Origin of the sequence: Mobilicoccus sp. (assembly GCF_032060985.1) — a bacterium.
In the GTDB taxonomy this organism is placed as follows: domain Bacteria; phylum Actinomycetota; class Actinomycetes; order Actinomycetales; family Dermatophilaceae; genus Mobilicoccus.
This window is the reverse complement of record NZ_DAMBGD010000005.1, coordinates 57,672-115,342: the sequence shown is the minus strand read 5'-3', so window position 1 is coordinate 115,342 and position 57,671 is coordinate 57,672. Positions and strand designations below refer to the sequence as shown.

Here is a 57,671-nt window from a genome sequence, read left to right as displayed (position 1 = left end):
GCGCCCCGCGCTCGTGATCCGACCCGTCCAGAAGAGGTGTTCGAGGGCGGCCTTGACCACCGACCAGTTCCATCCCCACCCCTCGCGGGGGCGCGGGACGTCGTGTGCCAGTCGCGTCTCGAGCCCGCGGGCGGTGATCGGTCCGACCCGTCGCACCTCGGCCAGCACGTCCTCGACGATCTGCGGGTGCCGGGCGGCGACGCCCTGCATGCTCCCCCACGAGTCCTCCGCCCGTCGCATGCGGAACCCGAACAGCGGCCACGTCTCGCACGGAACGAGGGAGGCCTCGTGCGCCCAGTACTCGACGACGTGCCGTGAGCCGGCACGATCGCGCAACCGGTCGAGGCGGGCCGTGTCGTAGGGGCCGAGGCGGGAGAAGAACGGCAGCCGATGGCTCCGCGTGACGACGTTGACCGAGTCGATCTGGACGGCCCCGACGCGGTCGGCGACAGCCCGCAGATGGGCGGGGCGCACCTCGCCCCGGGGTCGGAACCGGGCGCCGAAGCCCTGCGCGGTCAGCGCGATCCCCCGTGCCTCCCGGAGCGAGAGGTCCGTGCTCACGGCGCCCGGTGTTCCCGCTGCTCCCGGCGCACCGCGAACAGTGCCGCCTCGGTGCGCGAGTGCAGACCGAGTTTCTCGAGGAGGTTGTGCACGTGGTTCTTCACCGTGTTCTCGCTGATGAACAGGCGGGCGGCGATCTCCTTGTTCGTGAGCCCCTCCCCGAGCACGCCGAGCACCTCGCGTTCGCGTTCGGTGAGCGGGGGGCGCGGATCCTCGCGGGTCTCGCCGCCGACGAGCGCGGAGAACTCCGCCAGCAGCGTCGAGGTGAGCGCCGGGGAGAGCAGCGACTCCCCGGCGCACACCGCGCGGATGCCGTCGATGATCTGCTCCGCCGGCGCATCCTTGAGCAGATACCCCTTGGCCCCGGCGCGAAGTGCCGCGACGAGATCCTTCTCGTCCTCGGAGGTCGTGATCATGATGACGCGGGCGCCGAGGCCGAGATCGCGGATGCGGCGGCACGCGTCGATCCCGTCACCGCCCGGCATCCGGATGTCCATGAGGACCACCTCGGGGCGTGTCGCCGCCACCGTCTCGACCGCGTCGACGCCGTTCGCCGCCTCACCGACGATGAGCAGGTCGTCCTCGGTGCCGAGCACCATCTCCAGACCCCGCCGGTAGAGCATGTGATCGTCGACCACGACCACGCGGATCGGTTCGCCGGCGGCCTCCCCACCGGTGGGGAGCGGGTCAACGCTGGTCACGCCGCCATCATGACATGCCGCGGGGGTGGGCCGACATGATGCCTGCCCACCCCCGCGTCGTGCGAGCCGTGCTCCGTCAGACCGCCGCGGCCTCCTTGGGCTCGGCGGAATCGACCTCGAGATGGATGACCCCGTAGGACCAGCCGCGGCGCCGGTAGACGACGCTCGGCCGACCGCAGTCGACGTCGTGGAACAGGTAGAAGTCGTGCCCGACGAGTTCCATCTCCGAGAGGGCCTGCTCGAGGGTCATCGGCGTCGAGGTGTGGGTCTTCTCGCGCACACCGATCGGGGAGTCGCCCTGCGCGGCGATGCGGTCGCTCGCGTCGAGCGGCTCCTCGGCCTCCTCGGTCCGCGCCTGCGCCGGCGACGGCTCCGGACCGCCCATCTGCGCGACCTGCAGTCCGGCGACGGCATCGGCGAAGTCGGGGGCACCGCGGCGGCGGGAGACCTTGCGCCGGTCACCGACGCGACGGAGTCGCTCGGTGAGCTTGTCGAGGGCCATCTCCAGAGCGGCGTACTTGTCCTCCGAGGAGGCCTCCGCACGGACGACGGGGCCCTTCGCGAGGCACGTGATCTCGACCCGCTCGGTGCCCTTGGGGGCACCGCGGGTGGTCTCGTGACTGAGCACGACCTCGACGCGTTGGGTGCGGGGGGCGAGTTGCTCGACCTTGGTGAGCTTCTCCTCCAGCGCCTCGCGGAAGCGATCGGAGATCTTGATCTGACGGCCGGTGACGACGATTTCCACGGGATTCCTCCTGTGATCGGTGATGACGGGCTCGCGCGAGCCCGGCGAGCGACTGCCTCATCACCTCCTTCGTCGAACGACGCCGGTGTGGGCGTGAAACGCGGTGTGGGAGCACCAGGCTCACCACCACCGCGAGGGGTTACGACGGGGCGCCCGACGGACGAGCGCCCCATCTGAAACGGTAGTCGACGAACACGTGACGGGAAAGGACAAACGACGAAGTCCACGCACGCATGTGCTCATGTCGCGACCCGCGAGCAGCCACGAGGCGGGGGTGTCCACGGTGTGGCGTGGGAGCCGGGATCAGCCGAGGCCCCGAGGGTCCGGCGAGGGGTGCACCGGTGCGCGAGGTGGGAGGGCCGGCCGCCCGGCCGGCCACCACCACGGGCGCGCCCCCGCGAGCGACGAGACCGTCGGGCAGGTCGACGGGGGCGGGTGCTCGTCTCACGGTCGGCGTGCGGCCGGCGTGGCGGCGAGCGCGACGACGGCGACCGGCCTCGCGCCCGCCTCCCGCAGCACCCGCACGCATTCGCGCACCGTCGCGCCCGTCGTCACGACGTCGTCGACGACGAGCACGTCCCGGCCCACCGACACCTGGGGACGAGCGAGGGGACGAGCGAGGAGGAACGCATGGTCGGTGTTGCGGGCGCGTTCGGTCCGCGACAGACGGGCCTGGTCGCCGACCCGCCGGGCGTGCCGCAGCACCGGGGTCCACACGCACGAGCGGCCGGTGAGGACGTCGAGGTCGGCGAGCGCCGCCCGCACGAGGAGGTGGGTGGGGACGTCGCCCCGCTCGCGTCGCGACCGGGGCGAGGAGGGTGCGGGGACGATCGGCACCACGGGCCCGAGCTCCGGACGCATCGCCATCGCGGTGAGGAGCGCGGCCCGGAGGGGTGGGGCGAGGACCCCGATGAGGTCACGCCGACCGTGGTCCTTGAAATCGACGAGACAGCGGCGCACGACACCCTCGTACGCTCCTGCCACGACCACGGGGCCGTCCGGCGCACACGCCGAACCGGCCCGCCCCGCGACGATCCGGGGACGGGCGGTCGCACGCGCCAGCACTGCGCGGCACTCGGGGCACCACGGGGTGCCGACGGCCCCACACCCGCCGCAGACCGACGGCAGCGCGAGGTCGGCCACGGCCCCGATCGCGCGCATCGGCCAGGCCGCCCACCGGAGCACGTCCGAGGACGGCATTCGCGGCGCCGACGTCCCCCGTGGCGCGGCGGCGGGGTGGCGGGGACTCACGGGTCCACCCTCCCGCGGTCGCCGCCCGGCGGGATCGGGGCGACGCCGCGCTGTGGACGACGACGCGGGACCTCAGGACCCGGGGACGATGAGGTCGTCGGCGGTCGCGTGCTGCTGCCACGTGCCGTCGACCCGGCGCCACACGCCACGGTCGGCGGTGAGCACGATGACGCCGCGGACGCCGCCGGAGGTGATGATCTCGTCGACGTCCTGCACCGGCGGTAGGAGTTCGACGGGCGCTCCGAGCGGGAGCATGACCGGGCGGAGGTCGCTGCCCTCCCACGACGCGACGGCGGCGAGGGAGCCGTCGTCGGCCCACGCGAGATCGCGCATCGTCGAGAGCCCGGTGGCGATCCGCCACGGGCTGCCGAGGGCGATGGGGGCTCCGTCCTGCCCGAGCACGATGCCCGCGACGTAGACCGAGGACGTGCCCGAGGCATCGGTGAGGGACACGGCGAGGCGGCGGCTCCCGGGCGAGGCCCGGACCTCCGTGATCGAGCCCTTGAGCCAGGCCGCCGTGAGCGCGGTCGGCGCCGACGTCGGGGTCGACCCGCCCCCGAACCACCAGATCCGCGGACGTCCCCGGGTGTCGACGCCCCCGACCCAGGTGCGTCCGCGCTTGTCCATCGACGGCTGGGTGAGCGAGGACCCGAACGGCTTGGGCTGCCCCGCGCCGCTCTTAGTCCACCGGTGCACCGAGACGCGATCGCGACCGACGGCGGTCACCTCACGCATGTCCGGGGAGATCGCCAGGGACTCCCACTTCTTGGGCACCTTCGGCAGCGGCACGTCGACGGCACGTTGGTTCTCGCCGCCGCGCAGCCACCCGGTGAAGTCGACGGCCTGAAGTTGCTCCCCGTCCCGGATGACGAGGGCCGGGGCCGCGGTCGATCCGGCGTCGTAGCCCAGCTGGCCGAGGCTCGTCGGGGCCCCGTCGACCCCGAGGATCTTGAGCGGTGCCCCGTCGACGGTGATCGACACCCCCGAGACACCCGGCACCTGCCGCAACGTCGAGAGCATCTGTGCCCAGGCGGCTCGACGTCCGTCGGTCGTCGCCTCCAGGGCGGAGGAGGTGAGTTCGACGTGCGCGATCTGATCGATGATCGGGACGGATTCCACGGCGAGATCGGTGCCCGGCGGGAACGCGGTGACCGCCGCCCCCTCGAGGTAGTCGGGGACGGGGGCGAGCTGGGCTCGCGCGAGGCTCGTCGCGAGGCCGGTCCACGTGCGGGAGGTGACCGCGTCCGGTCGCAGGGGGAACCAGCGGTAGTCGGTGACGAGGGTGCGGTCCCGGGGATCGGCGTAGGTGATCGTCATCTGCCGGAAGGACCGCTCGAAGTAGAAGCTGCTGAGCCAGGTGCCGAACCCCTCGGGGAGTCGGGAGATGCGCCACTCCCCCTGCACCTTGGTGAGACCGATGGTGGCGGCGGTGACGGCGCCCGGGGAGGCGGCGAGGTACCTCCCGGTGTCGTCGACCCGGGCCGCGAGCGGCACGTTGAGGGAGACGGTGTCACCGCTGACCTGCACGGTGAGCTTGCGGGAGTCGGTGTACACCGTGACCCCGCTCCGGGGTTGCCAGGAACTCGACGCCGCGCTCGTGAGGTAGGCGCGGGACGCCGCGTAGTCGTCGTCGGGCGACCCGCCCGCGGCGAGGAAACCCTGGACGATCTGTGCCGGTGAGGCGCCCGGCGTCGGCGGTTCGAACTGCAACCTGATGGGCTGGTACTCGGGGGCCTGGACCTCGAGTCCGCGTTGCACGCCGCTGGTGTTCGGCAACCCCCCGCACGCCGCGAGGACCAACGCGAGGGCGACGACGAGAAGCCTCCGGACGAACGTCATCGTTCGCTCCCCTCGGTCGTGGTGGGGGCCGCCGCGGCGTCGCCGGGGCCCGCCTCGTCGTCGTGGTCCTCCCCACCCTGCGCGGTGTCGTGGGGGGTGGCCGCCAAGGACGCCGGCGGTTCGAGGGGGAGCGGCGGCTGCTCGACGGTGCCTCCCGCGGTGCGCGGCAGGACGAGGCGGAACCGGGAGCCCTGGCCCGGCGCTCCCCACGCCTGCAGGCGGCCGTGGTGGAGGTGGGCGTCCTCGAGCGAGATCGCGAGGCCGAGCCCGGTGCCCCCGGTCGTGCGCTTGCGCGAGGGGTCGGCGCGCCAGAACCGGTTGAACACGAGGTCGGCCTCGCCCGGTTTGAGGCCGATGCCCTGATCGGCGACGACGACGGCGACGGAGGCCTCGTCCGAGGCGAGTTCGATCGTCACCGGGCGCCCCTCCCCGTGCTCGATCGCGTTGACGAGCAGGTTGCGCAGGATCCGCTCGACCCGTCGCGAGTCGACGGCGGCCTCCCGGGGCTCGTCGTCGCCGACGAGGACGATCTCGCTGCCCTTGGCCTGCGCGAGCTGGTCGTTGGCGGACACGACGCGGGCGACGAGCACCCGCAGGTCGACGGGATCGGCCTCGAGGGCGGCGCCGCCGGCGTCGAAGCGGCTGATCTCGAGCAGATCGGTGAGGAGGGCCTCGAAGCGCTCCACCTGCGTGTGCAGCAGCTCGGCGGTGCGTTCGACGACGGGGTCGAACTCGGAGCGCTGGTCGTAGATGAGGGCCGAGGCCATGTGGATCGTCGTGAGCGGGGTGCGCAGCTCGTGCGAGACGTCGGAGACGAACCGTTGCTGCACCCGCGAGAGGGTCTCGAGCTGGTGGATCTGGTTCTGCAGGTGCTCGGCCATGTCGTTGAACGCCGTGGCGAGCCGGGCGATGTCGTCCTCGCCGCGCACGAGCATCCGCTCGTTGAGGTGACCGTCGGACAGCCGCGTCGCGACCTCCGAGGCCTGGCGGAGCGGATCGACGACGACCCGGGTGACGACGAAGGACAGCAACCCCAGGGCACCCACGAGGGCGATCGACCCGACGACGAACACGCGCCAGATCACCTGCATGATGTCCTGCTCGCGGTGCATGGGGAACAGGTAGTACAGCTCGTACGGGCCCGCGTCGGGGATCTGGATCTGGGTGCCCACGACGACCGCGGGGACGGTGCCGCCGCCGGTCGGGTACGGCACGATCTGCACCTGCTGGTGGGTCGGGTCGGCCGAGACCGCCCGCCGCAGCTCGGTGGGGATCACCTCGAGCGACACCCCGAAGTAGGCGGTGGGATCGGTCGTCGGGGCTCGCTCGTTGTCGATGGCCCTCGTGAGGATGAGCGTGCGCGTCTGGTCCGGGCTCTGCGCCTCCTGCTGGGTGACGACGTCGAACGCGATCTGCTGGACGCTCACGTCGGTCTCGCCGTTGGGGGCGAGCTTGGCCCGCATCTCGTGCGCGCCGTTCGCCGCCTCGACCTGGGACGTCTCGATCCGCGTCTCGACCAGGCCGTTCGCCACCCGGGAGTACAGGAACGACTGCAGGGCGACGACGACCACCGTGCCGAGCAGGAGCGTCGTGAGCACGACCCGGAACTGAAGGCTCGTCCGCCACAGACGCCGTGTGTCGGCGACGGCCCGCCCACAGAACTCCCGGAGCCGGCGCAGGGCCTTGCCGAGGCCGTTCGTGCGGCCCTCCCCCGTCGCCTCGGCGGCGGTGGCGCCGGTGGTGCCCGTCGTGCGCCCGGCGTCCGCCGGGTCCGGCCTCTCCGCGACGGCGTCGTCCTCCTCGACGACCACGCCGTGGAGGACGTCCGGGGTGTCCCCGTCGACGTCACCGGCGCGATGACGGGAGTCGGGGACGGACCCACCGGCGCCGGAGGCGACGGAACTCAGGCCGGGCCTGCCTTGTACCCGACGCCGCGGACCGTGAGCACGATCTCGGGGTGCTCGGGGTCCTTCTCGATCTTGCTGCGGAGCCGCTGGACGTGGACGTTGACGAGTCGCGTGTCACCGGCGTGCCGGTAGCCCCAGACCTGCTCGAGCAGCACCTCGCGCGTGAACACCTGCCACGGCTTGCGGGCCAGTGCGACGAGCAGGTCGAACTCGAGCGGCGTGAGCGACAGGGGCGCGCCGTCGCGCTTGACGGAGTGACCGGCGACGTCGATCGACAGGTCGCCGATGGACAGGCGCTCGGGCGCCGGCTCGTCACCGCGGCGCAGGCGTGCCCGCACGCGGGCGATGAGCTCCTGCGGTTTGAACGGCTTGGTGATGTAGTCGTCGGCGCCGGACTCCAGACCCACGACGACGTCGACGGTGTCGGTGCGCGCGGTGAGCATGATGATCGGGACGGCGGATTCGGCCCGAAGCCGCTTGCACACCTCGATGCCGTCCATCCCCGGGAGCATGACGTCGAGCAGGACGATGTCGGGCCGGCTCTCGCGGAACACCCGCAGCACGTCGAGGCCGTCGGCGACGTGGTCGACGTCGAACCCCTCGCCTCGCAGCACGATGCCGAGCATCTCCGCCAGGGCCAGGTCGTCGTCCACGACCAACACGCGCGCCTTCATGAATCCTCCGAATCCCCGATGTCCTGCGTCCTACCCGCCCGGACCAGAGTACCTGCGCCTGCGCCTTCTCCCGTCCTGCCCGGAGGGTCGCGGGGCGCGGCCGTGGCCCGCGCACCGCCCGAGGGCCCACACGAACGACCGCCCGCACGAGGCGGGCGGCCGCTCGTCACCGCGAGGCGTCGGTCGACGACTCGGGCGGAACGCTCCGGAACGGGCGAGGCTCAGGGCGCTCGAGGCTCAGTAGCGGTAGTGGTCCGGCTTGTACGGACCGGCCACGTCGACGCCGATGTACTCGGCCTGGGCCTTGGTGAGCTCGGTGAGCTCGACACCGAGGGCGTCGAGGTGGGCGCGGGCGACCTTCTCGTCGAGGTGCTTGGGGAGCACGTAAACGCCGATCGGGTACTGCCCGTCCTCGCCGGCCTTGGTGAACAGCTCGATCTGCGCGATCGTCTGGTCGGCGAAGGAGTTGCTCATGACGAAGCTCGGGTGGCCGGTCGCGTTGCCGAGGTTGAGGAGGCGTCCCTCGGACAGGACGATGAGCGAGGTGCCGTCCTCGAAGGTCCACTCGTGGACCTGGGGCTTGATCTCGGTCTTCGTGATGCCGGGGGTCTTGGCGAGGCCGGCCATGTCGATCTCGTTGTCGAAGTGACCGATGTTGCCGACGATCGCCTTGTTCTTCATCGCCCGCATGTGGTCGGCGGTGATGACGTCGAAGTTGCCCGTCGTCGTGATGAAGATGTCGGCCTGTTCGACGACGGACTCCAGGCGCGCGACCTGGTAGCCGTCCATCGCGGCCTGCAGCGCACAGATGGGGTCGATCTCGGTGACGATGACGCGCGCGCCCTGGCCGCGCAGGGACTCCGCACACCCCTTGCCCACGTCGCCGTAGCCGCAGACGACGGCGGTCTTGCCACCGATGAGCACGTCGGTGGCGCGGTTGATGCCGTCGATGAGGCTGTGGCGGCAGCCGTACTTGTTGTCGAACTTGGACTTGGTGACGGCGTCGTTGACGTTCATCGCCGGGAAGAGGAGCTCACCGTCGCGGTGCAGCTCGTAGAGGCGGTGGACACCGGTCGTGGTCTCCTCTGTGACGCCCTTGATGTGACTCGCGACCTCGGTCCACTTGCCGGGGTTCTCCTCCATCGTGCGGCGCACGAGGGCCTTGAACACGGAGAACTCCTCGGAGTCCTCCTCCGTGGTGGGGGGCACGCCGCCGGCCTGCTCCCACTCACGACCCTTGTGGACGAGCATCGTCGCGTCGCCGCCGTCGTCGAGGATCATGTTGGCGAACCCGGCCTGGCCGTCCGCGTCCTCACCCCACGTGAGGATCTTGTCGGTGCAGTTCCAGTACTCCTCGAGCGTCTCACCCTTCCAGGCGAAGACGGGGACACCGCTGGGGTTCTCCGGGGTGCCGTTCGGACCGACGACGACGGCCGCGGCGGCCTCGTCCTGCGTCGAGTAGATGTTGCAGGAGGCCCAGCGCACCTCGGCGCCGAGGGAGACGAGGGTCTCGATGAGCACGGCCGTCTGGACGGTCATGTGCAGGGAGCCGGCGATCTTCGCGCCGGCGAGGGGGTTCTTGCCCTCGTACTCGGCGCGCAGCGCCATGAGGCCGGGCATCTCGTGCTCGGCGAGACGGATCTGGTGACGGCCGGCCTCGGCCAGCGACAGGTCGCGGACCTGGTGTTCCACAGTCATGTGCACTCTTTCGTGGGTCGACGTGGGCGGGTCGGCGAACCTCACCACCCGCCTTGTTCGATCGGCCCCGGCGACGCCCTTCTGGGCCGGGACGCGGGCCGCGCCGTCGGCGGGGCCGCGTCGCGCAGCGGGTCATCACCCACGCCGGAACGCAGGGGCCAGCCTATCGCGCCCAGGGCGAGGCGTCCGCCGCGTCCGTGCGCACGGGCATCGAGCGGTCATCTCACCGGGGAGGCCCAGGCGATGACGTTGTGGCGGTAGCCACGGCCGTGTCCGGTGCGGACCACGGGTCCCCCGCACGTGACGAGGGCGAGGCGTCGCGGGCCGCTCGCAGGAAGGTCGGGCAGATCCTCCTTGCGCCGGACCTCGAGCGCGTCGACGCGCCACGACTCCACGCGACCCGCCGCGTCGACGAGTTCGACCGTCGCGCCGGGGGCCACGGCGGAGAGCGGATGAAGGGCGCCGAGATCACCCTCGCTGTCGACGTGTCCGGCGAGCACGAGCGTCCCCGCCGACGCGGCCGTGTCGGGCGCACCGTGCCACGACCCGATGGAGTGCGGATCCCCCGGGACGACGAGGTCACCGCCCGCTGCGAGCCTCTCCCGACGCACGGGGGCCACCACCTTCAGGCTGGGGATCTCGAGCCGCACCGGATCACCCACCGGCGCCTGCAGTCGCGGCTGTCCCCCTCGCCCCCCGGTGGGGGCGGTGCCCACGCCCGCCGTCGGACTCCCGGTCGCCCCCACGGCAGCGGTCGAGGGGCGCAGGTCGAAGGTGTGTGCGGGCTCGGGGGCCGCCGGTGCAGGGCGGAACGCCGCGGCGACGAGCGCCCCGCCTCCGAGCATCATCGCGAGGAGACACGCCGAGAGGACCGCACGAGGTCGTACGGTCCTCCACCGGCCGGGGCTCACCACCCCTTCACCACCCGGTCATCGCGCGATCACCGGGCTCAGGACTCCTCGCGGCGAGGAGTGCGGCGGGACATCGCGATGAGACCCACCCCACCGCCGAGCGCCAACAGCCCACCGACGCCGGCGAGACGGAGATCCGCACCCTGTGGCGGGACACCGGTGTCGATGCGCTGAGGCTGGGCCGCGGGCGTGGTGTGCCGCGTCACGACGACCGGCTGCGGGTGGGCCGCCGCCGGCACCGTCACGGTGGGAGTCTGCCCCCGGGTGGTCGTCGTGGCCCCGGGTGTGGTGCCCGGGCTCGTGGGTCGGGGGGCCGGCACCCCCGTCACCGTCACCGTCGGGTTCGGCGTGGTCGTCACCGTCGGCGCCGGTTGGCCCGGCACGGTGACCGTCGGCTGCGGCGTCGTCGTCACCGTCGGCGCCGGTTGGCCCGGCACCGTGACGGTCGGGGTCGGCGTCGTCGTCACCGTCACCGTCGGCGCCGGTTGGCCCGGCACCGTGACGGTCGGGGTCGGCGTCGCCGTCACCGTCACCGTTTCGGTCACCGTGACGGTCGCCGTGGGCGTGACCGTCTCGGTCACCGTGACGGTGGAGGGGGTCGGCGTCGGCGTCGACGGGGACGTCGTGGTGGGGTTCGGCGTCGTCGGTGAGGGGGTCGTGCCGGTCCCCTCGCCCCCGCCGCCGGCACGGATGACGCTGCTCACGGGCAGGTCGGTGGTGCCCCACAGGCGGACGGATCCGCTGTTCGTGTACTCGGTGCGATCCGGGTCGGTGACGACGGACTGGCCGAGGAGCCGGAACGCGCGGCCGATCTCGTCGGCCCGGGGCGTGATCGTCACGGTCGCCGTGGAGGGGTTGCACGCGAGCTTCCATCGGTTCGGCGCGACGTAGGTGACGTCGGTGAACGAGTTCGCGCCGCTCGCCTTGCCGGAGAAGACGTCGATCTTCGCGCAGTCGATCCGCTGCCCCTCTCCCGGTCGATCGGTGATCTCGTAGGAGGAGCCGACCATGTGGGTCGAGGTCGCAGGCCCCGTGATGGCCCAGAGGATGCGATCGCCGCCGGCGTTCGGCGTGGCCTTCATCCAGGCCTGCCACTTGTAGGGGTAGTCCGGATTGCCCGGGCCCGGGCGTCTCACGGCGAGGGAGTCCCGGTACACGGTGGAGCCCACCGTGAAGGAGAGATCGAGGTCGTCACCGGGCTTGACGGTGTCGGCGAGATCGACCCAGAACCAGGCGGAACCGTGGACCCCGACATGGGTCTCGGCGTAGTCGGTCATCGTGAAGGTCACCGTCCGTCCGGTGACGACGGCGTTCGCGACGGTCCTGCCGTCGGCGTCGTTCAGGGGGAATCGCTTGCCGTCGGTCGCCGTGAGGACGGCCGGCATCTCGAGGGTGAACGTGTCACCGGCCTTCGTCCCGTCGGGCACCTTCCAGTCCACGGTGAGCTTGAGCTGCGACCACGTGTAGGCGGACGTCTCCGCGATGCGGACGTCGGTGACGGCGTCGGGGACCACCGCCGCGACGGCACTCAGACCCGCCCCGAGACCGGTGACGGTGAGGAGCGCGGCGGCCGACATGCGGGTCGTGCGCGACATACGAGACATCGGTTCTTCTCCCTCTCGCGGGCCCTCGGCCCCTGCAACGGTCGCTCACTGACCGCACCGGGCCCCAGGCGGACCCCGAGGACGAGACTATGAACCGCCCAGCCCGCTCCTGATCGCGAAACAGGCTGCTGTCGTTAAGGATTCGGTCAATTCTCAGGATCGACCACGCCGAGGAGCGCGTTCTCGAGCACCTCGGGCAACGCGGGGTGGATCCACATCTGCCCGCGGGCGACCTCCTCGGCGGTGAGACCGAGCTTCATCGGCAGGACCGCGGACTGGAGGACGATCGACGCCTCGTGACCCATGACGTGCACCCCCAGGAGTCGGCCGTCGGGAGCCGCGAGCACCTTGCAGAATCCGACGGTGTCCTCCATCGCCCACCCGTAGGCGACGTCGGCGTACTCCTGGACCTTGACGCGGTACCCGGTGCCGGCGGCGTCGAGCTCCTCCTGCGTCGCACCGACGGTGGCGATCTGGGGCCGGGTGAACACGGCCGCGGGCACGAAGCGTTCGTCGACCGGCCGCAGGTCGTCCCGGTGCACGAGGTTGTGGGCGACGATGCGCGCCTCGTGGTTGGCGACGTGCTTGAGCTGGTAGTCCGAGGAGACGTCACCGAGAGCCCAGACGCCCTCGACGTTCGTGCGACCGTACTCGTCGACCGCGACGCGTCCGTCGGCGTGCTGGGCGATCCCGGCCACCGGCAGGTCGAGGTCGGCCACCGAGGGCTCCCGGCCCGTGCACACGAGGAGCAGCGCGCCCTCCACGTCGGACCCGTCGGACAGGTGCGCGTCGACGAGACCCTCCCCGACGTCGCTCGCGCGCAGGGCGCAGACCTCGGTGCCGAGCCGCACGTCCCATTGGCGCACGGCCGCCTCCGTGAACCGGCGGGAGACGTCGCCGTCGAGGTGACGCAGGATCCTCTCACCCCGCACGACGAGGGTGACGTCGACCCCGAGACCGGCGAAGACGTGGGCGAACTCCGCCGCGATGTACCCCCCGCCGACGATGAGCAGCCGCGGGGGCAGGTCGTCGATCCGCATGACGGTGTCGGAGGTGTGGAACGGCACGCCCGCCTCGCGGACCAGCGCTGGCAGCACGGGGTGCGATCCGGTCGCGACGACGACCTGGTCGGCCGTGAGCCGCACCGACCCGCCGTCGTTGAGGGCGACCTCGAGCTCACGTGGTCCGGTGAAGGCGGCCCGGCCGAGGAACGTCGTCGTGTTCCGGCCCACCATGCGGTATCGCTTGCCACCCTCGCTGATGGGGTCGATGCGGCCGAAGATGCGGTCGCGGATGTCTCGCCAGCGCACCCCCTCGACATGGGCGTCGACGCCGTACCGGGAGGACTCGAGTGCGGCCGTCGCGATCTCGGCGGGGTAGACGAACATCTTCGTCGGGATGCAGCCGACGTTGAGGCAGGTACCTCCGAACGTGCCCGACTCGATGATCGCGACCCGCTTCCCCTCCCAGTCGGGGGTGACGAGCGAGTTGCCCGACCCCGTCCCGATGATCGCGAGATCGAAGTGCTGCGGTGTGCGGTCGTCCACGGGGGCCCTTTCGGCGGAGGTCGAGCGCGCGGACATCACCGCGGGTCAGCGGATCTGATCGCGCAGCTGGTGCAGGTGACGCGAGTGGGCCGGGTCGAGGCCAGACCCGATCGCGAGGTAGGTGGCGGCGAAGTCGACCCGGGCCATCTGGCCGGCGAGACGCGCGATCGGTGGGCCGGGTTCGGCGACGACCGTGTGCACGCGTACCCCGGCGTCGTCGGCCGTCGCGAGCACGGCGTCGGTGAGGGCGAACAGGTCGGCCTCCTCCGGGCTCGTCGGGTCGACCGGAGCGTCGCGGAGCATGAGCAGCGACAGACGCGGCATCGACGGCCCGTCGAGGAACGGGTCCGCGAAGATGTCGGCCGTCCCCCGGGCGTCGACGCCTTGACCGCCGCCTGCCGTGAAGGGGCCGTCGAAGGTCGCCACGATCTGGGAGGCGGCGTCGGGCAACTCGCCGTGGGTGGCCGGGACGCGCGCCGTGCGCGCGAGCATCGCGGCGGCACGCGCCGCGGCCACGCCGCTCAGCGGTCCGTCACCGAGGACGACGGGGACGGTGTCCGCGAGTCCGAGCGCGAGGAGCTTCGCCGGGTTGACGAACGACTCCGACGACGGGCGGCAGGCCTCGGCCTCCTCGTCGAGACGGTCCGCCGCCTGACGCAGCGCCGACGGGGGCACGTCGATGAGGTCGAGGGCGTTCGCCCCGAGCAGCACCGGCGTGAGCAGCGACCACAGCGACGTGCGCGAGGAGGTGCGTCCGCGGCCGACGTCGACGTGTACGCCACGCGCGCGGGCCGAGATCGCGGCGAGTGGCGAGTCGGCCGCGCCCACCGTGAGCAGCGAGGCGCCGCGGCGGGCGGCCTCGGCGGCCACCGCGAGCGGACCCCGTGCCCTGCCGGAGAGGGACACGGCGACGACGAGGTCGAGCGGCCCGACCCATCCCGGGAGCGGCACGTTGCGGCGCACCGTCACCGGCACGGGCGATCCCGGCTCGGCGAGCATGCCGAGCACGTCGGCGACGACGGCGGACCCGCCGAGCGAGGCGACGACGACCGCCCTCGGGCGGTCACCGCGGGTGAGGCGATGGACGGCGGCGTCCTCGAAGAGCGAGATCGCCTCGCGCACCTGTGCACCGGCGGTGGCGAGGGCCCGCACCGTCTCCCGGCTGTCGCAGGAGGCGAGGTGGGCGGGGTCGTCGAGCAGCGCCTCGTCGAGGAAGGCCATCAGGACTCGATGAGGCGGGCCTCGTCGGCGAGGAGCACGGGGATCGTCCCCTCGATGCGGTAGGCGCGGCGCTTGCCGGAGGCGTCGGCCTCGGTGGCCTGGAGCTCGGGCGTGCCGTCGGGACCCACGCCGTCCTCGAGCGTCGAACCGGTGACGGGGCAGCGGAGGATCTCGCGCAGCCAGGGGGCGATGCGGGCGGGGCCGGCGGGGGCGGTCATGGGGTTCTCCTCGAGGTGGGTCGGGCGTGGGCGTGCGGGTGGGACGAGGGTGCGTCGGTCAGGAGTCCTGGCGGATGAGCGCGAGGACCTCGTCGCGCACCCGCTCCATCGTCTCGGTGTCCTGGGCCTCGACGTTGAGTCGCAGCAACGGCTCGGTGTTGCTCCTGCGCAGGTTGAGCCACCACATCGGCCCGCTCACCGAGCCGAGGGTGAGGCCGTCCAGGTGGTCGGTGCTCGCGTCGTCGGGGGCCCAGGCGAGCACGCGGTCGACGGCGGCGGCGGCGTCCTCGACGCGCGAGTTGATCTCGCCGGAGGCGGGGTAGCGGTCGAACTCGGCGACGAGCGCCGAGAGCGGGCGCTGCTGCTCGCCCAGCGCGGCGAGGACGTGCATCGCGGCGAGCATGCCGGTGTCGGCGAACCAGAAGTCGCGGAAGTAGTAGTGCGCCGAGTGCTCGCCCCCGAACACGGCGTCGGCGCGGGCCATCTCGGCCTTGATGAACGAGTGGCCGACGCGTGTGCGCACCGGGCGGGCGCCGTGCTCGGTGACGATCTCGGGCACCGCCCGGCTGCTGATGACGTTGTGGACGATCGCGACGTCCCCGGCGGGAGTACCGGTCGCGACCTCCTTCGCGATCTCGCGGGTGGCGACCAGGGCCGTGATCGCCGAGGGGCTCACCGGCTCCCCGCGCTCGTCGACGACGAAGCAGCGGTCGGCGTCGCCGTCGAAGGCGAGGCCGATGTCGGCGCCGTGCTCGACGACGGCCTTCTGGAGGTCGCGCAGGTTCTCCGGCTCGAGGGGGTTGGCCTCGTGGTTGGGGAACGTGCCGTCGAGCTCGAAGTACAAGGGCACGATGTCCAGCGGGAGGCCCGCGAGGACGCTCGGCACGGTGTGTCCCCCCATCCCGTTGCCCGCGTCGACGACGACGGTGAGCCGGCGCGAATCCGTCAGGTCGACGAGACCGCGGAGGAAGGTGCCGTAGTCGGCGAGCAGATCCTGTTCGACCATCGACCCGGGCGTCACGCCGTGGGACCCGTGGTCGGCCTGCGGCACCTCCGGCTCGGCGCCGTCGACGATGGCCTGCGCCACCGACGTGATCGCCCCCAGCCCCGAGTCCTGCCCCACCGGACGCGCCCCCGCCCGGCACATCTTGATGCCGTTGTACTCCGCGGGGTTGTGGCTGGCCGTGAACATCGCCCCCGGGCAGTCCAGCGTCCCGCTCGCGTAGTAGAGCCCGTCGGTCGAGCACAGCCCGATGAGCGTGACGTCGAGCCCGTTGGCGGCCGCGCCCCGGGCGAACGCCTCCGAGAGCTCCGGCGACGACGGACGCATGTCGTGGCCCACGACGATCCGCGTCGCTCCCTCGGGGAGGGCGACGACGCGCGCGAACGCCGCGCCGATCGCGCGGGCCACGGGGACGTTGAGCTGCTGCGGCACGAGGCCGCGCACGTCGTAGGCCTTGATGAACTCGGACAGCGGTGGGTCGATCACGCGGGTCAGCCTAGTGGGTGCGGTCTCAGCCCTGGTGACGGCCGTCGCGCAGGATGCGGAGGTGGGAGACGCGGGAACCACCCTCGGTGCCGTCCGCCGCCATGTCGGTGTGGGACACCTCGTACCCGTCCAGACCGGGCAACGGCGGGGTGACACCGGGGCGCTCGCGTACGGCCTCGGCCACGGCGAGGAGATCGTCGCCGGGTTGGGACTCCTCGAAGTGCGTCGCCAGGCGGACCAGCTCCCATCCCTGCGGCGCGGTGAGACGCTCGGCGTGCACCGTGCACAGGTCGTAGGTGTGCGGCTCGGCGAACGTGGCGAGGGGACCGAGCACGGCCGTCTGCTCGGCGTACACGTAGGTGAGGGTCGCCACGGCGGATCGCCCGCAGGCCGTTCGGGAACACCGTCGCATGAGACTCACGAGTGAGAGGGTAACGCCCGACCTCGTCCCCGGGCCGAGCTGCCACGCCGAGATGGGGGCCTTCCCCTCGCCGCCCGCGTCCGACGAGACGGACGCGACCCCACCGCACCCCGCAGCCACCCCACGGCGACGCGGCGACCGAGGACGGGTGACGTGACGACCGCCCGGCGGCGACTCGGCGTCAGCCTCGCCTCGTCGTACAGTGGCGCCCATGGCCCGCCGCCGACCCCCTGCTCTGCGCCGCCGCGACCGGCACGGCCGCGGCGTCCGCGGACCGTTGGTCTGGCCGCCGGTGCCGTCGATGACCTCGCGCTCGGAGACCTTCGACGATCTCGTGCTCGACGCCGTGGAACGGGTCGAGCGGCGGGTCGGTCAGGGGATCGGCGACATCGAGTTCGCCGTCGAGCTCGTGCCGCCCTCGGACCCGACGCCGTTCGAGCCCGAACGCGTCCCGCTCAGTCGGCTCTTCGCCGCGGAGCGGGGGATCCCGGCGCGCATCGTGCTCTTCCGCCGACCGATCGAGACCCGCGTGGAGGATCCGCGCGACCTCGCGGTGATGATCAACGACATCGTCGTCGAACAGATCGCCGGCGCCCTCGGCGTCGAGCCCACCACCCTCGACCCGGGGTATCAGGGCGACGTCGACCCGTAGCGGGAGACCTCGTCACGGGAGCGGCAGACCTCGTCACGGGGCCGACCTGAGGGGCGGCCCGGGGAGGACGGGGGTGCCGGAGCGCTCACGACCGGCCCGAGACGAGCGACGGCGCGGAGACCTCATGGTGGTCTCCGCGCCGTCGCGCTTCCGCATGGAGGGCCCGCTGCCGGGCCCGTGCCGTGATCTCAGACGGCCCGGCGTCGCAGCTTGCGACGCTCGCGTTCGGAGAGGCCGCCCCAGATGCCGAACCGCTCGTCGTGCTCGAGCGCGTACTCGAGGCACTCGGAGCGCACGTCGCAGCCGGTGCAGACGCGCTTGGCCTCGCGGGTGGAGCCACCCTTCTCGGGGAAGAACGCCTCCGGGTCGGTCTGGGCGCAGAGCGCGCGATCCTGCCAGGAGAGTGCGGTCTCCTCGACATCGCCCGAACCCGCGATCAGCACTAGCTCGTTCATGGCCCCTCCTGCTTCCTGGTCTCCTGTTAGGCCGCGCCGCCGGCCGGCGACCGCCAGCGCCCAGCCCCTCCCCCAGGGTGCGACGGCGAGGGGAGACGATCAGGCGCACTACCTGATCGGAGCCTCGCCGCAGGACGACGACACGCTGAATTACACGCGTGTCATCCGGTGAAGTCAAGCCGACGTTACTTAATCTGTAAGGTCCCCCGACTTGAACGAATGACCTGGTCGGACGACCGGAAAGCGTTCCGGCACAGCCTTTCCCGGCGCCTGATTCGTCGGTTTCACGGGGCCCTCACCCGGGTGCCGATCCGTGACCCACACGGCGGGCACGAGACCTCCGGAGTCGGGTGCCAGACTGACCGGCATGGACGTCGTTCTCGCCTGCGGCCCCGGGGGCCGCGCCCTCGCCGCCTCGCTCGCCTCGCTGCTCTCGACCGACCTCGGCCGGCCCACCGACGGTGTCGACGCACCCGAGGGCGCCCACGGCGACGCGCTGACGATCCTCGCGGGCACCGCCGAGGACATCACGCTCTGCGGGCTCCGGTTCTGCCCGGACCTCGACGCGCTCGCCCGCATCCCCGCACTCACCGACCCGAACGCCGAGAGCACGGATGCGGCCTCGAGCCACGGTGTCGCCGCCGCCCTCACCGGGTGGGGCGCGCTGCCGGCGTGGTTCGCACCCGACGACCTCGACATCGCCCGTGCCGTGGCCCGCAGTAGGTGGCTCGCCGCGGGCGTGACCCCGAGCGAGATCGGCCTGCGCCTCACCCCGCCGCGGCACGGCGTGCGCCTGGTGCCGACGAGCGACCGACCGGTCGAGTCCCATGTCGTCGTCGAGCACGGGGAGGAGCGGGTGGCGCTCCACGCCCTCGAATGGGCCTCCCGGGAGACGAGCGGCCCGGGGCAGGGCGGCGCCGAGGGCGACCGAGAGGCGGCCTCGCCCGTCCAGGTGGGGGCGGCCGGTCTCACCGAGGCCACCCCCGCGCCCGGGGTCCTCGACGCGATCCGGGGCGCGACCACGGTCGTCCTGCCACTCACGAACCCGGTGACCGGGCTCGGCGTGGTGCTCGGACTGCCCGGGGTCCGCGACGCCCTGCGGGGTACGTCGGCGCGGGTCGTGGGGGTGAGCCCCCTGCTCCTGCCCACACGCGGCGACGAGGAGGCGACCCTGCGGACCCTCGACCTCCGGCACACCTCGAGCGACGTCGGGTCGTTGTTCGCCGACGTCCTCGACGCCTACCTGGTCCCGGAGGCCGACGTCGACGGTGTGCGGGCGCGACTGCGCGAGGTCGAGGTCCGCCCGGCGCCGACGGATCTCGCCGCGCTCGCGAGTGCCGCGCTGACGGCGAGCGGATCCGCTCGGTGACCGCCGCGGCCGGCGCGACGGGCGAGACGCCGCGCCGGGCACCGGGGTCGGTGCGCGTGCTCCCCGTGGCCATCCCGATCCCCGCGGGCCCTGCCACCGTCGACACCTCCGAGTCCGTCGAGACCTCCACATCCGTCGACACGTTCGAGACCGTCGTCGCTGCCCTCCGGACGGCGATCGACGAGATGCCCGAGCGCACCGGCACGACGATCGCCGTCGTCGAGGCCGCCGCGCTCGGGCCCAGGGTCCCGGTCGAACGTCGCGTGGTCGAGGTGCTCACCCGCGGTGAGGAGGTGCTCGCCGAACGGTTCGAGGACTCCGGACTCCGTCGTCTGGTCCGCCTGAGCGTGGCGCGGCCCCACGGCGGAGTGCGCACGGTCGAACTCCCGGACGCCGGTGCCCGCTCCTGGGCGGCGCCCGCCGGCCCGGCGACGAGCCCCGTTCTCGCCTTCCCGCCGGCCGATCCTCACGACGCCGCGACACGGCTGCGGGACGAGGTCGGTGTCGGCGTCGTGCTCGTGTCGCGCGCCGTCCGGCCGAGCGTCCTCCTCGCGGCCGCCCTCCCGGCATCGACACCGTCCGTCGATGAGCACGCCCTGGCGCTCGCGGTGGACCTCGTCGACGACGACGCCGCTCTCGTCCTCCTGCCGGCGGCCGTCGAGCCGACCTCCGAGGGAGGCACGCGTGCAGAGGGCACCGGCGCGGCCGACCGCACGGCGGAACCCCCGTCGCGAGCCGCGTATGCCCCCCTCGACGGACGGTACGAGGCGGTGCGTTCGGTGTTCGGGCTGCGGCCGGGGACTCCCGACGCGCTCGAGGTCGGCCTGCCCGGCGCCGGGGCGGGGATCGGACGCCGTCCCGCACGCCACCTGGCTCACGATCCGCACGACCACCACGGACGGGAGGAACCGGACGGACAGGACGACAAGGACGGCCGGGACGACAGGGACGGCCAGGACGGCACGGACCCCGTCGAGGAGAGGATCGAGCGCGCCTGCCGCCTCGCCGCCCTCCCGCTGCCGGAGGTCGACCCGTGGCACCCGGTACGCCGGCATGTGCGGGCGCGCGTCGATCTCGCCCCGGTCGTGACGACGGTGACGCAACTCGGGGTGTTGGTCGAGGCCGCGGACGACCTCACGCTCGGTGTCGCGGTCGGACGCCTCGTGCTCGCCCTCGCCGCCGAGGGCGTGCCCGCGACGCCGATCCGGCACGACGTCACCGTGCGCGGCTCCTCCCCCACGTGCACCTGCCTCGTCGCGTTCCTCGGCGACGAGTGGATGCCGCGCTGAACCCGAGCACCCGCAGACCACGCCGAGCCCACGCGGTCACACCCCTCCCGGGTCTCGGCGCACACGCCTTCCGGGTCTCAGCGGCGTCGCGCCACCGAGGGGGTGTGCGCTCGGATCGACATCCGCGGCCCACGTCGCGGCCGGTGGTGACCGCCGAGCCCGAGCAGCCGCTGCACGCGGAAGCGGTGACCGGCGTACGGCTCGAGGAGTTCGGCGAGGGCGTCGTCGTCGATCGGGCTGCCGGTGAGGGCCCACCCGATGTCCTTGGCCACGTGGTAGTCGCCGAAGCTCACGGCGTCGGCGTCGCCGAGGGCTCGCTGCGCCACCTCGGCCGAGGTCCACGCCCCGATGCCACGGATCGCGCGCAGCCGTGCGTGGGCGTCCGGCAGCGGCAGGTGGGCGCACTCCTCGAGGCGACCGGCGTACCCGACCGCGCGGAGCACCGTCTCGGCACGGGAGGCGTCGACCCCCGCCTTGGCCCACTCCCACGACGGCACGAGTCGCCATCGCTGCGGGGTGGGGGCCAGGCGGAGGTCGAACGGCCCCGGCGCGGCCTCTCCGTGGCGCCGCACGAGGTAGCGGTACCCGGCGAACGCCTCGGCGCCGGTGACGAGTTGCTCGAGGATCGCGGGGACGAGCGAGTCGAGGACGAGCCCCGTGTTCGGCACCCGCCACCCCGGGAACCGCCGGAAGGCCTCGGCGACCAGGGCGTGATGCGGCACGAACGTCGAGACGTCGTCGTCCTCGCCGAGGATGCGGGGCACACCGTCGCACACCCACTCCGCGCCCGGACCCCAGGCCTCGACGACGACCGCACCCTGGGTGGGCCGTTCGGCGAACCGCACGGCGACCTCTCCCTCGGGTGTGCGCCAGGCCGTGGCGAACCCGTCGGGCAGACGGCGCCACGTCGGGTCGCCCGCGCCACGACGGAGCGTCCCGAGCGTGGCCCGGACGTCGACGGCTCGACCCGGCGCCCAGGTGCGGACGACCGGGGAACCCCGGCCGTCCCGGGGGCGCGCAGGCGTGGTCTCGTTCATCGCCGCCCACGGTAGGAGACGCCCCCGACAACCCTTCCGCGAGGATCCGCCGCCGTCGGCGGGAGCCCCGGCCGTCGGCGGCGTTTGCCCGGAGCCCGGTCCCTGGCGTACCAATGCACCCATGACGCGCCCCGACGACCTCGTCCGACTCCTGCGCAGCGGTGAGTCCGCCCGGCCGCGGCTGATCTGGTACGCGCCGGGGGAACGCATCGAGCTCTCCGGACGGGTCCTCGCGACGTGGGCCGCCAAGGCCGCGGATCTGTTGCAGCAGGAGCTCGACGCCGAGGTCGGCACCCGGGTCGGCCTCGTCGGCACCCCGCACTGGCGACTGATCGTCTGGGCCCTCGCGACGTGGAACCTCGGGGGCACCGTCGTCCTCGACGACGACGCCGGGGTCGACGTGCTCGTCCTCGACGGGCACCGGCTCGGTGACCTGCTGCACGGCGGCACCTGGAGCCCGGGCGACCCGGCCACCCGAGGGGCCGAGCACGTCGTGGCCCTCACGCGCGCGGCCCTCGCGCGGCGGAGCCCCGTCGCGCTGCCCGACGGCGTCATCGACGAGGCGGCGATCCTGCTCACCCACGCCGACGAGATGGACCCCCTCGACACCGCCGCCGACGACGACACCGCGCTCGTCGACGACGCCGCGACCTCGAGCTACGCCGACCTCGTCGCCGCCGCGAGCCCGGCTCGGGCGGGGGCGGGTGACGGAACGGGGGGCCGGGACGCGCCCACGCGACGCCACGTCCCGGGCTCGATCCCCCTCGCCGAGGTCCTGCGCACGGCGGTCGCCACCTGGGCCACGGGCGGGTCGATCGTGCTCACCGACCCCGAGTGGGAGGCCGACCAGGGCGGCGACCCGTCCGCCCCCGCGTTCGCCCGGGTGCTGGAGTCGGAAGGCGTCAGCGCGCCGCGTGCGTGATCGCACGCCAGGTGATGGCGTCGACCACCCCCGTCGTCGGGAGCCCGTACCGCGTCTGTACTCCACGCACGGCGCGCGCCGTGGCAGGACCGAAGTCGCCGTCGGCGCCGACGCGCAGCGCCTTCTGGAGCGCGACGACCGCCCGCCCGTGCGAGCCCTGCCGCAACGTCGTGCCCGTGTACCCCAGCCAGGGGTAGCGGGTGAGTTCGACGCGGTTCCACGTCCTGAGGTCGACCACCCCGGTCTGGCGCAGCCGCCAGGCCGCCTGGACCTTCTTGACGGCCGCGACGGTCGGGGCGTCCATCCGGCCGGTGGCCCGCACCCCCAGGGCCCGCTGCAGCGCCGTCACCTGCGTGCCCCGGGCGCCGGGGCGTAGCGTCGTGCGCTTGAAGGCGTCGAGGGGCCGCACGACCGCGGCGGGGACGGCAGTGGTCCGGCCGGGGGCCGTGCCCGGCGGGGTGCTGTTGGCGCCGCTGCCGGCCGGGGCCGGGGTCACGACGCTGGTGGGTGCGCCGGTCGTGCCTCCCGGGACGAGCGTGTTCCACGTCGCCTTGTCGAAGGCGCCGGAGGCCGGCAGACCCCGGGCGCGCTGGTAGGCGAGCACGGCCGACTGGGTTCCTCGGCCGAAGACGCCGTCGGGGACGAGACCGAGGGCCTTCTGCCCCCGGGCGACGTTCGCCTTGTCACCCGACCCGATGGCGATCACGGGCAGCGGTGAGGCCGGTGGAGCGGGCACCCACGAGGGGCACGGCGTCGTGCGACGCGACGTGTACAGCGGGGCGGGCTGGCCGGCGTACACCCGGCAGGTGCCGACGTCCGCCGTGGTGACGGGGGTCCCCGTCCACCAGGAGGTGCGACCCAGCGCGCCGTCCCACGTCAACGAGAGGTGGATGTGGTCGGTGTGGGGACTCGCGCCCGAGTACGGCGTGAACCCCCGCTCGGGGGCGTAGGCGCGCCACATCGTGCGGTTCCAGATCACGTATTGGATACCGAGGCGCCGCGCCTGTTCGCCGGAGTTCGCGGTGAGCCACGCGAGGAACGAGTCGGCGACGGCCTTCTGCATCGGGTCGGAGGAGTTGAGCATCCAGTCGACGGCGCGGCCCTCGTGATGTTCGCTCAGGGTGCCGTTGCAGTAGCGGGAGACGCCGAAGTAGCCGGTTCCGTAGGTGTCGACGAGCAGACGGCCCAGTCTGACCGAACCGGGCCGGTCGATCGGGTCGCAGGAGACCCCCGGCTGGTAGGTGGGCCGCACGTCGAGCGCCGAGGGCAGCGCACGCGTCGGCGTCGGCGCGACGAGCCGGGCGCCGAGGGTGACGGTCCGGACCCCCGCGGACGGACCCCGCAGGACCATCGCGCCGCCACCGTCGTCCCCCGGGTGATCACCCTCGCCGGGTGCGCCGGGCGCACCGGGCGCACCGGGTGTGTCGGCCAGGGCGGCCGGGCCGGCGAAGGCGAGGAGCGCGGCGCCGGTGAGGCAGGCGGCGAGGGTGCGACGGACGCGCGTCGAGGTGTGGTGGACGGACATGGACGACCTCCGGGGTCGGGGCACTGTCGGCATGGTGCGGTGGCGCCGGAGGAGGGTGGGGACGCCAGGCGAGGTGCCCTCTTCGTCGGCGCGACACGCGGGCCCCTGAGCAAAGCCGGGCCCGACGATCCGTCGCGTTGCGCACGTCCCACCGTCGGTGACCACTCGGCGCACCACCCGGCGCGCTCTCGGCGCCCCCCGGTCGGCCGTCGCGCCACCCCGTCCGCCCGTCGCACGGGCGGTCGGAGAACCCCCGACACCTCCCCCCGCGCCGGTAGAGTCGCGGCCATGGACAAAGTCGTCAGCAGCGCGGCCGACGCGGTCGCAGACATCCCGGACGGGGCCACGCTGTCGGTCGGAGGCTTCGGCCTCTGCGGCATCCCCGCGACGCTCATCCAGGCCCTGCACGACCAGGGGGCGGGCGACCTCAGCGTCGTCTCCAACAACTGTGGAGTGGACGACTGGGGCCTCGGCATCCTCCTGCGCGACAAGCGCATCCGCCGCATCCAGGCGTCCTACGTCGGGGAGAACAAGGAGTTCGAGCGGCAGTATCTCAGCGGCGAGCTCGAGGTCGAGCTGACCCCCCAGGGCACACTCGCCGAGAAGATGCGTGCCGGCGGCTCGGGAGTCGCGGCCTTCTACACCCAGACCGGCGTCGGCACCCAGGTCGCCGACGGCGGCCTCCCCCTGCGCTACGACGCCGAGGGCAACGTCACCAAGTCCTCGCCCGCCAAGGACACCCGCGAGTTCGAGGTCGACGGCGAGAGCAAGACCTTCGTCCTCGAGGAGGCCATCCGCGCCGACTACGGGCTCGTGCGCGCCTGGAAGGGCGACCGGCACGGCAACCTCGTGTTCCACAAGTCCGCCCGCAACTTCAACCCGCTCGCCGCCATGGCCGGCAAGATCACGGTCGCCGAGGTCGAGCACCTCTACGAACCCGGCGACCTCGACGCCGACGAGATCCACCTCCCGGGCATCTTCGTGCAGCGCGTCGTCGCGCTCACCCCCGAGCAGGTCCACGAGAAGCGCATCGAGAAGCGCACCGTCTCCAAGCGTCAGCCGAACGAAGGCGGCGCGGGCAGCGAGGACCTCGAGGGCGACAGCGACGAGACCACCACCGACAGCACCGAGAACAAGGGGGCCTGACATGGCGCTGAGCAGGGACCAGATGGCCGCCCGCGCGGCCGCGGAGCTCGCCGACGGCGACTACGTCAACCTCGGCATCGGGCTCCCCACGCTCGTTCCCAACTTCGTCGGTGACGACGTCGAACTCGTCCTCCAGAGCGAGAACGGCATCCTCGGGGTCGGCGCCTACCCCTCCGAGGACCTCGTCGACCCCGACCTCATCAACGCCGGCAAGGAGACCGTCACGGTCCGCCGCGGCGCGAGCTTCTTCGACTCCGCGATGAGCTTCGGCATGATCCGCTCCGGCAAGGTCGACGCCGCCATCCTCGGCGCCATGCAGGTGAGCGAGAACGGCGACATCGCCAACTGGATGATCCCCGGCAAGATGGTCAAGGGCATGGGCGGGGCGATGGACCTCGTCCACGGCGCCAAGAAGGTCATCGTGCTCATGGAGCACAACGACCGCAAGGGCGGTCCCAAGATCCTCCCGTCGTGCACCCTGCCGATCACCGGCCTGGGCGTCGTGCAGCGCATCATCACCGACCTGTGTGTCTTCGACGTCGGTGAGAACGGCCTCGTGCTCCGCGAACTCGCCGAGGGCGTCACCGAGGACGAGGTCCGCGAGCGCACCGGCGTCGGGTTCGAGGTCGACCTCACGACGACCGAACTGGGCTGAGGCACGACCCGCTCGCCTCGACACCCCCTGAGCCACGGCCCCTCGGTCACCGACCGGGGGGCCGCGTCGTGTTCGGCGCCGGGGCGCCCTCGGTCACCACGCCGTGCCGTCAGGGCGCCGTGCCGTCAGCGCGCCGTGCCGTCACGGCCCGGCCACCGCGGTCCTCGCTGCCGCGTGACCCGACTCAGCGGCCGGTGTACCGCCCTGTGCCCGCGACCTTGCCCGAGGGGCCGGCGACGTACAGCCACCGGGTCCCGTCCGGGCGGGTGGCGACGATGTCCGCCCGGCGGTCGCCGGTGACGTCCCGTACGGAGAAGGCGGTGAACGCGTGCCATCCGCCGCCGTGCACGATCGTGCGGATCACGGCGCCACGGCCGTTGCCGCGCAGCACGAGGAGGCGGTTCCGGGAGTCGACGACGGCGATGTCGACGAGACGGTCACCGTCGACGTCCCCGGCGCCGACGAACCGCACCAGCCCGGCCGGGGCGCCCTTCACGGGTGTCGCCGTCGCGAACCTGCCGGAGCCGGACCCGCGTGCGACGTGCAGGCGCCCGCCCTCGATGGTGAGCCGGTCGGTGAACCGGTCGCCCACGACGTTGGCCCCGAGGGAGGGCGCCGGGCGGACCGAGCTTCCCGACCCGGCGGTCGGGGGACGCGGCACCACCGAGGCCCCGTCGGGCCGCGTCGTCACGCCCGAGAGGCGTGGGGTGAACCAGTCCGAGCGCAGCCCGAGCACCTGACGCATCCGCGTACCGCTCACGTCGACGGTGCGGGCGCTGCCCACCAGTCGCATGCTGGAGACGCGACCGTTCATGGGGCCGTTGCCGTCACGGCCGAGGACCTGCACCGTGCGGAGCGTCCCCAGCCCGAACTGCTTCTCGAGGGTGGAGGCCGAGACCGTCCGGGTCCACGTGTGCACCGGGTTCGCCATCCGACCGTCGTACGGGTCGGGCTTGGCCACCTGGGAGAACGCGCCGCCGTCGACGGTGTAGCCGCCGCTGGAGGCGGAGAACTCCGCGTGGACGAAGTTGTCGCCGGGGGTCTTGAGGACGGTGCCGGCCGTCATCGCGATCGCCGCGTCGGCTCGGGCGTCGTCGAGGACCGTGCGCCCGGAGCCGCGGACGACGGCCGTGCCGCGGTAGACTTGACAGGTGACCGTGTCGCAGATGTCCCACGGCGAGCCCTTGGCGCGCTGTCGAGCGCGGTAGGAGGCGGCGTAGGTGCGCGCGGCGACCGATTGCGCCGCCACCGCCTGCGGGTGCCAGGAGGACGGCATCTCGTTCGGCACGACGCCGCGCAGGTAGCGCTCCGTCGTCGTGGTGACGATCGTCTGCACCGAGCTACCCTGCCGGGTCGCGAAGACCCGTCCGGCATAGTCCTCCGCCGACCCGCCCGGCATGGTGACGCGCACGGTGTCGCCGGCGGAGAAGACGATGGTCGGCGCGACGGGCGTGCGGAAGGCACGCCACACCCCCCGGGCGTCGCGGTACTGCAGCGCCGCGCCCGCGCCGGTCGCGACCGCGCGCCAGGCGGTGTACCCGGCACCGACGGGGAGCCTGACCGCCGTGCGTCCGGTCGTGGCGGTGAGTCCGGGCTGCGGCGGCACCTCGGTGATGCCGTCGTTGTCGCGCGAGATCCACACCCTCATCTCGGTGTTCGACTGGGTCGCCTGGGTGGTGCCCGGGTAGTAGAACTCGAGGATCTGCTTCCAGGAGAGCCCCGCGTCGGCGGCGCCGTAGGCGCCCCACTGGCTCATCCCGCGGCCGTGCCCGAAGCCGCGTCCGTCGAACACGATCGTGCCGTCGGCGGGCACGGCCTGCACGGCTTCCGCACCCGAGCGGGCGGCTGTCGCGGAGGGCGTCCCGAGAGAACCGATCCCGGTGACGAGGACGGCGAGACCGAGGGCGGAGGACATGGCGGGGCGCGCGATGAGGTGTCGTGTCACGCCCCCCTCATCGGCGGGGCAGCGACCCTACTTGACCCCGAAGACCGCCCCCACCATGAGGAAGGCCCCCGAACTGCGGACATCGCCGCAGGTCGGGGGCCTTTCGATGGTCTCGGAACGGACACGAGAAGAGTGGACCTCAGAGGTCGATCGTCGCCCCCGTGCTCGCGGACTCGAGGACGGCCTCGGCGACGCGCACGACCTGCAGCCCCTGGGCGAGGGTGACGATGTCGGCATCCTTGCCGAGGACGGCGTCGCGGAAGTTCTCGTGCTCCACGAGCAACGGCTCGCGCTTGGCGATCGCGTAGCGCACGACGTCGCCTTCGGAGACTCCGCGGAAGTTCGCCACATCGTCCCACTCGGTCTTGACACTGCCGTTGGCGTGGAAGGTGAGATCGGCGGTGAGGGTGTCGGCGACGAACGCGCCCTTCTCACCGGTGATGACCGTGACGCGCTCCTTGAACGGCGACAGCCAGTTGACCAGGTGGCTCGTGATCGTGCCGTCGGCGAGCTTGCCGGCGACGCTGACCATGTCCTCGAACTCCCGGCCGCTGCGGAACGCCGTGCGGGCGGCGACCGAGGCGAACGGCTGCTGGCGCACCCAGCTCGTCAGGTCGATGTCGTGGGTGGCGAGGTCCTTGACGACGCCGACATCGGCGATGCGGGCCGGGAACGGGCCCTGGCGGCGCGTGACGATCTGGTAGACGTCGCCGAGATCGCCGTTCTCGATGCGGGCGCGGGCCTGCTGCAGGGCCGGGTTGTACCGCTCGATGTGCCCGACGGCGCCGACGAGGCCCTTGTCGGAGAACGCGTCGGCGATCTTCTGGGCGCCGGGGGTGTCGTAGGCGAGCGGCTTCTCGATCATCGCGTGGACGCCGGCGTCGGCGAGCGCGAGGGCGACGTCGACGTGGAAGGCCGTGGGGACGGCGACCATGCAGTAGTCCAGCTCGGCGGCGATGAGTTCGTCGATGCTCGACAGGAGCGGACGACCCTTGGCGACGCCGTGCGGATCCATGCCGCTGACGTCGGCGACGGCCACGAGGTCGACGCCCTCGAGTCCGGCGAGGATCCGGCCGTGGTGGCGGCCCATCATGCCGAGACCGATGAGACCGGCCCTGAGGTTCGTGTCGGTCATCGTCATGCACCGGCCTTCGCGAGCGCGTTGACGGCCTCGACGATGCGCTCGAGCCCGGCCCGGTCGACGCTCGGGTGGACCGGCAGCGACAGGCACTCCTTCGCCGCCTTCTGCGTCTGCGGCAGCTCGGCGTGAGCGTTGTCGGCGAACGGCGCGAGCTCGTGGTTGGGCACGGGATAGAACATCCCCGAGCCGATCTGGTACTGCTCCTTGAGCGCCGCGGCGAACCCGTCGCGGTCCTCGGGCACCCGCACCGTGTACTGGTGGTAGACGTGCACGGCACCCTCGGCGACCGGCGGCGTGGTGACCCCGGTGATGCCCTCGGAGAGGAACGCGGCGTTCTCCTGACGGGTGCGGGTCCAGGCGTCGACCTTCTTGAGCTGCTCACGGCCGATCGCGGCGTGGATGTCCGTCATGCGGTTGTTCAGGCCGACGACCTCGTTGTGGTACTGCTTCTCCATGCCCTGGTTGCGGTAGAGCCGCACCATCCGGGCGACCTCGGGGCTCCCGCAGGAGACCATGCCGCCCTCGCCGGAGGTCATGTTCTTCGTCGGGTAGAGGCTGAACATGCCGAACGTGCCGAAGGCCCCGACCGGGGTGCCGCCCAAGGACGCACCGTGGGCCTGCGCGGCGTCCTCGAAGATCATCAGGCCGTGCTTCTTCGCCACCGCGAGCAGCGCCGGCATGTTCGCCGGGTGGCCGTAGAGGTGCACCGGCATGATGCCGACCGTGCGCTCGGTGATCGCGGCCTCGACGCTCGCCGGGTCGAGGCAGAAGCTGCCCTCCTCGATGTCGGCGAACACCGGCGTGGCGCCCGTGAGGGCGACCGAGTTCGCCGTGGCGGCGAAGGTGAACGACGGGACGATGACCTCGTCACCGGCCTTGACGCCCGAGGCGAGCAGGCCGAGGTGCTGGCCGGAGGTGCCGGAGTTCACGGCGACGCACTCGCGACCGAGTCCGAAGTGCGCCGAGAACTCCTCCTCGAACGCCTTGACCTCCGGACCCTGCGCGAGCATCCCGCTGCGCAGCACCCGGTCGACCGCCGCGCGCTCCTCGTCACCGATGAGCGGCTTGGCGGGTGGGATGAAGTCGGTCATGTCGAGCGAGCCCCTTCCAGGCGTCCTTCTGTTCGTGGGGAGCCGCGCCTCGCGCGGCCTCCGTCAGCCGGGCGACCGGTCCGACGCACCGTGGGCCGGGCGCGTCGTTCTCGACACGGACCGGCCGGCGTCCGCACCCGAGCGGGGCTCGGGGCAGAATGTGCGGCGTCGGGCACGACCGTCACGCCGGTCAGCCTACCGTTGCCGCACTTCCGCTCGTGAAAGGTCACCCGTATGAAGGTCCTGAGTGTCGTGGGCGCGCGCCCGCAGTTCGTCAAGCTCGGGCCGGTGGCCCACGCCCTCGACGACGCGGGGGTGGAACACGTCATCGTCCACACCGGTCAGCACTACGACGCGGTGATGTCCGACGTGTTCTTCGCCGATCTCGGCATCCCCGCCCCCGACGTCCACCTCGGCGTCGGCTCGGGCACCCACGGGGTGCAGACCGGCGCGATGCTCGCGGGCCTCGACCCCGTCCTGGAGAAGCACCGCCCCGACTGGGTCCTCGTCTACGGCGACACGAACTCGACGCTGGCCGCAGCCGTGTCGGCGGTGAAGATGCACCTGCCGGTCGCCCACCTGGAGGCGGGCCTGCGCAGCTTCAACCGTCGGATGCCCGAGGAGCACAACCGGGTGCTCACCGACCACGCGGCCGACCTCCTGCTCGCCCCCACGGACGAGGCGATGACCCACCTCGCCACCGAGGGGCTCGCCGAGCGCAGCGTCATGGTCGGCGACGTGATGACCGACGTCTGCCACCTCGTCCGCGACCAGGTGGAGGGCACTCCCCTCGCCGACGCGCTCGACGTCTCCGGCGCCGGGAACATCGACCTGGAGAGCCCGTTCCTCCTCGCGACGATCCACCGGCCCGACAACACCGACACGAGGGAGCGGCTCGGCGCGATCCTCGAGGCCCTGCGGGCGGCCCCGGCCCCCGTCGTCCTCCTCGCCCACCCCCGGCTCGTCGCCAAGGCGCGTGAGCACGGCCTCGCGCTCGAGGGCGGGTCGCTCTTCGGCACCTCTCCCCTCGCCTATCCGCAGATGGTCCGCGCCGTCATGGGGGCGGCGGGCGTCGTCACCGACTCCGGCGGTCTGCAGAAGGAGGCCTACCTGCTCGGCACACCGTGTACGACGATCCGCCCCGAGACCGAGTGGGTGGAGACCCTGCGCGACGGGTGGAACATCCTCGACGACGACCTCGCCCGGCTCGCCGACGTCGCGGTGCGCCCGGCCCCCGAGACCGACCGTGGCACCCCCTACGGCGACGGTCACACCGCCGAGCGGGTGGCGCAGGTCCTCCGGGAGCGGGCCCGCTGAGACGTCCTGCCGGGCCGGCGGCACCTCGGGCGGAGGTCTGGTTCTCCTCCGGAGTCGACAGCGATCACTGACAGGGCAGGCCCGGCGTGGTTACCGTCGAGCCCATGAGCGGCGACCTCGTCATCCTCCACTCGGCCTACGGCCTCACCCGCGGGGTGCAGGCCGTCGCCGACGCCCTCGCGGCGACGGGTCGGCCCGTCCACGTGCCCGACTACTACCGCGGCCGGGTCTTCACGACCCAGGCCCAGGGCATCGCGCACCGCGACGCCATCGGCTACGCCACTCTCCTGGACCGGGTCCGTGGCGACATCGCGGGCCTCGACGAGCGCGTCTCGTTCCTCGGGTTCTCCCTCGGGGCGTCGTTCGCGCACCGGCTCGTCGCCGAACGGCCCACGATGGGGCACCTCGTCCTCGTCGGGAACACCAACCCCGTCTCGGGCCCGTGGCCGGGCGTCCCCGTGCAGGTGCACCGCTTCGAGGACGACGCCTGGGTGAAGCCCGACGACGTCGCCGACCTCAAGGCGGCCGTGGAACTCTCCGGGGCGATGTTCGAGGACCACGTCGTCCCCGGCCACGGTCATCTCTTCACCGAACGCCACCTGCCGGAGTACGACCCCGCCCGCGTCGAGACCTTCGTCGCCTCCGTGCACGACTTCCTCGACTGGGCGTGAGCGGGGCGACGTCGGTCCTCCGCCGCCGACCCCGCGACCGGCCTCAGAAGACCGCCTTCCCCCCGGTGACGCCGACGATCGTGCCCGAGACGTAGCTCGCCTCCTCCGGGCAGGCGAGGAAGACGTAGGCACCGGCGAGCTCGGCGGGTTGGCCGGGGCGACCGAGCGGGGTGTCCGCGCCGAAGGTCTCGACGTCGGAGCCCTTGCGGGTCGCCGGCTGGAGCGGGGTCCAGATCGGGCCGGGCGCGACGGCGTTGACCCGGATGCCCCTCGGCCCGAGGTCGGCGGCGAGGTTGACGGTGAGGTTGTTGATCGCCGCCTTGGTCGCGGCGTAGTCGAGCAGGGCGGTCGAGGGGTCGTAGGCCTGCACCGAGCTCGTGTTGATGATGCACGAGCCCTTGCCCAGGTGCGGGAGGGCGGCCTTGCACAACCAGATGACGGCGTGGAGGTTCGTACGCAGGGTGCGCTCGACGTCGTCGAGATCGAGGCCCGAGAGGCCCTCCTCGCCCCGGGACCAGTGGAACCCGGCGTTGTTGACGAGGATGTCCAGACCTCCGAGCCCCTCGACGGCCTCGGCGATCGACCGTTCGCATTCGGCGTTCGTGCGCAGGTCGGCGGGCACGAGCACGGCGATGCGGCCGGCGTCGCGGACGAGGCGTGCGGTCTCCTCGGCGTCGACCTGCTCCTCCGGGAGGTACCCGAGCGCGACGTCGGCACCCTCCCGGGCGAACGCGATCGCGACGGCCCGCCCGATGCCGGAGTCACCGCCGGTGATGTACGCCTTGAGTCCGGTGAGACGGTCGCGGCCGGTCCACGTGTGCTCCCCGTGGTCGGGCACGGGGGTCATCTCGCCGGTGAGCCCGGGCGGGGCCTGCTCCTGCGGCGGGAAGCTCTTGCCCTCCTCGTCGCGGACGAGCTTCTCGGCGTTGCGGACGACGTCGGGTGTGGTCACGAGTTCTCCTGGTGAGCGGTGAGGGTCTCGACGATGACCTTCTTGACGAGCTCGGGATCGCGGTCGATCTCGAGGACGTGGCGGTCGGCGTCGCGGAGGTAGGCGTAGGCGTCGGGGATCTCGGGTTCGCGACCCACCGCCTCGGCGATGGTCGCGGCGAACTTGACGGGCAGGGCGGTCTCGAGGACGACGAGCGGGGTGTCGACCTCGCCGCCGTCGAGGACGTCGAAGGCGACCGTGAGGGCGTCGGCGGTGTGCGGGTCGACGAGCACACCGTATTCCTTCTCCACCGCCGCGATCGTCGCGAGGCGGTCGGCGTGCGTCGAGGTGCCCGAGAGGAATCCGTGCACCGAGCGGAGGCGCTCGAACGCCGGGTCGGAAGAGAGGTCGAACCCCTGCCCGGTGGACAGGCCGCCGAACAGCTCGGCGGTCCGGGCCCCGTCGCGGCCCAGCAGGTCGAAGACGAACCGCTCGAGGTTGCTCGCCTTGGAGATGTCCATCGACGGCGAACTCGTCTCGTGCGTCTCGGCGCTCGTGCGCACGCGGTAGACGCCGGTGCGGAAGAACTCGTCCAGGACGTCGTTCTCGTTCGTCGCGACGACGAGGGTGTCGATCGGTACGCCCATCGCCTTGGCCACGTGACCGGCGCAGACGTTGCCGAAGTTGCCGGTGGGCACGACGAAGGAGACGCGGGCGGTGTCGGGGTCCTCGACCTCCTCGGTGGCGCGCAGCCAGCACGCGACGTAGTAGACGACCTGGGCGAGCAGCCGCGCCCAGTTGATGGAGTTGACCGCGCCGAGGCGGTGGAGCTCCTTGAAGTCGAGATCGGAGGCGACCTGCTTGACGATGTCCTGGCAGTCGTCGAACACGCCGTCGACGGCGAGGTTGACGACGTGCGGGTCGTCGACGGAGAACATCTGGGCCTGCTGGAACGGGGTCATGCGGCCCAGGGGGCTGAGCATGAACACGTGGATGTTCCTCCGGCCCTTCATCGCGAAGATCGCGGCGCTGCCGGTGTCGCCGCTGGTGGCGCCGAGGATGGCGAGGGAGGAGTCACGGCGGGCGAGTTCGTACTCGAAGAGCTCCCCGAGGAGCTGCATCGCCATGTCCTTGAACGCGGCGGTGGGGCCGTTGCTCAGGTGCCCGAGGAACAGGCGGCGGTCGAGCCGGGTGACCGGCACGATCTCCTCGGTCCCGAACTTCTCGGCCGTGTAGGCACGCTCGCAGATCGCGCGAAGATCGGCGTCCGGGATGTCGTCGACGAACAGCGACAGGATCGCGTGGGCGAGCGCCGCGTACCCCTCCTCGGCGAGAAGCCGGCGCCACGTCGCGAGCGTCTCGGTGTCGACCTGCGGATAGGACTCGGGCAGGTAGAGACCGCCGTCGGGCGCGAGCCCGCCGATGAGGATGTCGCAGAAGCCCTGGGAGGCCACGCCGTCGGGGTCACGGGTCGAGAGATAGCGCACGTCGCCCAGCCTAGGCGGCGGCACGCTCACCTCGCCGGATGCGTCCGCGTGTCGACGACGCGTCGCCCCCACCTCACGGGGGCAGCCGGACGACGTCGTCGGATCGGGGTGGCCGAGACCGGGTGGGTCAGGCCTTGCCGACGGTGCGGAAGGTCGTGCCCTCGAAGCGGGTCGGGTCGAGCCAGCGTCGGCCGTCGACGACGACCGAGACGCCGGGCAGGTCCCCGGCGTCGAGGTCCCGGTACTCCGCGTGGTCGGCCTGGACGACGGCGACGTCGACGGGCTCACCGAGGTGGTAGGGCGTCCAGCCGAACGCCGTGATCTCGTCGTCGGTGTACATCGGGTCGTGGACGAGCACCTCGGCGCCCTCGGCGCGCAGCGCGTCCACGGTGGCGAAGACCCCGGAGAACGCGGTCTCCTTGACCCCGCCGCGATAGGCCGCGCCGAGCACGACGACCCTCCTGCCGGCGAGATCGCCGGCCGCCCCCTTGGCGAGACCGACCGTGTACGAGGGCATGTCGGCGTTCGCCTCGCGCGCGGCCCGGACGACGGTCGCCTCGGGGTCGTTCCACAGGTAGAGCCGCGGGTAGACGGGGATGCAGTGCCCGCCGACCGCGATGCCGGGCCGGTGGATGTGGCTGTAGGGCTGGGAGTTGCTCGCCTCGATGACCTGGTAGACGTCGATGCCGTTCACGGCGGCGAAGCGCCCGAACTGGTTCGCGAGCCCGATGTTGACGTCGCGGTAGGTGGTCTCGGCGAGCTTCGCCATCTCGGCGGCCTCGGCCGACCCGAGGTCCCACACGCCGTTGCCGCGCTCGAGGTCGGCGCGCTCGTCGAAGTCGAGCACGGCCTCGTAGAACTCGATGCCGCGCTCGACACCCGCCCCGCCGAGCCCGTCGAGACCACCGATGAGCTTGGGGTACTTGCGCAGGTCCGCGAAGACCCGGCCGGTGAGGACACGCTCGGGCGAGAAGACGAGGTGGAAGTCCTCGCCCTCGACGAGCCCGGAGCCCTCCTCGAGCATGGGCTTCCAGCGGTCGCGGGTGGTGCCGACGGGCAGGGTCGTCTCGTAGGAGACGAGGGTTCCCGGACGCAGGCCGCGGGCGATGTCCTTGGTGGCGGACTCCATCCACCCGAAGTCGGGCTTGCCGTCGGCGTCGACGAAGAGCGGCACGACGACCACGACGGCGTCGGACTGGGAGACGGCGGAGGCCGTGTCGGTCGTGGCCTCGATGAGACCGCCGGCGACGGCCTCGGCGAGCTTCTCCTGCAGGTGCGCCTCGCCGGGGAACGGCTCCGTGCCGGCGTTGACCAGCTCGACGACGGCGGGGTTGACGTCGGCCCCGAGGACGCGATGCCCCTTGGAGGCGAACTGCACGGCGAGCGGAAGGCCGATCTTGCCGAGACCCACGACGGTGATGTTCACGCGAGAATTCCTCACTTCCGGCGTCGCCGCCGAGATATCCGATTCGAATCCGCCCCCGATCCTATGTCCTTCGCTCGGGCCCAGGACCGCCCCCCGCGCCCGACACCCCGTGGACGAGCGTGTCGAGGACACCGACGACGCGCGGGTCGTACTCGTGGCCGAGTCCGAGGTAGAGACGCTCGAGGGCGGCGTCGGGATCGGCGAGCGGAAGACCGGCGGACCGGCCGGTGAGGAGGTCGTCGTAGGCGTTCGCGACGCGGATGACCCGGCTGGCGACGGGCTGGGGCCGCCGGTGCGAGACGTGGAGGCGATAGGGCAGGGCCTGGGCCTCGATGAGGTCGGCCTCGACGTCGAGGACCCCTGTCGCGCGCGCGATCGCCGCGCCGTCGGCGGCGATGCCCTCCTGGTCGGCGGGGGCCGCGAGCACGGTGGCGCCGGAGGGCACCGGCCGCTCGAGGCGGACCTGGCCGAGGTCGTGCAGGAGGGCGGCCCGTTCGATCTCGGCCAGTTCCCGCCGTCCGAGGCCGATCTCCCGCCCGATCCGGGTCGACAGGTCCGCGACCCGGGCCGCGTGGCCGGGCCGCACCATCCCCATCGCCTCGGGGAGGTGGGACAGGGCGACGACGCTCTGCCGAGCGTGCTCGCGCATCTCGTCACGCCGACGGATGGCGAACTGGTTGAACATCAGGGGCAGCAGGATGAGGGGCAGCGCCGGCAACCCGAGGAGGGGCTGCGCGACCGCGACGAGCACGGCGGTGGAGGCGGGGACGATCCCGAGGGTGATGCTCTCGGCGAGCGCAGCGGCGTGGACGGTGCGGCGGGCCCCGCGGGCGGGGCGGGTGGCCTCGGCACGCAAGGGGGCCTCGAGAATCAGCACGGCGTAGACGACCGTGAGGAGCGCGAGGGCCCCGACCTGGGGCGGGACCGCGCCGAAGGCGGCGCGGAAGGGATGGGTGGCGCCCACCCCCGCGAGGATCGCCGAGAGGACGACGACCGTGACGAGCCGCGGCGCGGCGTGCCACCACACGGGGCTCCACCCCGCAGGAGTCACCGACCGACTCGCGAGGATCCCCCCGACGACCAGCCCGACGGCGGACACCCCGAGCGCGATCCACGGCGAGCCCCAGCCCGCATGCCCGAGGCCGGTCGTCACCGAGAGCGCGAGCGCGGCCGTCGCCCCGACGTCGACGGTGCGCGAGGCACCGCCCGCGCGCGTCGTCCCGCTCATCCTCGTCACGGCGTCGTCGTTCCGGAGCGAGGAGCCGACGACGATCGTGGCGAGGAACAGGACGAGCAGCAGCCCGTCGCCGTGCAACGCCGGCAGGCCGGTCGGGTCGCCGGCGGCCACGGCCACGGCCAACGCCGTGACGAGGCCGAAGACGGCCCAGGCGACCCAGGTCGCGACGGTGAAGGCGTCGGCGCGTCGACGTACCGCCGGGCCGGTGTCCGGAAGCGGGATGGGCGGACGGGGAGGCGCACCGCCGACCGCGTCGGTGGTCGCAGACGGGTTCGGGCCCTCGGGTGAGAACGCGGAGGCACTGATGTCGTCGGTCACGGCCGTCCCTCCCTGGTCTCCGAGGCGCTCGCGTCGGAACGCCCCGGTCGTCCCGCTCGGCGCGCGGTCCCCGGCCGTCCCGGTCGTAGGGCTCGGGAGGCCCGGGCACCGAGCCCGCGACCGTCGGCCGCACTCCCGGCCGACGACCCGGGGGCGTCCGGGCGCCGGGCGGCGCCGTGGCCACCCTCCTCCTCCACCACGTCGGTGACGCGCACGGCCGAGGCGAGGGCGGCGACGACGACCGGGTCGAAGCGCCGGCCCGCGAGCTCTCGGAGCCGGGAGACCGCGTCGACGTCGGGGTGGGCGGCCTCGGAGGCGCTCACGAGCGCGTCGGCCGCGTCGGCCACGGCGAGGACGCGCGCCGACAGGGGGATCTCCTCGCCCACGAGCCCGCCGGGCCCGCCGCCGCCGTCGAACCACTCCCCCTCGAACCGCACCGCGGAGGCGGCGGCCGCGAGGAACCCGACCCGTCCGACGACCTCGTCGGAGGTGAGCGCCCGGGCCACCGCCGGTGCGGGGTCCTCGCCGGCGCACTGCGCGACCGAGCACGGCTCGGGCATCCCGACCGCATGCAGGCGGGCCGCGGCCTGGAGCGCGTCCCGGTCGGCGGGACGCATCCCCAGCTCGGTGGCGATCGCGAGGGCGTACCGCATGACCCGGTCGTCGTGGGCACGCACCCCTTCGTCCCGACCTGCGCCCGCGATCGCCTCGACGAGGCTCGCGCGGGTGCGACGCTCGGCCGAGAACAGCCCGTGCATGTGCCGGGTGACGACCAGCGGGGCTGTGACCAGGAGCAACGCGATGAAGTCCAATCCGCCCGGGCCCCAGAGCACGACGACGACGAACGCCACGATCGCCCAGGCGAGGAAGGTCGGGACGGTCCGTGCCATGCCCCGCACGACCGTGAGCCGGCTGGGCGTCATGGGGTCGCGGGCGGTGACCATGAGCAGGACGGCGAGGTTCGTCGCGAGGAACGCGGCGTCGGCGAGCAGGAGCGGCACCCCGACGCTCGTCGTGAGCACCCGCACCCGGTCCTCGACCGCGAGGTCGAGGGGGACGCCCGAGCGGGTGAGGGCTCCGTCGACGAGGACGGCTCCGCCGGCGTGCGCGTAGACCCACGAGGCGACGGCCGCGGAGAGGCCGAACATGAGGCCGTTGAAGACCCACGCCTGCCACCAGCCCTGACGCGCGTCGAGCACCGCCGCCCCGATGCCGAGCAGCACGGCACCGACCGGCCCGACGAGAGGGATGGCGGCGAGCAGCACCACGGCGGTGAAGGAGAAGGACACCCGCTCCTCCGAGCGGCCGAACCGCAACCCCGCGCTGGCGGCCGCCGCGACGAGCAGCACGGTGAAGGTGAAGACGTCCCCGAGCCCGAAGACACGGAAGTCCCGCATCTGCCAGGTGAGCGAGGCCGTGAGCACGGCTGCGACGAGGAGGGGGGCGATCATGCCAGGACGCCCGCTCCGGCTGTGACCGGAGCGGGCGTCCTGGGCGCCGACGGCTGCCGAAGTGGGCACGCCCACGGTGGCGCGGTGACCCGTGTCCTTCGACAACTTTCGGTTGTTCATTCCTCGATTCTAGGCGAGGAACGTCGATGTTCTAAGGAGAGGAGCCGCCCTCAGAAGGACGGGGTCCACCACCAGCAACGGGAGGTACGCATAGGATTCGTCTCCATCTGTGTGATCCGTGGCCGTCCCTCTCCCCCAAGGGCTCTCACTGAGAGACCGGAGCGGCCGACGGTGGCGAATAATTCGAGGATTTGCCGCGTGGAACTGACCCCAATCAGTTCTTCGCGACACTTTGAATATAGATCCTCGCGGACGCCCGACACACAGTCGAGCGCCTTTGTTTGCACACTCTTTGCCACCTTTACCGATGCCTATGAATGGGTCGGACGTCCATTCTCCGACTTGGACACGCGCCCCATTCGTTTACTATTCGGTTAACTCTTCGTCAAGGCCCCAGGCCAGCCCACGTGAGCGGACCGGGCACACGCCCGGCGGGCCGCCGCATCGGCGGCAGATCCCGCGTGCCGACATCCTGGCCCACATGTCGAGACCTCGGGGCGGGGATCCCGAGGAGCGCCCGCGATTCGGGGCCGAGAGGCGGCGTGTGGGAGGATGACGCGACGGCACGACTGCCTCGAAGGAGCACAACATGAGCAAGCGAGCACGCAAGCGTCGCGCCCGCAAGGGCAACAAGGCCAACCACGGCCGCAAGCCCAACGCCTGAGCGCGCCCACACGTCGAAGGGCCCCGACCGCAGCGGTCGGGGCCCTTCGCCATGTCGTGGCGCGTGATGTCGCGTCGCATTCGGAGGCGTCTCGCCCCGCGCCGTCCCACCGGCCCGTGCGCCGCGGCGCCCCGGCGGGCCCACCTCACTCCCGGTCCGCGGACTCCTCGCGGACCTCGAAGGTGGTGATCTGCGCCATGATCTGCATCCGCAGGGTGCGCGGCGCCGGCTGGCAGGCGCAGGAGCGGCGGACGAGCGCCTTGAGCACGAGGTCGCGCTCGTACTCGGTCATGCACGGGCTGCACGCGTCGAGGTGGGCCTTGATGCGGTCGCAGTCGCCCTCGTCCATCTCGGCGTCGATGTACTCGAAGACACGGAGACGGAACTCGGAGCAGTCGGTGGGGTGGACCTCCTCGCGGAGCTCGTCGTCGCCCCCGCGCCCCGGCCCCTGGTGGAACTCGTCGGGAGTCATCGGTTCACCCCCGAGTAGCCGCGCTCGGCCGCGTAGTCGGTGAGCAGTTCGCGCAGTTGACGGCGCCCACGGTGCAACCGCGACATCACGGTGCCGATCGGCGTGTCCATGATCTCGGCGATCTCCTTGTAGGCGAACCCCTCGACGTCGGCGAGGTAGACCGCGAGGCGGAAGTCCTCACCGAGCTGGGCGAGCGCACGGGTGACGTCGCTGTCGGGCAGGTGGTCGAGCGCCTCGACCTCGGCGGAGCGCAGGCCGGTGGAGGTGTGCGACTCGGCGCGGGCGAGCTGGTAGTCCTGCACCTCCGCCGCGTCCGACTGCTGCGGTTGGCGCTGCTTCTTGCGGTAGGAGTTGATGTAGGTGTTCGTGAGGATGCGGTACAGCCACGCCTTGAGGTTGGTGCCGGGCTTGTACTGGTGGAACGCGGCGAAGGCCTTGGCGTACGTCTCCTGCACGAGATCCTCGGCGTCGGCGGGGTTGCGCGTCGTGCGCAGCGCCGCGCTGTAGAGCTGGTCGAGGTAGGGCATCGCGTCGCGCTCGAACCGGGCCGCGCGCTGGGCGGGCGTCTCGGCGCCGACGTCGACGCCGCCGACGTCGGTGACGCTCGGATCCGACGCGGACGGAGCCGCTTCCTCGCGTGGTTCGGGGCGTTCGTCGCGTGGTTCGGGGACGGGCCGTGGGGCCGGTGGTGCGGATGACTCGTTCATCACCGTCCAGGGTAGTTCCCGGGCGGGGATGCCGCGCGTCCCGACCGCCTCGGTGAGACCGAGGAAGCCGGTCTCCGGCGGTGCGGGGTGGGTCTGGACCAACACGCTGATTCTCCTTGGGCCTGGAATGTCCACTCGGGAGCGTCAACGGTGCCGGGAGCCCCGCGCATTCCCGGCCCGGCCGGATCGTGGCGTTCGTCGGGGACCTCTCGCGGCTCGCGTCAGCCGATGATCTCGCCGGTCGTGGGGTCCACGACGCCCTCGAGTTCCTCGACCGGTGCAGGGTCGAGCAGGTGTGGTCCGTTGACACGGGAGGAGCCGACGGCGCGCCCCACCGGGTAGGCGTCGAAGCGGCCCGGGCGGCAGTAGGCGAGCAGGTCGGCCACCTCGTCGGTGTCCGCGAGCCGCGGGTCCAGCCACCGGTCCCAGTCCTGCGGGTCGAGGACGAGGGGTTGGCGATCGTGGATGCGGTCGAGGCCCGGTTCGGCGGTGGTCGTGACGATCGCGACGCTGACGAGCCACGTGCGCGGGTCCTCGGGGTCCCCGGCGGGGTCCTTCCAGAACTCGTAGAGACCCGCGAGGGCGAGGGGCACGCCGTCACCGCGGTGGATGAAGAAGGGCTGTCGCCGCGGCTTCCCCTTGACGGTCGCCGTGGGGCTGCGCTGCCATTCGAACCACCCGTCGGCCGGGACGAGTGCCCGACGGGCGGCCGCGGCCTTGCGGAACGCGGGCTTCTCCAGCACCGTCTCGGCACGCGCGTTGATCATCCGCGCACCGACCGCGGGGCTCTCCGCCCACGACGGCACGAGCCCCCAGGTGAGCAGCCGTAGCTGCCGCACCGGGTCCGGGTCCTCACCCACGGGCCGCTCGAGGACCACGCGGACGTTCTTGCTCGGGGCGACGTTGTGGTCGGGGGTGCCCGCCGGGGGCTCCTGGGGCGCCGCGAGGATCGAGCGCACGGGCGCGTCGGTGCGGTCGATCGCGACGTCGAACTCCGCCACGAGATCCTCGTTCGTCGCCGACGAGGCGTACCTGCCGCACATGCTCCGCTCCTCCGCCCCGCAGGGGTCCTCACAGGGATCCGGCGACGACCATGATCCCCCCGAACACGACACCGAGCACGACGAGCACGATGCTCGTGTACCCCATGACGTCGCGGATCCGCAGGCGCGCGATCGCGAGCATCGGCAGGGCCCAGAACGGTTGGATGAGGTTGGTCCACTGATCGCCGTAGGCGATGCCCATGACGACGATCGCCGGGTCGACGCCGAGCTGTGTGGCCGCCTCGAGGAAGACCGGCGCCTGGACCGCGAACTGCCCCCCGCCGCTCGGGACGAACATGTTGGTGATTCCACCGGCGAGGAAGGCGAACAGACCGAGGGTCTGCGGGGTCGAGATCGCGACGAACACGTCGCTGAAGATCTGGATGAGCCCGGTCGCCGTCATGATCCCGAGGATGCCCGCGTAGAACGGGAACTGCAGGAGGATGTCGCCGACGTTGCGGGCGGCGTCGGCGACGAGCTCACCAAGGCGCCGGGGCGAGTCGACGAGCAGCAGGATCAGGCACAGGAACGTCCAGTTGACGATGTCGAGGGTGAGCGCGAAACCCTCGGTGGCGAAGTACGCGACGAGGTAGGCGAGCAGCAGCACCCCCATGATCACCGTGACGACGCGGGAGTCGTCGATCCTGTCGGCCGGGGTGTAGGCCTCGCCGCCTTCGGTGAAGCCGTGTTCGCCGTGCACCTCCTCGTTCGCGAGTCTCGCGCCCTGCGGCAGCTCGACGACGCGGTCCTCCAGCCGCGGACGCAGCAGGACCACCGTCACGACGATGGCGGCGACCGCGACGAGGATGCCGATGAGGTTCCAGCTCGAGAAGATCGTGGCGGTGATCGGGATGATCGTGCCGGTCTGCTTCACCACGAACGAGCCGGGGGTGGCGGCGGCGAGGGGCCCCGAGCCGCTGTAGCCCATGTGCCAGACCGAGAACCCGCTGTAGCCGGCGGCCACGAGCAGCGGATAGTGCAGGCGGATGCCCCGGTCCCGTCCCTGACGGGCGACCTCGATCGAGAGGAGCGCCGCGACGACGAGGCCCAGCCCCCAGGTGATGAGGGCGCTCACGGCCGAGGCGAGGGCGACGAAGCCGTACGCCTGGGCCGGTGTCCTCGGGATCGCCGCGGCACGGTCCATGAGCCTGCGCACCGGACCGGTGTTCGCGAGGACGTACCCCAGCAGGAGGATGAGCGCCATCTGGGTCATGAAGGCCAGCAGGCCGGTGAGTCCGTCGCCCCAGGCCAGGACCACCTTCACCGGGCCCGCGTCGGTGAGGCCCAGTGCCAACGCCGCCACGACGAGGGTGAGCACGGTCGCGAACACCAGTGAGCCGGGCAACCAGCGCTCGACGACCTTGACCATCGGTTGGGACAGCACGCGCAGCACGGGGACTCCTGAGGCGTCGGGACGTGTCTTGGATCACACGGATGTCCGCGATCCTACGGGTCCGACGTGCGCCGGCGGCGGTCTTCGCCCCGCTCCTCCGACCGCGAGGGGCGGGTGTCGGTGTCGCCGACTACGGTAGGTGGCGGGCGCACTCCCGCACGGGTGTGGTGCCCGTCGAGACGATCCTTGAAGGAGACACGATGATCCGCCGACTCGCCCGCCCCATGCTCGCTGCCGTGTTCGTCACTGGAGGGATCGACGCTCTCCGCCACCCGGGCGGCCGCGTCGAGCTCGCCGCTCCGTTCACCAAGAAGGCCGCCGAGGTCGCCGGCACCCCCGACGACCCCGAGATGATGGTCCGCGCCAACGGCGCCCTCATGGCCCTCTCCGGCGCCATGCTCGCCACCGGTCGCATGCCGCGCCTCGCCAGCACGATGCTCGCCGCGTCCCTCGTGCCCACCACGGTCGTCGGCCACCAGTTCTGGAACGAGCGCGAGGCCACCGCCCGTCAGGCGCACAAGATCCAGTTCATGAAGAACCTTGGCCTGCTCGGCGGCGTCATGCTCGCCGCCGTCGACACCGCCGGCAAGCCCGGTCTCGCCTGGCGCGCCCAGAACGCCGCCAAGTCCGCCCGCCGCGAGGCCCGCCTCGCCAAGGCGCAGGCCAAGCTCGCCGTCTCCTGATCCGCGAGGTCCTTCCGCCGGTGTCATCGCCTCCTGATCCCTGGCCCGCACCGTCGCGCACGACCCCGGTCGACGCGACGGTGCGGCTGCCCGGAAGCAAGTCGCTCACCAACCGCTACCTCATCCTCGCAGCGCTGGCCGACGGCACCTCGCGCCTGCGGGCTCCGTTGCGGAGTCGTGACACCGAGCTGATGGCCGCGGCGATCCGCACCCTCGGCGCACGGGTCGTCGACGAACCCGACGGTGACTGGATCGTGGAGCCCGGGCCCGTCCGCGGCGGCGCCGACGTCGACTGCGGCCTGGCCGGCACGGTCATGCGCTTCGTCCCTCCGGTCGCCGCCCTCGCCGACGGACCCGTGCGGTTCGACGGTGATCCCGGCGCCCGGGTGCGGCCGGTGGGCACCGGCCTGTCGGCCCTGCGCGCCCTGGGTGTGGAGGTGAGCGACGACGCCGGTCGGATGCCGTTCACGGTCCACGGACGCGGACACGTCGACGGCGGACTCGTCGAGATGGACGCCTCCGCCAGTTCGCAGTTCGTCTCCGCGCTGCTGCTCGCCGCACCGCGCTTCGAGCACGGCGTCACCGTCGTGCACCGCGGTGGCCCCGTGCCGAGCGAACCCCACATCGCGATGACCGTCGAGGTCCTGCGCGACGCCGGGGTCATGGTGGACGACGCCGAACCGGACCGGTGGATCGTCGAGCCCGGCCCCATCCTCCCGCTCGACGTCGTCGTCGAGCCGGACCTCTCGAACGCGGCGGCCTTCCTCGCCGCGGCGATGGTCACCGGTGGACGGGTCCGGGTGCCCGACTGGCCGCATCACACCACCCAGGCGGGCGACCACATCCGCGACGTGTTCGACGCGATGGGCGGCGACGTCGCCCTCGACCGCGACGGGCTCACCGTCGTCGGTCCCGACCGTCCGAGTGGGCTCGACGTCGATCTGCACGACGCCGGCGAGCTCACCCCCGTCGTCGCGGCCGTCGCCGCGCTCGCGGACTCCCCGAGCTGGCTGCGGGGCATCGCCCACCTGCGCGGCCACGAGACCGACCGCCTCACCGCCCTCGCTCGGGAGATCGCGAAGGTCGGGGGCCGCGTCGAGGCCACCGCGGACGCGCTCCACATCGTCCCGGGCGCGACGCGCGCCGCGACGATCCACACCTACGCCGACCACCGCATGGCGATGGCGGCGGCCGTCCTCGGCCTCGCGATCCCCGGCGTTCTCGTCGAGGACGTCGCGACGACCGGCAAGACGCTGCCCGGCTTCCCCGGTATGTGGGAGGCCATGGTCGACGGGGTCCACGCGCCGTGAGCGGGAGGTGTGCGCGATGAGCGCCGGTGTGTCGCGTGCTCAGGACGACCTGGTGACCGGGTGAGTCGGCTCGCCGACCGCTACGACGAGCGCGACGTGCGGGTACGTCCGGGGCGTCGCGGCTCCCGGCCTCGCACGAAGGAGCGCCCCCGCCACGAGGACGCAGTCATCGGCACGGTCATCACGGTCGACCGCGGCCGCTACACCGTGCGGGTCGAGGACCGCCTCGTCATCGCGATGCGCGCCCGCGAGCTGGGACGCAAGGCCGCCGTCGTCGGCGACGACGTCGCTCTGGTCGGGGACGTGCGCGGTGGCCCCGACCGCCTGGCGCGCATCGTCCGCATCGAGCCCCGCCGCTCGGTGTTGCGGCGCACCGCCGACGACACCGATCCCGTCGAACGCGTCATCGTCGCCAACGCCGACCAGCTCGTCGTCGTCACGGCCCTCGCCGACCCCGAACCGCGACCGCGCATGATCGACCGGTGCCTCGTCGCCGCCTACGACGCCGGCCTGGAGCCGCTGCTCGTCCTCACCAAGGCCGACCGCATGGACGCCGACGACCCGCCCGACGTCCTCGAGATGTACCGCCCCCTCGATGTGCCCGTCGTCGTCACCTCGTTCGCCGACGACGACAGCGGCGACGGCGACGGCGGCGAGACGAGGAGCGAGACCGGGACGTTCGGTCCCCATCGCATCGTCGGGGTCGAGGAGGTACGGGCGTTGCTCACCGGCCGCGTGAGCGTGCTCGTCGGGCACTCCGGGGTGGGCAAGTCGACACTCGTCAACGCCCTGGTGCCGGACGCCGACCGGGCGACCGGCCACGTCAACGACGTGACCGGGCGCGGCCGGCACACCTCCACCTCGGCGATCGCGCTCGAGCTGCCGCCGGATCCGGGCGGCGGGCGGGGCTGGATCGTCGACACCCCCGGTGTCCGGTCGTTCGGGCTCGCCCACATCGACCCCGACCGCATCGTCACGCACTTCCCCGAACTCGCCGGCGGGCTCGAGGACTGCCCACGCGGGTGCTCCCACGACGAGGAGGAGTGCGGGCTCGACGCATGGGTGGACTCCGGCCGGGCCGGGCCGTCGGGTGCCGCACGCCTGGACTCCCTGCGACGGCTGCTCCGCGCCCGCACCGAGACCCCCCGCGACCACGACCCCCGCCCCGGCGCGGGTGCGTGACGGACGAAACGCCGCAGGCCCGGGCAGAGGTGAGTCGGGGGTGTCATCATCGGACGATGGGGTCCAAGAAGAAGATGAAGAAGTCCGTCTACGAGGCCGAACTGCTCCGTCTGCAGCAGGAGCTCGTCGACATGCAGCAGTGGATCAAGGAGACCGGGCAGCGACTCGTCGTCGTCTTCGAGGGCCGGGACGCGGCCGGCAAGGGTGGCGCGATCAAGCGTGTCAGCGAGTACCTCAACCCGCGCACCGCCCAGATCGTCGCCCTGCCCGCGCCCACCGAGCGGCAGCGCACCCAGTGGTACTTCCAGCGCTACGTGGAGCACCTTCCGGCGGCCGGTGAGATCCGGCTGTTCGATCGGTCCTGGTACAACCGGGCCGGCGTCGAGCGGGTCATGGGGTACTGCTCCTCGGCGGAGTACCGGCGGTTCCTGCGCCAGTGCCCGATCTACGAGCGCATGCTCATCGAGGACGGCATCATGCTGCGCAAGTACTGGTTCTCGGTGAGCGACCACGAGCAGGTCAAGCGGTTCGAGTCCCGCCTCACCGACCCGATGCGGCGTTGGAAGCTCTCCCCCACCGACCTCGAGTCCCTCACGCGGTGGGAGGAGTACAGCCGCGCCAAGGACGACATGTTCGTCCACACCGACATCCCCGAGGCCCGGTGGAACGTCGTCGAGAGCGACGACAAGCGCGCGGCGCGCATCAACATGATCGCCCACCTGCTGCACTCCGTGCCCTATGAGCACATCGAGCAGCCCCAGCTCACGCTGCCCGAACGCCCCGACTCGACGGGCTACAAGCGCACCGACCGGGCCCTGCAACTCGAGGTCCCCGACCACGCCTCGACGGTCGGCGAGGAGTGCCACAGCCCGTACGAGGACCCCGAAGACTGACACCACCGGCGAGGTGAAGCGAATCCTGCACGCCACGGGGCGTGTTGGGCGATAGCGTGTCGTCCGTGCCCGAGTACACCGACGACCTCCGTCTCGCCCATGTCCTCGCCGATTCCGTCGAACGCGTCACGATGGGTCGCTACCAGGCCGAGGACCTGGTCGTCGAGACCAAGCCCGACCTCACCCCGGTGAGCGACGCCGACAAGGACGCCGAGGATCTCATCCGCTCCTACCTCAAGCGTGCCCGCTCGCGCGACGCGGTGCAGGGCGAGGAGGGTGGCACAACGGGTCACGGCAACCGCAAGTGGATCATCGACCCGATCGACGGCACGAAGAACTACGTGCGCGGGGTCCCCGTGTGGGCGACCCTCATGGCGCTCGTCGAGGACGACGAGGTCGTCGTGGGGCTCGTGAGCGCTCCGGCCCTCAACCGTCGCTGGTGGGCGGCCAAGGGCACCGGGGCCTGGACCGGGCGCTCGCTCGCGGGCGCGCGTCGGATGCGCGTGTCGTCCGTCGCCGCGGTCGAGGACGCCTCGCTGTCGCACTCGGAGATCTCCGAATGGACCGAGGCCGGGCTGCGCGACCGGTTCCTCGACCTCAGCGAGGAGGTCTGGCGCACCCGGGCCTACGGTGACTTCTGGTCGTACATGCTCGTCGCCGAGGGTGCCGTCGACATCGCCGCCGAGCCACAGCTCGAGGTGTACGACATGGCCGCGCTCGTCCCGATCGTCACCGAGGCGGGCGGGCGCTTCACCTCGCTCGAGGGCGCGGACGGTCCCTGGGGTGGCGGTGCCGTCGCGACCAACGGTCTGCTCCACGACGAGGTCCTCCGTCGCCTGCGTCCCGACGGCGCCTGACGACGGCCCCCACCCGGGCGCACACCGACGCGCTCAGCCCACGGCCTCGCTCAGCCCACGACCTCCACGGGCAGATCGGTGGTGAGCGTGGGCACGAGTGCGTCGGCGTCCCCGACGACGACGACGGTCCACTGCCGGTCGACGTGCGCGCGGTAGGCCTCGGTGAGGCGTTCGGGCGTGAGCGTGAGGGTGTCGGCGAGGACCTCGGAGGTGTGCGCCGTGCCCAGTCCGTCGAGTGCGCGGGCCGCGGCCTCGGCGGCGACGACGTCGGCCGTCGCGAACCGACCGGGAGCCGTGAGCGACAGGTAGTCGACGCCCGCGGTCGTCTCCGCCGCGGTGAACCCCTCGGTCGCCGGGGCGTCGAGGATCGACAGCGTGAGATCGAGGGCCTCGGCCGTCACCTCCGTGCGCACCGAGCCGGTCGTCATGAACAGCCCGTTCCCCGAGCGTGGGCGGGCGTTCGACCGCATCCCGTAGGTGAACCCCTTCTCCTCCCGCAGGACCGCGTCGAGGCGCGCGTGCGGGGAGCCCCCGAGCAGGTAGGCGATGACGGGGAAGGGTGCCCAGCCACCCTCGACCCGCCGGTCCGGCCCCGTGCACCCGAGGTGGAGCTCGCTCTGCACGCTGCCGGGACGGTCCACGACGACGAGGCGTCGCGCGTCCTGCGCCCGCACCAGCGGTGCGGGGGTCGACGCGGCCGGTCCACCCGTCCATCCCGCGAAGGCCTCGTCGACGAGGGCGCGCACGTCGAGACCGCGGAGGTCACCGGCGACGACGATGCTCGACCCCACCGGCCGCACCTGCGCGTGCCGGGCGCGCACGACGTCGGCGGTGATCGCCGACACCGTCTGCGGCGACCCGGCCGTCGGGCGGGACGCGCGGGTGCCGGGTGCGTAGTAGGTGCGCGCGAACTCGCGTGCGGCGCGCATGCCGGGGTGGGCCTCCTCCTGGTCGATCTCGGCGAGGCGGGTGCGCACCTGGCGGGCGACCTCGTCCTCCCCGAGGGTCGGCGTCGTCAGGACGTCGACGAGGAGCGACAACGCCTCGGGCAGGCGGCGGCCCGACACGTCCATGTCGACGACGAGGCCCCGCTCCCCCACGCCCGCATGCAACGAGACTCCGGTGCGTTCGAGGAGTTCCACCATCTCCTCGGGGCCACGGCCCGCCGCGCCCTCGTCGAGCGTCCGGGCCATGATCGCCCCCACGCCTTCGTAGGCCTCGGGTTCGGTGTCCAGCGGCAACGGGCAGGTCACCTGCACCGAGACGACGTGCTGACCCGGCAGGTCGAAGGCGAGCAGGTCCGCCCCACATCTCGTCTCGTACCGGTCCGGTTGCGGGAACGCCCACGGCCCGGGGCGCGTGATCGTCGGACGAGTGCTCATCACAGGTCTCCTTCGTCCGTGACGGGCCGCCCGGCATGGGGCTGCCCGGCGTCGGGCTGTCGGGTGCGGGGGTGCCCCACGTCGCCGGGATAGGCGATGACCGCGCGGTGGTCGGGGCGCAGCCACGCGGAGGCGGCGCGGCCGACGTCCTCCGCCGTGACGGCGTCGAGGCGGTCGAGCTGGGTGTTGATCCCCTCGGGGTCGCCGTACAGCGTGGTGAGCCGCCCGATCTCGTCGGCCCGTTCCTCCACCGAGGCGAGGGTGGAGAGCCACTCGCGCTCGTTCTGCGCCGCGGCGGCCTCCATCTCGACCTCCGTGGGTCCGTTCTCGGCGAGCGCGCTCAACTCGGCGAGGATCGCCTCCTCGAGCCGGGCGAGCGAGGTGCCGTCGGCGGGCTGGGCGGCGAGGAACCCCAGGGAGGTGCCGTCGGCGAGCCCGAGCGCCGCACTCGAGGCGAACGTCGCGATCTCGGTTCCGCGGACGAGGTTCTTCTCCAGCCGCGAGACCGCGGTGCCGCCGAGGACCTCCAACGCGCAGGACGCCGCGTCGAACTCCGCCGTGTGGTCGGCAGGGAGCCGGAACCCGAGGTAGAGCCGAGGTGCGGGCGCGGCCTGGTCGACCTCCACCCGGGTCGGGGCCTCCAGTGGCGGCAGCGACGGCGTGCTCGCGGGCGGGGCGTCCTCGCCCCGGGTGAGCGCACCGAAGTAGCGGTCGGCGGCGGCGAACCCGGCCTCCGGGCTCACGTCGCCGCAGAGGGTGAGGACCGTGTTGCCGGGGTGGTACCAGCGACGGAAGAAGGCGTGCACGTCCTGCAGGGTCGCGGCGTCGAGATCCTCCATCGAGCCGATCGTCGGGTGGTGGTAGGGATGGCGCTCCGGGAAGACGCTCGCGTACAGGTGGTGCAGCGCCTCGCCGTAGGGCTGGTTGTCGTAGCGCTGCCGCTTCTCCTCCTTGACGACGTCGCGCTGGTTGTCGAGGTTGTCCTGCGTGAGCGCGTCGAGGAGGTGGCCGTGCCGGTCGGCCTCCATCCACAGGGCCAGGTCGAGGGCGCCTGTGGGGAGGGTCTCGAAGTAGTTCGTGCGGTCGAACCACGTCGTCGCGTTGAGCCGGGCCCCCGCGCCCATGAGCGCCGAGAAGTGTTCCCCGCTCGCGACGTTGCGCGACCCCTGGAACATGAGGTGCTCGAAGAGGTGGGCGAACCCGGTGCGCCCCGCCTGTTCGTGACGGGACCCGACGCCCACCCACAGGTTGACGGCGACGACGGGCGAGGCGTGGTCCTCGCTGACCACGACACGCAGGCCGTTGCTCAGTGTCGTGGTCTCGACGGGGTAATCCAGAGGCATCGGCCCAGCCTACGGGGGCGGGGTCGCCACCCGTGCACGGTGGGGCACGCCACGGGGCCGGCGCCGCACCCGAAGTGCGGGGCCGACCCCGGGGTCGTGCGGGACGTCGCCTCAGCCGTCGTGCTCGTCGATCCAGCGCTGACGGTGTGGTGCCTCCGCGCCGATCGTCGTGGAGTCGCCGTGCCCGGTGAGGACGAGGGTCTCCCCCGGCAGCGTGAGCAGGCGGTCCGAGATCGAGGTGAGGATCGTGTCGAAGTCGCTGAACGAGCGACCGGTCGCGCCCGGTCCGCCGGCGAACAGGGTGTCGCCGCTGAAGAGCACCGCGAGCTCCGCACTGTGCAGGCACACCCCACCCGGGGAGTGCCCGGGCGTGTGGATCACCGTGAGAGGAAGCCCCGCGACCTCGACGATCTGCCCGTCGGTGAGTTCACCGTCGGGAGCCACGTCACCGAACTCGGCGTCCCAGAGCATGCGGTCGCCGGCGTTGATCCACCGCGGCGCCCCCGTCGCGGCGGCGACCTCGGCGCTTGCGTTGATGTGATCGTTGTGGCCGTGTGTGAGGACGATGGCCGTGACCTTTCGCCCGTTCAGCGCCTCGAGGATCGGTCCGGCCTCGTGCGCGGCGTCGATGACGACGACCTCGGAGTCGTCACCGACGATCCAGATGTTGTTGTCGACCTCCCATTCGCCGCCGTCGAGGGCGAACACGCCGCGGGTGATGACGCGTTCGACACGGACGCCCTCACGGGCACCGGGGGTCGTGACGATCTCCGAGGCGCTCACAGCTCCACCACCGATCGCAGCACGCTGCCCTCGTGCATCTTGGCGAAGGCCTCCTCGACCCCGTCGAGCGCGATGCGCTCGGTGACGAACCTGTCGAGGTCGAACCGGCCCTGTTCGTACAGCGAGACGAGCATCGGGAAGTCCCTGGTGGGGAGGCAGTCCCCGTACCAGCTGCTCTTGAGCGCACCGCCGCGGCCGAAGATCTCGATGAGCGGCAGCGTCACCTCGAGGTCGGGCGTGGGCACGCCGACGAGGACGACACGTCCGGCGAGGTCGCGGGCGTAGAAGGCCTGCTCGTAGGTCTCGGGGCGACCCACGGCCTCGACGACGAGGTCGGCGCCGAACCCACCGGTGAGCTCGCGGATGCGCTCCACGGGGTCTTCGGTGGAGGCGTCGATCACGTGCGTCGCCCCGAACTCGCGGGCCCACTCGAGCTTTCGAGGGTCGACGTCGACCGCGATGATCGTCGTCGCGCCGGCCAGCGCCGCACCCGCGATCGCCGCGTCACCGACGCCGCCGCAGCCGAACACGGCGACGGACTCGCCACGCTGCACGGCTCCGGTGTTGACGGCCGCGCCGAAGCCGGCCATGACGCCGCACCCGAGCAGGCCCACCGCGGCCGCGTCGGTCTCGTCGACCTTGGTGCACTGACCGGCCGCGACGAGCGTCTTCTCGGCGAACGCGCCGATACCGAGGGCGGGAGTGAGCTCGGTGCCGTCGGTGAGCGTCATCGCCTGCGTCGCATTGTGCGTGGCGAAGCAGTACCAGGGCTGACCCTTGCGGCAGGCGCGGCACTCCCCGCAGACGGCACGCCAGTTGAGGACGACGAAATCGCCGGGCGCGACCTCGGTCACGCCCTCGCCCACGGCCTCGACGACGCCCGCGGCCTCGTGGCCGAGGAGGAAGGGGAACTCGTCGTTGATGCCACCCTCGCGGTAGTGCAGATCGGTGTGGCACACGCCGCAGGCCTGGACCGTGACGACCGCCTCTCCCGGACCCGGGTCGGGCACGACGATGTCGACGAGCTCGACCGGGGCCCCCTTGGCACGCGCGATGACTCCCTTGACTGTGCTCGGCATTGCCGCACTCTCCTCGTTGGTCGGGGACTGGCAGGCTCATTCAACCAGTCGGCCGTCTGCCGCGACCGGGGAGGGGAGACCCTCTCGACCGGGTCGGGGACGCCCCTTCGCGCGAGCGCGTCGGCCCGCAGCGAGCTGGGGGAACACGAAAGCCGCGGTCCGTGTGGACCGCGGCTTTCGATCTGGTAGCGGGGGCAGGATTTGAACCTGCGACCTCCGGGTTATGAGCCCGGCGAGCTACCGAACTGCTCCACCCCGCGTCGGTGAACACCACTTTACGCCTCGGTGCTCGGTCGTCCAAATCGGCCCCGGCGGGACTGCGGCGGTGGGGGGTGGCCCCCGACCGCCGCAGCCGTGCGTCCGCCGTCGGGATCAGCCCGCCGGGGTCGTGGTGGGCGAGGCGCTCGGGACGGTCATCGAGCCGCCCTCGGGCTGGGCTGCGATGGCCCGCTTGAGGGCCTCGTCGAGCTTCTTCTGCGCCTCGCCGTAGGCGGCCCAGTCGCCCTTGCGCATCGCCTCCTTGCCCGCGTCGTACTGCTTCTGGGCCTCGGCGAGCGCGGCTGTGAGCTCCTTCGGTGCGGGGGTGGCCCCCGGCGAGGGTGTCGCCCCCGGACTGGGGCTGGGCGCGGGGGACGGGGTCGCCCCGGGAGTCTTCGGCGACGGCGCCACCCCGGTGTCACCCGCGGTCGCACCCGAGTCGCCCTTGAAGAGCTGGTCGAGGGCCTTGTCGAGGGTGGCTGCCCAGGCGATGTCGTTGCCGAAGGACACGACCACCGCCTGGAGGCGGGGATAGGTCGAGCCGGCGACACCACTGGCGTACTCCGGCTGCACGTAGAGCAGCCCGCCACCGACGGGGAGGGTGAGCAGGTTGCCCTTCTGCACCCGCGACCCGCCCTGGCCGGCGACGTTGAGGAACTGGCTGAGGGTCAGACCGAAGTCGTCGGAGTTCTCGTTGGAGGAGTCGATACGGTTCTGCACCTGGGTGGGGCCGGGCACGTTCGTCGAGTTCGGCAGATCGAGCAGACGCATCGTGCCGTACGACGGAGACCGTTTGCCCGTGTCCGACCCCGCGTCCGAGTCGACCGCGAGGAACCCTGTGAGGTAGGGGCGGTCGGCACCGACGGGCGAGAACGACGTCGTCAGCGAGAACGACGGGCTCTCCTGCCCCGGCATCGCGATGGAGAGGTAGTACGGCGGCTGATCGGGCAGCCCGGCCTGGCGGGGGTCGCCCGCGGTCGGGTCCTCCGGGACCTTCCAGTACTCGCCACCGGTGTAGAAGCCGATCGGGTCGGTGATGTGGTAGCGCGTGATGATGTCGCGCTGGACCTTGAAGAGGTCTTCGGGGTAGCGCACGTGCGACATCAACGCACCGCTCATGTCGCTCATCGGCAGCACGGTGTTCGAGAACGCCGCGCTCCAGGCCTTGAGCATCGGGTCCTGGTCGTCCCACGCGTAGAGCCGGATCTGACCGGAGTAGGCGTCGACCGTGGCCTTGACCGAGTTGCGGATGTAGTTGACGTCGCCGGAACTCACGGCCGACACACTCTGCGCGCGGGTCGTGACGGCGTCGGTGGTGGCCGACTCCAGCGGGATGAGCCTGCTGTAGGGGTAGTCCGCCGACGTCGTGTAGCCGTCGAGGATCCACTGCACGCGACCGTCGACGACGGCGGGGTAGGCGTTCCCGTCGACGGTGAGCCACGGGGCGGCGCGCTCGACGCGCTCCCGCGGAGTGCGGTGGTCGAGCATCGTCGAGTAGTCCCCGACCTGATCCGACAGCATGATGCGGTACTCGCGGTACTTGATCGCATAGGCGATGCGCTTGAACAGGTTGTCCATGCGGACGCCACCGTTGCCGGTGTAGGTGTTCTTCTTCTCGCCCTCGGCCGACTGGTAGTCGAGCTCGCGGTCGGGCTCGGTGTCGCTGCGACCGACGATGGAGTACGTCTGCGAGCGCTCACCGAAGTAGATGCGCGGCTCGAAGTCGCCCAGCTCCCCACGGGGCGGGATGTCGCGGACGTAGTACTGGGGCTCGCCGTCGCTCGTCTGCTTGTTGCCGTAGGCGGCGACGATGCCGTAGCCGTGCGTGTAGACGGTGTGGTCGTTGACCCAGTTGCGCTGAGGCACGCCGTTGAGGTCGAGTTCCCGGGCGGCGATGACGGTGTCGCGGGACTCCCCGTCGATCGTGTACCTGTCGACGTCGAGCACGTCGGGGAACCCGTAGTACCGGCGCAGACCCTGGGTCTGGGTGAACGTGCGCGCGACGATCGTGGGGTCGAGCAGGCGGATGCCCGGAACGGTCTCGGCGTCCTGGCGCAGCTGGCCCGGGGAGGCCTGGGTCTGCGCCTGGTACTCCTGCTTCTCGATCCCCTCGATGCCGTACGCGGCCCTCGTGGACTCGATGTGCTTGGCGATGAACTCCGACTCGAGGCTCTGCTCGGAGGGGACGACCTTGAGGCTCTGCACCGCGAGCGGGTACAGCGTGCCGACGACGAGCGAGGTGACGAGCAGCATCGCGATCGAGATCATCGGCAACCGCCACGAGCGGCTCCAGATCGTCGCGATGAACAGACCCGCGCAGATGAACGCGGCGATCGCGAGGACGGCCTTGGTGGGCAGCACGGCGTACTGGTCGGTGTACTGCAGACCCGTGACCCACTTGCCCTTCTTGGTGGTGAGCGAGTACCGCTCCAGCCAGTAGGACACCGCCCGCAGCAGCACGAGCACGGCCGCGAGGAGCGAGAGGTGCACCCGCGCGGCCTGGGTCGTGCGCGGGCCGGCGCCGCCGATCTGCAGACCGCCGTAGATGTAATGCGTGACCGTGGCCGTGACCAGGGCCAGCACGAGGGCCATCGTGAGGAACGAGACGACGAACCGCAGCAGCGGCAGCGTGAACACGAACCAGCCGATGTCCATGCCGAACGTCGGGTCCTCGCGGCCGAACGGCTGCGCGTTGAGCCAGAGGAGGATCTTCTGCCACTGGCTCGCGGCGGCGAGTCCCGCGAACGACCCGAAGATGAGGGGGCCGACGATCATCCCCCCACGACGCAGGGGTTCGAGAACCTCGCGGTACCGATCCATCGCCTCCTGTTGCGGCGTGGTGGGTGCGTAGATCGGGCGGGTGCGGTAAGCGATCGCGAGCGACGCCGCCACGAGACCGCCGACGATGAGCGCGGCGATGACGAACGCGCCGAGCTGCGTCCACAGGCGCGTCCAGAACACGCCCGAGTAGCCGGTCGAGTCGTACCAGAGGATGTCGGTCCAGAAGCTCGCGAGAGCCCCGAGGCTGCCGAGCAGCACGAGCACGATCGCGACCGTGAGCCCGAACCGATTGGTGCGGCGCGGTTCGCCGGCCGGGCGCGCGCCGCCCGGTCCGCGGCGGCCGGGGCCTCCCGGCTCGTCGGGACCATCGGGGCCACCCGACCCCGGGCCACCGGGCCCCCCGAATCCACGGGGTCCGCGGCCGGAGCCGCCACCCGAGCCGCGTCCGCCGAATCCGCCGAGGCCACCGAGCCCTCCGAAGCCACGCCCGGCGCCCTCGCCTCCCGGGTCGTCGCCGCGCGGCCCGTCTGGGGTCTGCTCGCTCACGCCGTTCTCACCTGTCCTGCTCGCTCGACTGTCGGCCTCGTGTCCACTGTCCGCCTCGTGCCCGTTGTGGGCCTGTGTCCACCATGACGACGACCTCGGCGTCGCCGTGTGCCCCCCACCGTACCGAGGGGATCCGACAACCCTCGCACCGAACGGCGCGCGGCGCTCACCGCACCGGCGGTGCCGTCGTGGGCGAGGCCGCCGTCGGGTGCGCCGATCGACGAGCCACGCCGCGGGCACGTCGTCGGGGCGCCGTCGGTGCCCTGCACCGCCCGCGGGTTTGGCACGATGGCGCCGTGACCGAGATCTTCCACGTCCTCCCGCCCCTGCTCGAGTGCGCCGTCGAGGCGGAGAAGTACGTCGCCGCCGCGGGGTGGGACCAACCGGTCCGCCTCTTCGCGCTCGTCGACGCCGCCCGCTTCGCCCAGGCCGAGCCCGGCCTCGCGGACACGCTCCACGAGGCCCGCGACGACGGCGGCGAGGTCGAGCCGGGGGCGGCGTTCGTCACCATCGAGCAGGAGGACCTGCCCCCGCACGAGGACGTCGAGGAACTCCTCGCCCAGCTCGCGTGGCCCGCCGAGGTCGACGGCGTCGCGATCTCGCTCGAGCGCATCGTCCTGCCGCCCGAGGCCGAGGCCGACCTTCCGGAGGACCCGGCGGAGGCCGCACGCGCCTCCCTCGATCACCCCGAGCGCGCCGACATCCGCCTCCTCGCGGCCGTCTCCCGCGACGGGGAGCGGGTCTGCGTCGTGCGGCAGCGCGCCCACGACAGCGACGACGAGGTCGCCGCCGGCTCCGAGATCGCTCCCGGCCTGCTCGACGCCCTCGCCGCGACCCTGGAGGACTGAGCGTCTCCCTGGAGGACCGGGCGTCTCCGAGCCCGACGGCGGCCGGTCGCTCAGCCGACCGGGCAGGCCGGGAGCGTGCTCGCCCTGCCGGCGGCGATGCTCTCGACCGCGCCGAGCGCCTGGTCGAAGCTGTCGACCGGTGTGACGACGAGACCGTTCGGGACGTGGCCGACGACCTCGCCGCAGTTCTCCTTCGGGGCGAGGAAGTACCCGGCCCCGGAGTCCTTGGCGCCCTGCATCTTCTGCGCGATGCCGCCGATCGGCCCGACATCGCCCTCCGAATCGAGCGTCCCCGTGCCGGCGATCCGCTGCCCGCCGGTGAGCGCCCCGGGGGTGAGGGTGTCGTACACCCCGAGGCCGAACATCATGCCGGCCGAGGGCCCGCCGACGTCGCCCGCGTGGATCGCCACGTCGACGCCGAAGGAGAACGTCGGCTGGATGAGGATCCCGACCAGGCGCCGGCCGTCCCGCGCCA

51 protein-coding genes and 1 tRNA gene (2 of these 52 cut by a window edge) are annotated in these 57,671 nt (G+C 72.3%); 15 read left to right on the top strand and 37 right to left on the bottom strand.

Annotated elements, in window-relative coordinates; all coding sequences use genetic code 11:
- The 15 genes from RT054_RS06075 to RT054_RS06005 all read right to left on the bottom strand — a co-directional run.
- Positions 1–561: the 5' end (the start) of a DNA glycosylase AlkZ-like family protein gene (locus RT054_RS06075; protein ID WP_313022588.1), read on the bottom strand. Its footprint begins 654 nt before the window's first position; the window shows 561 of its 1,215 coding nt (coding positions 1–561); its start codon is at positions 559–561; its stop codon lies off the left edge, out of view.
- The gene (locus RT054_RS06070; RefSeq protein WP_312720971.1) at positions 558–1,262 is read right to left on the bottom strand and encodes a response regulator transcription factor; all 705 of its coding nucleotides are present in this window, start codon (positions 1,260–1,262) and stop codon (positions 558–560) included. Before RT054_RS06070 ends, RT054_RS06075 begins: the two co-directional genes overlap by 4 nt.
- Before the next feature lie 76 nt (positions 1,263–1,338).
- Entirely contained in the window at positions 1,339–2,007 is a 669-nt protein-coding gene (hpf, locus tag RT054_RS06065; RefSeq protein ID WP_312720970.1) for a ribosome hibernation-promoting factor, HPF/YfiA family, read from the bottom strand.
- Positions 2,008–2,451: 444 nt separating this feature from the next.
- Entirely contained in the window at positions 2,452–2,967 is a 516-nt protein-coding gene (locus RT054_RS06060) for a phosphoribosyltransferase family protein (protein WP_313022587.1), read from the bottom strand.
- 363 nt (positions 2,968–3,330) lie between these two features.
- Positions 3,331–5,097 carry a GerMN domain-containing protein gene (locus tag RT054_RS06055; RefSeq protein ID WP_313022586.1) on the bottom strand — a complete coding sequence of 589 codons (1,767 nt, stop codon included), beginning with the start codon at positions 5,095–5,097 and terminating at the stop codon, positions 3,331–3,333.
- The gene (gene mtrB, locus RT054_RS06050; protein WP_312720967.1) at positions 5,094–6,908 is read right to left on the bottom strand and encodes an MtrAB system histidine kinase MtrB; all 1,815 of its coding nucleotides are present in this window, start codon (positions 6,906–6,908) and stop codon (positions 5,094–5,096) included. Before mtrB ends, RT054_RS06055 begins: the two co-directional genes overlap by 4 nt.
- A gap of 92 nt (positions 6,909–7,000) precedes the next feature.
- Positions 7,001–7,678 carry an MtrAB system response regulator MtrA gene (gene mtrA / locus RT054_RS06045; RefSeq protein WP_312720966.1) on the bottom strand — a complete coding sequence of 226 codons (678 nt, stop codon included), beginning with the start codon at positions 7,676–7,678 and terminating at the stop codon, positions 7,001–7,003.
- 237 nt (positions 7,679–7,915) lie between these two features.
- Positions 7,916–9,376 carry an adenosylhomocysteinase gene (ahcY, locus tag RT054_RS06040; protein WP_312720965.1) on the bottom strand — a complete coding sequence of 487 codons (1,461 nt, stop codon included), beginning with the start codon at positions 9,374–9,376 and terminating at the stop codon, positions 7,916–7,918.
- 218 nt (positions 9,377–9,594) lie between these two features.
- Entirely contained in the window at positions 9,595–10,224 is a 630-nt protein-coding gene (locus RT054_RS06035) for a class F sortase (RefSeq protein WP_313022585.1), read from the bottom strand.
- 101 nt (positions 10,225–10,325) lie between these two features.
- The gene (locus tag RT054_RS06030) at positions 10,326–11,891 is read right to left on the bottom strand and encodes an Ig-like domain-containing protein (protein WP_313022583.1); all 1,566 of its coding nucleotides are present in this window, start codon (positions 11,889–11,891) and stop codon (positions 10,326–10,328) included.
- Positions 11,892–12,037: 146 nt separating this feature from the next.
- Positions 12,038–13,474 carry a mycothione reductase gene (locus RT054_RS06025; protein ID WP_396837217.1) on the bottom strand — a complete coding sequence of 479 codons (1,437 nt, stop codon included), beginning with the start codon at positions 13,472–13,474 and terminating at the stop codon, positions 12,038–12,040.
- 9 nt (positions 13,475–13,483) lie between these two features.
- On the bottom strand, positions 13,484–14,659 hold the full coding sequence (locus RT054_RS06020; RefSeq protein WP_313022581.1) for an SIS domain-containing protein: 1,176 nt from the start codon (positions 14,657–14,659) through the stop codon (positions 13,484–13,486).
- Positions 14,659–14,877, bottom strand: coding sequence for a hypothetical protein (locus tag RT054_RS06015; RefSeq protein ID WP_312720957.1), 219 nt, complete (start codon positions 14,875–14,877; stop codon positions 14,659–14,661). Before RT054_RS06015 ends, RT054_RS06020 begins: the two co-directional genes overlap by 1 nt.
- A gap of 58 nt (positions 14,878–14,935) precedes the next feature.
- Positions 14,936–16,366, bottom strand: coding sequence for a phosphomannomutase/phosphoglucomutase (locus RT054_RS06010; RefSeq protein ID WP_313022578.1), 1,431 nt, complete (start codon positions 16,364–16,366; stop codon positions 14,936–14,938).
- 25 nt (positions 16,367–16,391) lie between these two features.
- The gene (locus RT054_RS06005) at positions 16,392–16,778 is read right to left on the bottom strand and encodes a DUF3499 domain-containing protein (protein ID WP_396837223.1); all 387 of its coding nucleotides are present in this window, start codon (positions 16,776–16,778) and stop codon (positions 16,392–16,394) included.
- A gap of 220 nt (positions 16,779–16,998) precedes the next feature.
- On the opposite strand from RT054_RS06005, the gene RT054_RS06000 reads away from it, so the two are divergent.
- Positions 16,999–17,439: a metallopeptidase family protein gene (locus RT054_RS06000; RefSeq protein ID WP_312720952.1), complete on the top strand. Its 441-nt coding sequence runs from the start codon at positions 16,999–17,001 to the stop codon at positions 17,437–17,439.
- Between the two features lie 188 nt (positions 17,440–17,627).
- Here RT054_RS06000 and RT054_RS05995 read toward each other — a convergent pair whose 3' ends face one another.
- Positions 17,628–17,894, bottom strand: coding sequence for a WhiB family transcriptional regulator (locus RT054_RS05995; protein ID WP_312720951.1), 267 nt, complete (start codon positions 17,892–17,894; stop codon positions 17,628–17,630).
- Positions 17,895–18,261: 367 nt separating this feature from the next.
- Here RT054_RS05995 and RT054_RS05990 point away from each other — a divergent pair, with 367 nt between their 5' ends.
- Positions 18,262–19,263, top strand: a complete 1,002-nt coding sequence (locus RT054_RS05990) for a 2-phospho-L-lactate transferase CofD family protein (RefSeq protein ID WP_312720949.1) — start codon at positions 18,262–18,264, stop codon at positions 19,261–19,263.
- Positions 19,260–20,552: a hypothetical protein gene (locus tag RT054_RS05985; RefSeq protein WP_313022576.1), complete on the top strand. Its 1,293-nt coding sequence runs from the start codon at positions 19,260–19,262 to the stop codon at positions 20,550–20,552. Before RT054_RS05990 ends, RT054_RS05985 begins: the two co-directional genes overlap by 4 nt.
- A 77-nt stretch (positions 20,553–20,629) precedes the next feature.
- Here RT054_RS05985 and RT054_RS05980 read toward each other — a convergent pair whose 3' ends face one another.
- Complete coding sequence (locus RT054_RS05980; protein ID WP_313022575.1) at positions 20,630–21,589, bottom strand: DNA-3-methyladenine glycosylase 2 family protein; 960 nt, start codon at positions 21,587–21,589, stop codon at positions 20,630–20,632.
- Between the two features lie 121 nt (positions 21,590–21,710).
- On the opposite strand from RT054_RS05980, the gene RT054_RS05975 reads away from it, so the two are divergent.
- Complete coding sequence (locus tag RT054_RS05975) at positions 21,711–22,511, top strand: TIGR03089 family protein (protein WP_313022574.1); 801 nt, start codon at positions 21,711–21,713, stop codon at positions 22,509–22,511.
- Here the strand turns inward: RT054_RS05975 and RT054_RS05970 are convergent.
- Positions 22,492–24,036: a peptidoglycan-binding domain-containing protein gene (locus RT054_RS05970; RefSeq protein ID WP_313022573.1), complete on the bottom strand. Its 1,545-nt coding sequence runs from the start codon at positions 24,034–24,036 to the stop codon at positions 22,492–22,494. The two genes, RT054_RS05975 and RT054_RS05970, sit on opposite strands and share 20 nt — an antisense overlap.
- A gap of 288 nt (positions 24,037–24,324) precedes the next feature.
- On the opposite strand from RT054_RS05970, the gene RT054_RS05965 reads away from it, so the two are divergent.
- Both RT054_RS05965 and RT054_RS05960 read left to right on the top strand, forming a co-directional pair.
- The gene (locus RT054_RS05965; protein ID WP_313022572.1) at positions 24,325–25,182 is read left to right on the top strand and encodes a CoA transferase subunit A; all 858 of its coding nucleotides are present in this window, start codon (positions 24,325–24,327) and stop codon (positions 25,180–25,182) included.
- Position 25,183: 1 nt separating this feature from the next.
- Positions 25,184–25,837, top strand: coding sequence for a 3-oxoacid CoA-transferase subunit B (locus RT054_RS05960; RefSeq protein ID WP_312719876.1), 654 nt, complete (start codon positions 25,184–25,186; stop codon positions 25,835–25,837).
- A 184-nt stretch (positions 25,838–26,021) separates the two neighbouring features.
- Here RT054_RS05960 and RT054_RS05955 read toward each other — a convergent pair whose 3' ends face one another.
- From RT054_RS05955 to RT054_RS05945, 3 genes are all read right to left on the bottom strand, one after another.
- Entirely contained in the window at positions 26,022–27,782 is a 1,761-nt protein-coding gene (locus tag RT054_RS05955) for a SpoIID/LytB domain-containing protein (protein WP_313022571.1), read from the bottom strand.
- Between the two features lie 139 nt (positions 27,783–27,921).
- Positions 27,922–28,923, bottom strand: a complete 1,002-nt coding sequence (locus tag RT054_RS05950; protein WP_396837216.1) for a Gfo/Idh/MocA family protein — start codon at positions 28,921–28,923, stop codon at positions 27,922–27,924.
- Positions 28,920–30,014, bottom strand: coding sequence for a DegT/DnrJ/EryC1/StrS family aminotransferase (locus tag RT054_RS05945; RefSeq protein ID WP_313022570.1), 1,095 nt, complete (start codon positions 30,012–30,014; stop codon positions 28,920–28,922). Before RT054_RS05945 ends, RT054_RS05950 begins: the two co-directional genes overlap by 4 nt.
- 234 nt (positions 30,015–30,248) lie before the next feature.
- Here RT054_RS05945 and wecB point away from each other — a divergent pair, with 234 nt between their 5' ends.
- The gene (gene wecB / locus RT054_RS05940) at positions 30,249–31,331 is read left to right on the top strand and encodes a non-hydrolyzing UDP-N-acetylglucosamine 2-epimerase (protein WP_312719872.1); all 1,083 of its coding nucleotides are present in this window, start codon (positions 30,249–30,251) and stop codon (positions 31,329–31,331) included.
- Between the two features lie 104 nt (positions 31,332–31,435).
- Positions 31,436–32,002 (top strand): dienelactone hydrolase family protein, encoded by a 567-nt coding sequence (locus RT054_RS05935; RefSeq protein WP_313022569.1) that lies wholly within the window; start codon positions 31,436–31,438, stop codon positions 32,000–32,002.
- Between the two features lie 43 nt (positions 32,003–32,045).
- Here RT054_RS05935 and RT054_RS05930 read toward each other — a convergent pair whose 3' ends face one another.
- From RT054_RS05930 to RT054_RS05910, 5 genes are all read right to left on the bottom strand, one after another.
- Positions 32,046–32,954, bottom strand: coding sequence for an SDR family oxidoreductase (locus RT054_RS05930; RefSeq protein WP_312719869.1), 909 nt, complete (start codon positions 32,952–32,954; stop codon positions 32,046–32,048).
- Entirely contained in the window at positions 32,951–34,420 is a 1,470-nt protein-coding gene (gene thrC / locus RT054_RS05925) for a threonine synthase (protein ID WP_313022567.1), read from the bottom strand. Before thrC ends, RT054_RS05930 begins: the two co-directional genes overlap by 4 nt.
- A 127-nt stretch (positions 34,421–34,547) precedes the next feature.
- Positions 34,548–35,846, bottom strand: a complete 1,299-nt coding sequence (locus tag RT054_RS05920; protein ID WP_312719864.1) for a nucleotide sugar dehydrogenase — start codon at positions 35,844–35,846, stop codon at positions 34,548–34,550.
- A 61-nt stretch (positions 35,847–35,907) separates the two neighbouring features.
- Positions 35,908–37,401 carry an HD domain-containing protein gene (locus tag RT054_RS05915; RefSeq protein WP_313022566.1) on the bottom strand — a complete coding sequence of 498 codons (1,494 nt, stop codon included), beginning with the start codon at positions 37,399–37,401 and terminating at the stop codon, positions 35,908–35,910.
- Positions 37,398–38,972, bottom strand: coding sequence for an HD domain-containing phosphohydrolase (locus tag RT054_RS05910; RefSeq protein WP_312719861.1), 1,575 nt, complete (start codon positions 38,970–38,972; stop codon positions 37,398–37,400). The genes RT054_RS05915 and RT054_RS05910 overlap by 4 nt, the downstream gene beginning before the upstream one ends.
- 589 nt (positions 38,973–39,561) lie before the next feature.
- On the opposite strand from RT054_RS05910, the gene RT054_RS16490 reads away from it, so the two are divergent.
- Positions 39,562–39,636 carry a 50S ribosomal protein bL37 gene (locus tag RT054_RS16490; protein WP_373279733.1) on the top strand — a complete coding sequence of 25 codons (75 nt, stop codon included), beginning with the start codon at positions 39,562–39,564 and terminating at the stop codon, positions 39,634–39,636.
- Between the two features lie 145 nt (positions 39,637–39,781).
- Here the strand turns inward: RT054_RS16490 and rsrA are convergent, their stop codons facing one another.
- The 4 genes from rsrA to RT054_RS05890 all read right to left on the bottom strand — a co-directional run bounded on the left by rsrA (position 39,782) and on the right by RT054_RS05890 (position 43,251).
- Positions 39,782–40,108, bottom strand: a complete 327-nt coding sequence (rsrA, locus tag RT054_RS05905; RefSeq protein ID WP_312719859.1) for a mycothiol system anti-sigma-R factor — start codon at positions 40,106–40,108, stop codon at positions 39,782–39,784.
- Positions 40,105–40,920 (bottom strand): sigma-70 family RNA polymerase sigma factor, encoded by an 816-nt coding sequence (locus RT054_RS05900; protein WP_313022565.1) that lies wholly within the window; start codon positions 40,918–40,920, stop codon positions 40,105–40,107. The genes rsrA and RT054_RS05900 overlap by 4 nt, the downstream gene beginning before the upstream one ends.
- Before the next feature lie 116 nt (positions 40,921–41,036).
- Positions 41,037–41,858, bottom strand: coding sequence for an SOS response-associated peptidase (locus RT054_RS05895; RefSeq protein WP_313022564.1), 822 nt, complete (start codon positions 41,856–41,858; stop codon positions 41,037–41,039).
- 28 nt (positions 41,859–41,886) lie between these two features.
- Positions 41,887–43,251 (bottom strand): TIGR00366 family protein, encoded by a 1,365-nt coding sequence (locus tag RT054_RS05890; protein ID WP_312719854.1) that lies wholly within the window; start codon positions 43,249–43,251, stop codon positions 41,887–41,889.
- Between the two features lie 200 nt (positions 43,252–43,451).
- Between RT054_RS05890 and RT054_RS05885 the strand changes: the two genes are divergently transcribed.
- The 5 genes from RT054_RS05885 to hisN all read left to right on the top strand — a co-directional run bounded on the left by RT054_RS05885 (position 43,452) and on the right by hisN (position 48,176).
- Complete coding sequence (locus RT054_RS05885; RefSeq protein WP_312719853.1) at positions 43,452–43,934, top strand: DoxX family protein; 483 nt, start codon at positions 43,452–43,454, stop codon at positions 43,932–43,934.
- Complete coding sequence (gene aroA / locus RT054_RS05880; RefSeq protein WP_396837222.1) at positions 43,934–45,244, top strand: 3-phosphoshikimate 1-carboxyvinyltransferase; 1,311 nt, start codon at positions 43,934–43,936, stop codon at positions 45,242–45,244. The genes RT054_RS05885 and aroA overlap by 1 nt, the downstream gene beginning before the upstream one ends.
- Before the next feature lie 60 nt (positions 45,245–45,304).
- Entirely contained in the window at positions 45,305–46,426 is a 1,122-nt protein-coding gene (locus RT054_RS05875; RefSeq protein WP_312719849.1) for a ribosome small subunit-dependent GTPase A, read from the top strand.
- A 56-nt stretch (positions 46,427–46,482) separates the two neighbouring features.
- Positions 46,483–47,319, top strand: a complete 837-nt coding sequence (gene ppk2 / locus RT054_RS05870; protein WP_312719848.1) for a polyphosphate kinase 2 — start codon at positions 46,483–46,485, stop codon at positions 47,317–47,319.
- 65 nt (positions 47,320–47,384) lie between these two features.
- Positions 47,385–48,176 carry a histidinol-phosphatase gene (gene hisN / locus RT054_RS05865; protein ID WP_313022563.1) on the top strand — a complete coding sequence of 264 codons (792 nt, stop codon included), beginning with the start codon at positions 47,385–47,387 and terminating at the stop codon, positions 48,174–48,176.
- Positions 48,177–48,226: 50 nt separating this feature from the next.
- Here the strand turns inward: hisN and RT054_RS05860 are convergent, their stop codons facing one another.
- The 6 genes from RT054_RS05860 to RT054_RS05835 all read right to left on the bottom strand — a co-directional run bounded on the left by RT054_RS05860 (position 48,227) and on the right by RT054_RS05835 (position 56,348).
- On the bottom strand, positions 48,227–49,558 hold the full coding sequence (locus tag RT054_RS05860; protein WP_313022562.1) for an insulinase family protein: 1,332 nt from the start codon (positions 49,556–49,558) through the stop codon (positions 48,227–48,229).
- Positions 49,558–50,901: a pitrilysin family protein gene (locus RT054_RS05855; RefSeq protein ID WP_313022560.1), complete on the bottom strand. Its 1,344-nt coding sequence runs from the start codon at positions 50,899–50,901 to the stop codon at positions 49,558–49,560. Before RT054_RS05855 ends, RT054_RS05860 begins: the two co-directional genes overlap by 1 nt.
- A gap of 111 nt (positions 50,902–51,012) precedes the next feature.
- The gene (locus RT054_RS05850; RefSeq protein ID WP_313022559.1) at positions 51,013–51,684 is read right to left on the bottom strand and encodes an MBL fold metallo-hydrolase; all 672 of its coding nucleotides are present in this window, start codon (positions 51,682–51,684) and stop codon (positions 51,013–51,015) included.
- Positions 51,681–52,763, bottom strand: a complete 1,083-nt coding sequence (locus RT054_RS05845; RefSeq protein WP_313022558.1) for an S-(hydroxymethyl)mycothiol dehydrogenase — start codon at positions 52,761–52,763, stop codon at positions 51,681–51,683. The genes RT054_RS05850 and RT054_RS05845 overlap by 4 nt, the downstream gene beginning before the upstream one ends.
- A 183-nt stretch (positions 52,764–52,946) precedes the next feature.
- A tRNA-Met gene (locus RT054_RS05840) sits at positions 52,947–53,023 on the bottom strand.
- Between the two features lie 112 nt (positions 53,024–53,135).
- Positions 53,136–56,348: a UPF0182 family protein gene (locus RT054_RS05835; protein ID WP_313022557.1), complete on the bottom strand. Its 3,213-nt coding sequence runs from the start codon at positions 56,346–56,348 to the stop codon at positions 53,136–53,138.
- Positions 56,349–56,644: 296 nt separating this feature from the next.
- On the opposite strand from RT054_RS05835, the gene RT054_RS05830 reads away from it, so the two are divergent.
- A complete protein-coding gene (locus tag RT054_RS05830; RefSeq protein WP_313022556.1) occupies positions 56,645–57,196 on the top strand; it encodes a PPA1309 family protein in 552 nt (183 codons plus the stop codon).
- Positions 57,197–57,246: 50 nt separating this feature from the next.
- On the opposite strand, the gene RT054_RS05825 is transcribed toward RT054_RS05830, so the two are convergent.
- Positions 57,247–57,671, bottom strand: partial view of a PDZ domain-containing protein gene (locus RT054_RS05825; RefSeq protein WP_312719836.1) — the end only. 670 nt of this gene lie beyond the right edge of the window; 425 of the gene's 1,095 nt are visible here — the last part of the coding sequence; its start codon lies off the right edge, out of view; it ends in the stop codon at positions 57,247–57,249.

Coding starts and splice junctions, on each gene's coding strand:
- RT054_RS05855 (WP_313022560.1), bottom strand. CDS start 50,901: ATGCCTCTGGATTACCCCGTCGAGACCACGACACTGAGCAACGGCCTG.
- mtrA (WP_312720966.1), bottom strand. CDS start 7,678: ATGAAGGCGCGCGTGTTGGTCGTGGACGACGACCTGGCCCTGGCGGAG.
- RT054_RS06015 (WP_312720957.1), bottom strand. CDS start 14,877: ATGACCGCCCCCGCCGGCCCCGCCCGCATCGCCCCCTGGCTGCGCGAG.
- RT054_RS05980 (WP_313022575.1), bottom strand. CDS start 21,589: ATGAACGAGACCACGCCTGCGCGCCCCCGGGACGGCCGGGGTTCCCCG.
- wecB (WP_312719872.1), top strand. CDS start 30,249: ATGAAGGTCCTGAGTGTCGTGGGCGCGCGCCCGCAGTTCGTCAAGCTC.
- ppk2 (WP_312719848.1), top strand. CDS start 46,483: ATGGGGTCCAAGAAGAAGATGAAGAAGTCCGTCTACGAGGCCGAACTG.
- RT054_RS06025 (WP_396837217.1), bottom strand. CDS start 13,474: ATGTCCGCGCGCTCGACCTCCGCCGAAAGGGCCCCCGTGGACGACCGC.
- rsrA (WP_312719859.1), bottom strand. CDS start 40,108: ATGACTCCCGACGAGTTCCACCAGGGGCCGGGGCGCGGGGGCGACGAC.
- RT054_RS05910 (WP_312719861.1), bottom strand. CDS start 38,972: ATGAACAACCGAAAGTTGTCGAAGGACACGGGTCACCGCGCCACCGTG.
- RT054_RS05965 (WP_313022572.1), top strand. CDS start 24,325: ATGGACAAAGTCGTCAGCAGCGCGGCCGACGCGGTCGCAGACATCCCG.
- RT054_RS05975 (WP_313022574.1), top strand. CDS start 21,711: ATGACGCGCCCCGACGACCTCGTCCGACTCCTGCGCAGCGGTGAGTCC.
- RT054_RS06035 (WP_313022585.1), bottom strand. CDS start 10,224: ATGATGCTCGGAGGCGGGGCGCTCGTCGCCGCGGCGTTCCGCCCTGCA.
- RT054_RS05860 (WP_313022562.1), bottom strand. CDS start 49,558: ATGAGCACTCGTCCGACGATCACGCGCCCCGGGCCGTGGGCGTTCCCG.
- RT054_RS05935 (WP_313022569.1), top strand. CDS start 31,436: ATGAGCGGCGACCTCGTCATCCTCCACTCGGCCTACGGCCTCACCCGC.
- RT054_RS05960 (WP_312719876.1), top strand. CDS start 25,184: ATGGCGCTGAGCAGGGACCAGATGGCCGCCCGCGCGGCCGCGGAGCTC.
- RT054_RS06000 (WP_312720952.1), top strand. CDS start 16,999: ATGGCCCGCCGCCGACCCCCTGCTCTGCGCCGCCGCGACCGGCACGGC.
- RT054_RS05845 (WP_313022558.1), bottom strand. CDS start 52,763: ATGCCGAGCACAGTCAAGGGAGTCATCGCGCGTGCCAAGGGGGCCCCG.
- RT054_RS06005 (WP_396837223.1), bottom strand. CDS start 16,778: ATGCGACGGTGTTCCCGAACGGCCTGCGGGCGATCCGCCGTGGCGACC.
- RT054_RS05885 (WP_312719853.1), top strand. CDS start 43,452: ATGATCCGCCGACTCGCCCGCCCCATGCTCGCTGCCGTGTTCGTCACT.
- ahcY (WP_312720965.1), bottom strand. CDS start 9,376: ATGACTGTGGAACACCAGGTCCGCGACCTGTCGCTGGCCGAGGCCGGC.
- RT054_RS05945 (WP_313022570.1), bottom strand. CDS start 30,014: ATGACCGACTTCATCCCACCCGCCAAGCCGCTCATCGGTGACGAGGAG.
- RT054_RS06020 (WP_313022581.1), bottom strand. CDS start 14,659: ATGGCCTTCCTCGACGAGGCGCTGCTCGACGACCCCGCCCACCTCGCC.
- RT054_RS05950 (WP_396837216.1), bottom strand. CDS start 28,923: ATGACGATGACCGACACGAACCTCAGGGCCGGTCTCATCGGTCTCGGC.
- RT054_RS05995 (WP_312720951.1), bottom strand. CDS start 17,894: ATGAACGAGCTAGTGCTGATCGCGGGTTCGGGCGATGTCGAGGAGACC.
- RT054_RS05895 (WP_313022564.1), bottom strand. CDS start 41,858: ATGTGCGGCAGGTACGCCTCGTCGGCGACGAACGAGGATCTCGTGGCG.
- RT054_RS05990 (WP_312720949.1), top strand. CDS start 18,262: ATGGACGTCGTTCTCGCCTGCGGCCCCGGGGGCCGCGCCCTCGCCGCC.
- RT054_RS06030 (WP_313022583.1), bottom strand. CDS start 11,891: ATGTCTCGTATGTCGCGCACGACCCGCATGTCGGCCGCCGCGCTCCTC.
- RT054_RS06055 (WP_313022586.1), bottom strand. CDS start 5,097: ATGACGTTCGTCCGGAGGCTTCTCGTCGTCGCCCTCGCGTTGGTCCTC.
- RT054_RS05970 (WP_313022573.1), bottom strand. CDS start 24,036: ATGTCCGTCCACCACACCTCGACGCGCGTCCGTCGCACCCTCGCCGCC.